54 protein-coding genes and 1 riboswitch (1 of these 55 cut by a window edge) are annotated in these 56,661 nt (G+C 71.6%); of the genes, 35 read left to right on the forward strand and 19 right to left on the reverse strand.

Going from position 1 to position 56,661, the window contains the following annotated elements; genetic code table 11:
- The 13 genes from trmD to ACGF5O_RS33865 all read left to right on the forward strand — a co-directional run.
- Positions 1–772: the 3' portion of a tRNA (guanosine(37)-N1)-methyltransferase TrmD gene (gene trmD, locus ACGF5O_RS33805; RefSeq protein WP_393813683.1), read on the forward strand. 62 nt of this gene lie to the left of the window's left edge; 772 of the gene's 834 nt are visible here — the last part of the coding sequence; its start codon lies off the left edge, out of view; its stop codon occupies positions 770–772.
- A 136-nt stretch (positions 773–908) separates the two neighbouring features.
- Positions 909–1,259: a 50S ribosomal protein L19 gene (gene rplS / locus ACGF5O_RS33810; protein WP_351932042.1), complete on the forward strand. Its 351-nt coding sequence runs from the start codon at positions 909–911 to the stop codon at positions 1,257–1,259.
- A gap of 46 nt (positions 1,260–1,305) precedes the next feature.
- Positions 1,306–2,013, forward strand: coding sequence for a signal peptidase I (gene lepB / locus ACGF5O_RS33815; RefSeq protein WP_393813684.1), 708 nt, complete (start codon positions 1,306–1,308; stop codon positions 2,011–2,013).
- Positions 2,006–3,148 (forward strand): signal peptidase I, encoded by a 1,143-nt coding sequence (gene lepB / locus ACGF5O_RS33820; protein ID WP_393813685.1) that lies wholly within the window; start codon positions 2,006–2,008, stop codon positions 3,146–3,148. The genes lepB (ACGF5O_RS33815) and lepB (ACGF5O_RS33820) overlap by 8 nt, the downstream gene beginning before the upstream one ends.
- The gene (gene lepB / locus ACGF5O_RS33825; RefSeq protein ID WP_393813686.1) at positions 3,048–4,007 is read left to right on the forward strand and encodes a signal peptidase I; all 960 of its coding nucleotides are present in this window, start codon (positions 3,048–3,050) and stop codon (positions 4,005–4,007) included. The genes lepB (ACGF5O_RS33820) and lepB (ACGF5O_RS33825) overlap by 101 nt, the downstream gene beginning before the upstream one ends.
- A 115-nt stretch (positions 4,008–4,122) precedes the next feature.
- Positions 4,123–4,908 (forward strand): signal peptidase I, encoded by a 786-nt coding sequence (lepB, locus tag ACGF5O_RS33830; protein ID WP_393813687.1) that lies wholly within the window; start codon positions 4,123–4,125, stop codon positions 4,906–4,908.
- Between the two features lie 13 nt (positions 4,909–4,921).
- Positions 4,922–5,425: an NUDIX hydrolase gene (locus ACGF5O_RS33835; protein WP_393813815.1), complete on the forward strand. Its 504-nt coding sequence runs from the start codon at positions 4,922–4,924 to the stop codon at positions 5,423–5,425.
- Positions 5,426–5,481: 56 nt separating this feature from the next.
- The gene (locus tag ACGF5O_RS33840; protein ID WP_008745401.1) at positions 5,482–5,790 is read left to right on the forward strand and encodes a DUF2469 domain-containing protein; all 309 of its coding nucleotides are present in this window, start codon (positions 5,482–5,484) and stop codon (positions 5,788–5,790) included.
- 245 nt (positions 5,791–6,035) lie between these two features.
- Positions 6,036–6,395, forward strand: a complete 360-nt coding sequence (locus tag ACGF5O_RS33845) for a YraN family protein (RefSeq protein ID WP_393813816.1) — start codon at positions 6,036–6,038, stop codon at positions 6,393–6,395.
- Between the two features lies 1 nt (position 6,396).
- Positions 6,397–8,007, forward strand: coding sequence for a YifB family Mg chelatase-like AAA ATPase (locus ACGF5O_RS33850; RefSeq protein ID WP_393813688.1), 1,611 nt, complete (start codon positions 6,397–6,399; stop codon positions 8,005–8,007).
- Complete coding sequence (gene dprA, locus ACGF5O_RS33855; RefSeq protein ID WP_393813689.1) at positions 8,004–9,149, forward strand: DNA-processing protein DprA; 1,146 nt, start codon at positions 8,004–8,006, stop codon at positions 9,147–9,149. Before ACGF5O_RS33850 ends, dprA begins: the two co-directional genes overlap by 4 nt.
- Positions 9,150–9,472: 323 nt before the next feature.
- Positions 9,473–10,315, forward strand: a complete 843-nt coding sequence (whiG, locus tag ACGF5O_RS33860; RefSeq protein ID WP_393813690.1) for an RNA polymerase sigma factor WhiG — start codon at positions 9,473–9,475, stop codon at positions 10,313–10,315.
- Between the two features lie 127 nt (positions 10,316–10,442).
- Positions 10,443–11,000, forward strand: a complete 558-nt coding sequence (locus ACGF5O_RS33865) for a TetR/AcrR family transcriptional regulator (protein WP_393813817.1) — start codon at positions 10,443–10,445, stop codon at positions 10,998–11,000.
- A 189-nt stretch (positions 11,001–11,189) separates the two neighbouring features.
- On the opposite strand, the gene ACGF5O_RS33870 is transcribed toward ACGF5O_RS33865, so the two are convergent.
- On the reverse strand, positions 11,190–11,783 hold the full coding sequence (locus ACGF5O_RS33870; protein ID WP_393813691.1) for a murein hydrolase activator EnvC family protein: 594 nt from the start codon (positions 11,781–11,783) through the stop codon (positions 11,190–11,192).
- Positions 11,784–12,054: 271 nt separating this feature from the next.
- On the opposite strand from ACGF5O_RS33870, the gene rpsB reads away from it, so the two are divergent.
- The 11 genes from rpsB (at position 12,055) to ACGF5O_RS33925 (ending at position 24,523) form a co-directional block, all read left to right on the forward strand.
- Positions 12,055–13,002, forward strand: a complete 948-nt coding sequence (gene rpsB / locus ACGF5O_RS33875) for a 30S ribosomal protein S2 (RefSeq protein WP_393813692.1) — start codon at positions 12,055–12,057, stop codon at positions 13,000–13,002.
- Between the two features lie 133 nt (positions 13,003–13,135).
- Entirely contained in the window at positions 13,136–13,972 is an 837-nt protein-coding gene (tsf, locus tag ACGF5O_RS33880) for a translation elongation factor Ts (protein WP_393813693.1), read from the forward strand.
- 208 nt (positions 13,973–14,180) lie between these two features.
- The gene (gene pyrH, locus ACGF5O_RS33885) at positions 14,181–14,939 is read left to right on the forward strand and encodes a UMP kinase (RefSeq protein ID WP_393813694.1); all 759 of its coding nucleotides are present in this window, start codon (positions 14,181–14,183) and stop codon (positions 14,937–14,939) included.
- Positions 14,940–15,084: 145 nt separating this feature from the next.
- Positions 15,085–15,642: a ribosome recycling factor gene (gene frr, locus ACGF5O_RS33890; protein WP_089098486.1), complete on the forward strand. Its 558-nt coding sequence runs from the start codon at positions 15,085–15,087 to the stop codon at positions 15,640–15,642.
- Entirely contained in the window at positions 15,642–17,018 is a 1,377-nt protein-coding gene (locus ACGF5O_RS33895; protein ID WP_393813695.1) for a phosphatidate cytidylyltransferase, read from the forward strand. The genes frr and ACGF5O_RS33895 overlap by 1 nt, the downstream gene beginning before the upstream one ends.
- A 285-nt stretch (positions 17,019–17,303) precedes the next feature.
- Entirely contained in the window at positions 17,304–18,548 is a 1,245-nt protein-coding gene (locus tag ACGF5O_RS33900) for a cytochrome P450 (RefSeq protein ID WP_393813696.1), read from the forward strand.
- A 37-nt stretch (positions 18,549–18,585) separates the two neighbouring features.
- On the forward strand, positions 18,586–19,374 hold the full coding sequence (locus ACGF5O_RS33905; protein WP_393813697.1) for a VOC family protein: 789 nt from the start codon (positions 18,586–18,588) through the stop codon (positions 19,372–19,374).
- 66 nt (positions 19,375–19,440) lie between these two features.
- Positions 19,441–20,547 carry a 23S rRNA (adenine(2503)-C(2))-methyltransferase RlmN gene (gene rlmN / locus ACGF5O_RS33910; protein WP_393813698.1) on the forward strand — a complete coding sequence of 369 codons (1,107 nt, stop codon included), beginning with the start codon at positions 19,441–19,443 and terminating at the stop codon, positions 20,545–20,547.
- 24 nt (positions 20,548–20,571) lie between these two features.
- Positions 20,572–20,679: riboswitch (TPP riboswitch) on the forward strand.
- A gap of 72 nt (positions 20,680–20,751) precedes the next feature.
- The gene (locus ACGF5O_RS33915; RefSeq protein WP_393813699.1) at positions 20,752–21,822 is read left to right on the forward strand and encodes a thiamine ABC transporter substrate binding subunit; all 1,071 of its coding nucleotides are present in this window, start codon (positions 20,752–20,754) and stop codon (positions 21,820–21,822) included.
- 80 nt (positions 21,823–21,902) lie between these two features.
- Positions 21,903–23,501 carry an ABC transporter permease gene (locus ACGF5O_RS33920; RefSeq protein WP_393813700.1) on the forward strand — a complete coding sequence of 533 codons (1,599 nt, stop codon included), beginning with the start codon at positions 21,903–21,905 and terminating at the stop codon, positions 23,499–23,501.
- Positions 23,501–24,523 carry an ABC transporter ATP-binding protein gene (locus ACGF5O_RS33925; protein ID WP_393813701.1) on the forward strand — a complete coding sequence of 341 codons (1,023 nt, stop codon included), beginning with the start codon at positions 23,501–23,503 and terminating at the stop codon, positions 24,521–24,523. The genes ACGF5O_RS33920 and ACGF5O_RS33925 overlap by 1 nt, the downstream gene beginning before the upstream one ends.
- 82 nt (positions 24,524–24,605) lie before the next feature.
- Here ACGF5O_RS33925 and ACGF5O_RS33930 read toward each other — a convergent pair whose 3' ends face one another.
- The 7 genes from ACGF5O_RS33930 to ACGF5O_RS33960 all read right to left on the reverse strand — a co-directional run bounded on the left by ACGF5O_RS33930 (position 24,606) and on the right by ACGF5O_RS33960 (position 31,609).
- Entirely contained in the window at positions 24,606–25,334 is a 729-nt protein-coding gene (locus tag ACGF5O_RS33930; protein ID WP_393813702.1) for an LAETG motif-containing sortase-dependent surface protein, read from the reverse strand.
- A gap of 138 nt (positions 25,335–25,472) precedes the next feature.
- On the reverse strand, positions 25,473–26,627 hold the full coding sequence (locus tag ACGF5O_RS33935; protein ID WP_393813703.1) for an LOG family protein: 1,155 nt from the start codon (positions 26,625–26,627) through the stop codon (positions 25,473–25,475).
- Positions 26,628–26,643: 16 nt separating this feature from the next.
- Positions 26,644–27,051, reverse strand: a complete 408-nt coding sequence (locus ACGF5O_RS33940) for a VOC family protein (protein WP_393813704.1) — start codon at positions 27,049–27,051, stop codon at positions 26,644–26,646.
- 94 nt (positions 27,052–27,145) lie between these two features.
- Positions 27,146–28,798, reverse strand: coding sequence for a hypothetical protein (locus ACGF5O_RS33945; protein WP_393813705.1), 1,653 nt, complete (start codon positions 28,796–28,798; stop codon positions 27,146–27,148).
- Complete coding sequence (locus ACGF5O_RS33950; protein WP_393813706.1) at positions 28,780–29,520, reverse strand: ABC transporter ATP-binding protein; 741 nt, start codon at positions 29,518–29,520, stop codon at positions 28,780–28,782. The genes ACGF5O_RS33945 and ACGF5O_RS33950 overlap by 19 nt, the downstream gene beginning before the upstream one ends.
- Before the next feature lie 203 nt (positions 29,521–29,723).
- Positions 29,724–31,088 carry an aspartate aminotransferase family protein gene (locus ACGF5O_RS33955; protein WP_393813707.1) on the reverse strand — a complete coding sequence of 455 codons (1,365 nt, stop codon included), beginning with the start codon at positions 31,086–31,088 and terminating at the stop codon, positions 29,724–29,726.
- Positions 31,089–31,090: 2 nt separating this feature from the next.
- Positions 31,091–31,609 carry an Lrp/AsnC family transcriptional regulator gene (locus ACGF5O_RS33960; RefSeq protein WP_351485096.1) on the reverse strand — a complete coding sequence of 173 codons (519 nt, stop codon included), beginning with the start codon at positions 31,607–31,609 and terminating at the stop codon, positions 31,091–31,093.
- A 165-nt stretch (positions 31,610–31,774) separates the two neighbouring features.
- On the opposite strand from ACGF5O_RS33960, the gene ACGF5O_RS33965 reads away from it, so the two are divergent.
- The 5 genes from ACGF5O_RS33965 to ACGF5O_RS33985 all read left to right on the forward strand — a co-directional run bounded on the left by ACGF5O_RS33965 (position 31,775) and on the right by ACGF5O_RS33985 (position 38,563).
- The gene (locus tag ACGF5O_RS33965) at positions 31,775–33,214 is read left to right on the forward strand and encodes a gamma-aminobutyraldehyde dehydrogenase (RefSeq protein ID WP_393813708.1); all 1,440 of its coding nucleotides are present in this window, start codon (positions 31,775–31,777) and stop codon (positions 33,212–33,214) included.
- A 227-nt stretch (positions 33,215–33,441) separates the two neighbouring features.
- Positions 33,442–34,635: an extracellular solute-binding protein gene (locus tag ACGF5O_RS33970; protein ID WP_393813709.1), complete on the forward strand. Its 1,194-nt coding sequence runs from the start codon at positions 33,442–33,444 to the stop codon at positions 34,633–34,635.
- Between the two features lie 163 nt (positions 34,636–34,798).
- Positions 34,799–36,205, forward strand: a complete 1,407-nt coding sequence (gene dctA / locus ACGF5O_RS33975; protein WP_393813710.1) for a C4-dicarboxylate transporter DctA — start codon at positions 34,799–34,801, stop codon at positions 36,203–36,205.
- A 237-nt stretch (positions 36,206–36,442) separates the two neighbouring features.
- Positions 36,443–37,339, forward strand: a complete 897-nt coding sequence (locus ACGF5O_RS33980; protein ID WP_393813711.1) for a LysR family transcriptional regulator — start codon at positions 36,443–36,445, stop codon at positions 37,337–37,339.
- A 141-nt stretch (positions 37,340–37,480) separates the two neighbouring features.
- Entirely contained in the window at positions 37,481–38,563 is a 1,083-nt protein-coding gene (locus tag ACGF5O_RS33985) for a tartrate dehydrogenase (protein ID WP_393813712.1), read from the forward strand.
- Between the two features lie 94 nt (positions 38,564–38,657).
- Here ACGF5O_RS33985 and ACGF5O_RS33990 read toward each other — a convergent pair whose 3' ends face one another.
- Positions 38,658–39,578 carry a helix-turn-helix domain-containing protein gene (locus ACGF5O_RS33990; protein WP_393813713.1) on the reverse strand — a complete coding sequence of 307 codons (921 nt, stop codon included), beginning with the start codon at positions 39,576–39,578 and terminating at the stop codon, positions 38,658–38,660.
- Positions 39,579–39,707: 129 nt separating this feature from the next.
- On the opposite strand from ACGF5O_RS33990, the gene ACGF5O_RS33995 reads away from it, so the two are divergent.
- The 4 genes from ACGF5O_RS33995 to ACGF5O_RS34010 all read left to right on the forward strand — a co-directional run bounded on the left by ACGF5O_RS33995 (position 39,708) and on the right by ACGF5O_RS34010 (position 42,605).
- Positions 39,708–40,490, forward strand: coding sequence for an MBL fold metallo-hydrolase (locus ACGF5O_RS33995; protein WP_393813714.1), 783 nt, complete (start codon positions 39,708–39,710; stop codon positions 40,488–40,490).
- Positions 40,491–40,537: 47 nt separating this feature from the next.
- Positions 40,538–41,182 carry an NAD(P)-dependent oxidoreductase gene (locus tag ACGF5O_RS34000; protein ID WP_393813715.1) on the forward strand — a complete coding sequence of 215 codons (645 nt, stop codon included), beginning with the start codon at positions 40,538–40,540 and terminating at the stop codon, positions 41,180–41,182.
- Between the two features lie 150 nt (positions 41,183–41,332).
- Positions 41,333–41,959 carry a TetR/AcrR family transcriptional regulator C-terminal domain-containing protein gene (locus ACGF5O_RS34005; protein WP_393813716.1) on the forward strand — a complete coding sequence of 209 codons (627 nt, stop codon included), beginning with the start codon at positions 41,333–41,335 and terminating at the stop codon, positions 41,957–41,959.
- The gene (locus ACGF5O_RS34010) at positions 41,934–42,605 is read left to right on the forward strand and encodes an alpha/beta hydrolase fold domain-containing protein (protein ID WP_393813717.1); all 672 of its coding nucleotides are present in this window, start codon (positions 41,934–41,936) and stop codon (positions 42,603–42,605) included. The genes ACGF5O_RS34005 and ACGF5O_RS34010 overlap by 26 nt, the downstream gene beginning before the upstream one ends.
- 33 nt (positions 42,606–42,638) lie before the next feature.
- On the opposite strand, the gene ACGF5O_RS34015 is transcribed toward ACGF5O_RS34010, so the two are convergent.
- From ACGF5O_RS34015 to ACGF5O_RS34030, 4 genes are all read right to left on the reverse strand, one after another.
- A complete protein-coding gene (locus tag ACGF5O_RS34015) occupies positions 42,639–43,238 on the reverse strand; it encodes an amidohydrolase family protein (protein WP_393813718.1) in 600 nt (199 codons plus the stop codon).
- Between the two features lie 720 nt (positions 43,239–43,958).
- On the reverse strand, positions 43,959–45,551 hold the full coding sequence (locus tag ACGF5O_RS34020) for an FAD-dependent oxidoreductase (protein WP_393813719.1): 1,593 nt from the start codon (positions 45,549–45,551) through the stop codon (positions 43,959–43,961).
- On the reverse strand, positions 45,548–46,453 hold the full coding sequence (locus ACGF5O_RS34025; RefSeq protein WP_393813720.1) for an alpha/beta fold hydrolase: 906 nt from the start codon (positions 46,451–46,453) through the stop codon (positions 45,548–45,550). Before ACGF5O_RS34025 ends, ACGF5O_RS34020 begins: the two co-directional genes overlap by 4 nt.
- 19 nt (positions 46,454–46,472) lie before the next feature.
- On the reverse strand, positions 46,473–47,306 hold the full coding sequence (locus ACGF5O_RS34030; protein WP_393813721.1) for an alpha/beta fold hydrolase: 834 nt from the start codon (positions 47,304–47,306) through the stop codon (positions 46,473–46,475).
- Positions 47,307–47,531: 225 nt separating this feature from the next.
- On the opposite strand from ACGF5O_RS34030, the gene ACGF5O_RS34035 reads away from it, so the two are divergent.
- Positions 47,532–47,825 carry a hypothetical protein gene (locus tag ACGF5O_RS34035; RefSeq protein WP_393813722.1) on the forward strand — a complete coding sequence of 98 codons (294 nt, stop codon included), beginning with the start codon at positions 47,532–47,534 and terminating at the stop codon, positions 47,823–47,825.
- A 118-nt stretch (positions 47,826–47,943) separates the two neighbouring features.
- Positions 47,944–49,065 (forward strand): DNA alkylation repair protein, encoded by a 1,122-nt coding sequence (locus tag ACGF5O_RS34040; RefSeq protein ID WP_393813723.1) that lies wholly within the window; start codon positions 47,944–47,946, stop codon positions 49,063–49,065.
- Between the two features lie 34 nt (positions 49,066–49,099).
- Here ACGF5O_RS34040 and ACGF5O_RS34045 read toward each other — a convergent pair whose 3' ends face one another.
- From ACGF5O_RS34045 to ACGF5O_RS34070, 6 genes are all read right to left on the reverse strand, one after another.
- Positions 49,100–50,590: a CoA-acylating methylmalonate-semialdehyde dehydrogenase gene (locus ACGF5O_RS34045; protein WP_393813724.1), complete on the reverse strand. Its 1,491-nt coding sequence runs from the start codon at positions 50,588–50,590 to the stop codon at positions 49,100–49,102.
- Between the two features lie 14 nt (positions 50,591–50,604).
- On the reverse strand, positions 50,605–52,482 hold the full coding sequence (gene iolD, locus ACGF5O_RS34050) for a 3D-(3,5/4)-trihydroxycyclohexane-1,2-dione acylhydrolase (decyclizing) (RefSeq protein ID WP_393813725.1): 1,878 nt from the start codon (positions 52,480–52,482) through the stop codon (positions 50,605–50,607).
- A 49-nt stretch (positions 52,483–52,531) separates the two neighbouring features.
- The gene (locus tag ACGF5O_RS34055) at positions 52,532–53,404 is read right to left on the reverse strand and encodes an aldolase (RefSeq protein WP_393813726.1); all 873 of its coding nucleotides are present in this window, start codon (positions 53,402–53,404) and stop codon (positions 52,532–52,534) included.
- Between the two features lie 4 nt (positions 53,405–53,408).
- Positions 53,409–54,377, reverse strand: a complete 969-nt coding sequence (gene iolC, locus ACGF5O_RS34060; RefSeq protein WP_393813727.1) for a 5-dehydro-2-deoxygluconokinase — start codon at positions 54,375–54,377, stop codon at positions 53,409–53,411.
- Between the two features lie 331 nt (positions 54,378–54,708).
- Positions 54,709–55,596: a sugar phosphate isomerase/epimerase family protein gene (locus ACGF5O_RS34065; protein ID WP_393813728.1), complete on the reverse strand. Its 888-nt coding sequence runs from the start codon at positions 55,594–55,596 to the stop codon at positions 54,709–54,711.
- A 151-nt stretch (positions 55,597–55,747) separates the two neighbouring features.
- Entirely contained in the window at positions 55,748–56,635 is an 888-nt protein-coding gene (locus ACGF5O_RS34070; RefSeq protein WP_393813729.1) for a sugar phosphate isomerase/epimerase family protein, read from the reverse strand.
- Positions 56,636–56,661: the final 26 nt, after the last annotated feature.

A 56,661-nucleotide genomic window follows, 5' to 3' on the forward strand; every position in this document is an offset into this window, starting at 1 on the left:
CGGCAAGGCACGCGCGCGTGGGCAGCTCGACGTCCATGTGCACGACCTGCGCGGGTGGACCTACGACCGGCACAACACCGTGGACGACACCCCGTACGGCGGCGGCCCCGGCATGGTCATGAAGACCGAGCCCTGGGGCGACGCCCTCGACACCGTCCTCGCCGACGGCTACGAGACCGGCTCGCACGCCCCCGCGCTGATCGTCCCCACCCCGAGCGGCCGTCCCTTCACCCAGGAACTCGCCGTCGAACTCTGCGAGCGCCCCTGGCTGATCTTCACACCGGCCCGCTACGAGGGCATCGACCGGCGGGTCATGGACGAGTACGCCACCCGGATGCCCGTCTACGAGGTCTCCATCGGCGACTACGTGCTCGCCGGCGGCGAGGCGGCCGTACTGGTGATCACGGAGGCCGTGGCCCGGCTGCTGCCCGGGGTCCTCGGGAACGCCGAGTCGCACCGCGACGACTCCTTCGCGCCCGGCGCCATGGCGAACCTCCTGGAAGGCCCCGTCTACACCAAGCCGCCCGTCTGGCGCGGCCAGGACATCCCCGACGTGCTGCTCAGCGGCCACCACGGCAAGATCGCCCGCTGGCGCCGCGACGAGGCCCTGAAGCGGACCACCGCCCACCGGCCCGACCTGATCGAGCGCTGCGACCCCAAGGCCTTCGACAAGAAGGACCGCGAGATGCTCTCCATCCTGGGCTGGGCCCCGGACCCGGAGGGCGAACCCCACGGCCGATTTTGGCGCAGGCCACAGGGCGTGGAAGAATAGGCCGCTGTTGTGCGTCCGTCCGGCGTGCGCCCCTGCCACAGGGGGACACGACGCCCGCCCCGATCCGCACGGCAGACCCCATGGAACACCTAGTTTCCGTTGATGACCTGTGGCATCAGCGAGGAAAGCAGACGAAATGTCTCACCTGCTCGACACCGTCGACTCCGCGTCGCTGCGCAGCGACGTCCCGGCCTTCCGCCCGGGTGACACCGTCAACGTCCACGTCCGCGTCATCGAGGGCAACCGCTCCCGTGTGCAGCAGTTCAAGGGCGTTGTGATCCGCCGCCAGGGCAGCGGTGTCCGCGAGACCTTCACGGTCCGCAAGGTCTCCTTCTCCGTCGGCGTCGAGCGCACCTTCCCGGTGCACACCCCGATCGTCGAGAAGATCGAGCTCGTCACCCGCGGTGACGTGCGTCGCGCGAAGCTCTACTACCTGCGCGAGCTGCGCGGCAAGGCCGCGAAGATCAAGGAGAAGCGCGACAACTGATCTCGCGAACGGAGTTCTTATCGGGGCCGGATAGCATCTGGCCCCGATGGACACCGAAGCACAGCACACGGAGCGCGACCGCTCCTCCCGCCCCGAACCAGAGGCCGCGGAGGACCGGTCGCGTTTCGCGTTGGTGGCGCGGGCCGCCGAGCGGGTCACCGACTGGCTGCCGGGCGGCTGGATCACCCTCACCCTCTTCGCCTGCCTGGCGTTTTTGCTCGTCCTCAACACTTTCGTGGCGCAACCATTCCAGATTCCCAGCGGATCCATGGAACAGGGATTGAGGATCGGGGACCGCGTTCTCGTAAATAAGTTGGCGTACCGTTTCGGTGCCGGGCCGCGCCGGGGAGATGTCGTGGTGTTCGACGGCTCCGGGTACTTCGGGGACGCCGACTACATCAAACGCGTCGTCGGTGTGGGAGGAGACCACGTGGTCTGCTGCGACAAGAAGGGGAGGATCGAAGTGAACGGCCGGCCGGTCGACGAGACCTCGTTCCTCTATCCCGGGGACACGCCCTCCACCGTGCCCTTCAACGTCGACGTCCCCGACGGCACGCTCTTCGTCCTCGGCGACCACCGCAGCGACTCCAGCGACTCCCGCGACCACCTCGGCTCGCCCGGCGGCGGCATGATCCCCGTCGGCAGGGTCGTCGGCCGGGCCGACTGGATCGTCTGGCCGTACGCCCACTGGACCCGTCTCACCCGTCCCGCCGCCTACGCGCGCGTGCCGGCCGCCGGGGCGTCCCATGGGTAACCGGGGCCGGCCGCGCGGCCTGCCGACCGACGCCGCCGCCAACCTGCTGCCCACCGGCGCCCGGCGCACCTCCGGCCCGTCCGGCGGCCGGTCCCGCGCGGAGCGGCGCAAGCTGCAGCGCAAGGTCAAGCGCAAGCGCCGGCGCGGTGCGGTGCGGGAGATACCGCTGCTGGTCGGCGTGGCCGTCCTGATAGCCCTCGTACTGAAGACGTTCCTCGTCCAGGCCTTCGTGATCCCGTCCGGCTCCATGGAGCAGACGATCCGGATCGGCGACCGCGTCCTGGTGGACAAGTTCACCCCCTGGTTCGGGTGGCAGCCGCACCGCGGGGACGTCGTCGTCTTCCACGACCCGGGCGGCTGGCTGGCCGACGAGCAGACCACCAAGGCGAACGACCCCGTCGGGGTCAAGCAGGTCAAGGAGGGGCTCACCTTCATCGGCCTGTTGCCCTCCGCCAACGAGAAGGACCTCATCAAGCGGGTCATCGGCGTCGGCGGCGACCACGTCAAGTGCTGTGACACACAGGGCCGGGTGACCGTCAACGGCGTACCACTGACCGAGGGTGACTACCTGTATCCCGGGAACGTCCCCTCCGCCCAGCCGTTCGACATCACCGTGCCGAAGGGGCGGCTGTGGGTGATGGGCGACCACCGCGGCAACTCCGCCGACTCCCGCGCCCACCAGGACACCGACTACGGCGGCACGGTGGCCGTGACCTCGGTGGTGGGCCGCGCCATGATGATCGGATGGCCCGTCGGCCACTGGACCAGGCTCAACGAACCTAAAACCTTCGCAAGCGTTTCTGACTCCGGGTCGGGGTCGACCGCGGCCCCCCAGCTGTCGCATAGGGTTGCCTCCGACGATCCGAACGGATACATCCAACTCCCGACCCCTGCGGAACTCCCGCTCGTTATGGGAGTGGTGGGCCTGCGCCGGGTATGGCGCAGGCGGCGGCACGGAGTAAGGAGTTGGCGTGGGGGATGTGGCGGTTGGCGCACGGTCGGGACACGACGGCGAGGAGCACAGCGGGCGCCCCGTGGAGAATGTCCCCCCCGCAGACGGCGCCTCGACCTCCGGGAACGGCACCGGGCCTGGCGGGGACGGCACCCCGGCAGACGGTCCGTACTCCGGCGGTGACGGCGGGGGCACGGACGGGGACCCGGGTGAGTCGGCGGCGCCCGCACCGAAGAAACCACGCTCCTTCTGGAAGGAGCTGCCGATCCTGGTCGTCATCGCCCTGGTGCTGGCGCTGCTGATCAAGACGTTCCTGGTGCAGGCGTTCTCCATCCCGTCGGACTCGATGCAGAACACCCTCCAGCAGGGTGACCGCGTCCTGGTCGACAAGCTCACCCCGTGGTTCGGGTCCAAGCCGGAGCGCGGCGAGGTCGTCGTCTTCCACGACCCGGACGACTGGCTGGCGGGCGAGCCCACCGCCCAGCCGAACGCGATCCAGACCTTCCTCAGCTGGATCGGCCTGATGCCGTCCGCCGAGGAGCGGGACCTGATCAAGCGGGTCGTCGGCGTCGGCGGCGACACCGTCTCCTGCAAGGGCAGCGGCCCGCTCATGGTCAACGGCCATGCGCTGAACGAGCCCTATGTGTACCCGGGCAACACCCCGTGCAGCGTCGACGACCAGGGCGGCCAGTTCACGGTGCACGTACCCAAGGGGTACATCTGGGTGATGGGCGACCACCGGCAGAACTCCCGGGACTCGCGCTACAACCAGTCCGACAAGCACCACGGCATGGTCCCGGTGAAGGAGGTCGTCGGCCGCGCCATCGTCAAGGCCTGGCCGATCAACCGCTGGGGCACGCTGCCGGTCCCGGACACCTTCGACCAGAGCGGCATCAACACGCAGTCGTCCGCCGCGGCCTCCCTCACGGTGGCGCCGCAGGGCGTGGCCGTCGCCGCGGTCCTCCCGATCGCGGTGTGGCGCCGCCGGGGCGACCGCATCGAGCGGAAGTTCGACAAGCGCGTGGCCGCGGGCAAGCGCTGACCCGTTCCCGCATGCCCGTGCCGACCCACCCGTGTGAAGCCCTTGGGGAGCTTGTGACCAGGGGCGCCGAAGAAGGGCTGCCCCTGCCCGGTACCGCCGGGTAGGGTGCGGCCTCATGGGCGACAGCACGATACGTACGGCTCCGCGCGGCGGCGCAGGCACCAGCACGAGCACGGCACAGCCCGGCGGCAGGCTCGGACAGCGGTTGTCCGGGATCGCCGTCGCGCTGGGCATCGTGATGTTCCTCGGCGGATTCGCCTGGGGAGCGGTGACCTACCGGCCCTACACCGTGCCCACCACTTCCATGACGCCGACGATCGACGCCGGGGACCGGGTCCTCGGCCAGCGCATCGACGGTGGCGAGGTGCGCCGGGGCGACGTCGTCGTCTTCAAGGACAAGAGCTGGGTCACCAATGCGGACGTCGTCAAGCGTGTGGTCGCGGTCGGCGGGGACACCGTCTCCTGTTGCACCGACGGCAAGCTGACGGTCAACGGCAAGCAGATCGACGAGCCGTATCTGCCGGCCGGCACCGCGGCCGAGCTCCAGGGCTTCCCCTCCGTCACCGTCCCGAAGGGCCGGCTCTTCCTCCTCGGCGACCAGCGCCAGGGCTCCCTCGACTCCACCGCCCACCTCACGGACGCGGCGCGGGGCACGGTCGCGCGCACCGCCGTCAGGGCCCGGGTGGACGCCGTGATCTGGCCGATGAAGGGCCTGCTCAAGCGTCCGACCGGCTTCGAGACGCTGGGCTCCCTCTCGCAGCCGGGCCCGCTGCGCCTCATCGAGTTCCTGATCGTGGCCGGTGGCGTGCTGGTCCTCGCGGGCGGCGCCTACGGCCCGGTCGTGAACCTGTTGGGCCGCTCCCGCAGCCGTGCCCGTACGGAGCCCGCCGGTGCCCGCTGAGGCGCTGCCGGAGATGCCGGAGGTGCCGGAGGGCGGTGGCCTGCGCAAGGTCGCCCGGGTGGTCCTCCTCGACCCCGAGGACCGCATCCTGCTCCTGCACGGCCACGAGCCCGACGACCCGGCCGACGACTGGTGGTTCACGCCCGGCGGCGGCCTGGAGGGCGACGAGACCCGTGAGCAGGCCGCTCTGCGGGAACTCGCCGAGGAGACCGGCATCACGGACGTCGACCTCGGTCCGGTGCTGTGGCACCGGACGTGCTCCTTCCCGTTCGCCGGTCGCCGCTGGGACCAGGACGAGTGGTACTACCTGGCCCGTACGACGCAGACGGTCACCGAGGCCACGGCCCTGACCGAGCTGGAGCGGCGCAGTGTGGCCGGAGCACGTTGGTGGACGTGCCAGGAACTGACCCGGGCACATGAGACGGTGTATCCGACCAGACTCGCCGAGCTGTTCCGTAGGCTGCTCGACGAAGGTCCCCCCGCCGGGCCCGTCACCCTTGACACGGAAATCGTCTAGGGGCGCGCGGGACTGGCGCACAATGGTGGGATCGCACGGCTGAAGGGGAACATGCCATGAGCGCCGAGGACCTCGAAAAGTACGAGACCGAGATGGAGCTGAAGCTCTACCGGGAGTACCGCGATGTCGTCGGTCTGTTCAAATACGTGATCGAGACCGAGCGGCGCTTCTACCTCACCAACGACTACGAGATGCAGGTGCACTCGGTCCAGGGCGAGGTGTTCTTCGAGGTGTCCATGGCGGACGCCTGGGTCTGGGACATGTACCGGCCGGCCCGATTCGTGAAGCAGGTCCGTGTCCTCACGTTCAAGGACGTGAACATCGAGGAGCTGAACAAGACCGACCTGGAGCTTCCGGGCGGCTGAGCCGGCTGTTGACGGCTGGGTGGGTCGCTCGTGTGGGTGACGGAGTTGTCCACAACCACTGAGTGATCCACCAAGATCAACATCGTGGCGGCTCATGCGTGACCGTTGGCATCGGAGGTGGTGCCGACATGAACACGCATCAGGCACACACGAATCAGCCGCGCACGCATCAGTCACCGGCGAACCAGTCACCGGCAAATCAGTCACCGGTAAATCAGTCACAGACGAGTCGGCCACGCACGAACCTGGCACGCAGCGCGCTCGGCAGGTACGGCGAGACGCTGGCCGCACGGCGGCTGGCCGAGGCCGGTCTGACGGTCCTGGAGCGCAACTGGCGCTGTGGCAGGACGGGCGAGATCGACATCGTCGCGCGGGACGGGGACGTCCTGGTCGTCTGCGAGGTCAAGACCCGGCGGACGGGCGTCTTCGAGCATCCCATGGCCGCGGTCTCCCCGGAGAAGGCGCAGCGCCTGCGCGGCCTAGCCGAACACTGGATCCACGCACACGGCGGGGCACCGCCGGGCGGCGTCCGCATCGACGTCGTCGGCGTGCTCCTGCCGCAGCGCGGGGCACCCGTGGTCGAGCACGTCCGGGGGGTGGCGTGAGATGGGGTTCGCGCGGACCTGCTCGGTGGCGCTGGTGGGCGTCGAGGGCGTGGTGGTGGAGGTGCAGGCCGACCTGGAGCCCGGGGTGGCGGCCTTCACCCTGGTAGGGCTGCCGGACAAGAGCCTCACGGAGAGCCGGGACCGGGTCCGGGCCGCGGTGGTCAACTCGGGGGCCGCCTGGCCCTCGAAGAAGCTCACCGTCGGGCTGAGCCCGGCATCCGTGCCGAAGAGCGGCAGCGGCTTCGACCTCGCGGTGGCCGCGGCCGTGCTCGGGGCGGCCGAGCGGATCGATCCCCGGGTGCTCGCCGAGATCGTGATGATCGGGGAGCTGGGCCTGGACGGCAGGGTCCGGCCGGTCCGGGGCATCCTGCCCGCCGTGCTGGCCGCCGCCGACGCCGGGTACGAGCAGGTGGTCGTGCCGGAGAGCGCGGTGCCGGAGGCCTCGCTGGTGCCGGGGGTGTCCGTGCTGGGCGTCCGCAGCCTGCGCCAGCTGATCGCGGTCCTCACCGACGAACCGGTGCCCGACGAGGAGCCCGTCCCCGGCGAGATCCGCCCCGACCCGATCCTCGCCGGGCTCGCCCTGCCCGGCATGGGACTCGGCACCGGCATGGCCACCGGCGACCACGCGCCCGACCTCGCGGACGTCGCCGGCCAGCACGTCGCCCGGGCCGCCCTGGAGGTGGCCGCGGCCGGACGCCATCACGTCTTCTTCAAGGGCCCGCCCGGCGCCGGCAAGACCATGCTCGCCGAACGGCTGCCGGGGCTGCTGCCCGAGCTGGGCCGGCAGGAGTCCCTGGAGGTCACCGCCGTCCACTCGGTCGCCGGGATGCTGCCGGCAGGCCACCCCCTGGTCGACAGGCCGCCCTACTGCTCCCCGCACCACTCGGCCACCATGGCCTCCCTGGTCGGCGGCGGAACCGGCCTGCCACGCCCGGGAGCGGTCTCCCTGGCACACAACGGCGTACTTTTCCTGGACGAGGCCGCGGAGTTCCACGCCAGCGTCCTGGACGCCCTGCGCCAGCCCCTGGAGTCGGGGCACGTCGTCATCGCCAGGGCCGCCGGGATACTGCGGATGCCCGCCAGGTTCCTCATGGTCCTGGCCGCCAACCCCTGCCCCTGCGGCCGCCACGGCACCCCCTGTGACGTCTGCGAGTGCCGGCCCTCCTCGATCAAGCGGTACCGGGCCCGGCTCTCCGGCCCCCTGATGGACCGCGTGGACCTCAGGGTTGCCGTGGAACCGGTCGCCCGGGAGGAGCTGCTGCGGCTGCACACCGGCGCCGAGCCCTCCGCCGCCGTGGCCGACCGGGTCCGCACGGCACGGGAGCGGGCCGCCCGCCGCTACGAAGGGCTGCCCTGGCGCACCAACAGCGAGGTCCCGGGCCACGAGCTGCGCACCCGCTGGCACGTCCAGCCGGGCGCGCTGCTCAAGGCCGAGCTGGACCTCGACCGGGGCCTGCTCACCGCCCGCGGCCTGGACCGGGTGCTCAGGGTCGCCTGGACCCTCGCGGACCTGGCGGGCCGCGACCGGCCCTCGGTCAACGACGTCAACCTGGCCCTGGAGCTGCGCACCGGCGTCCGGCGCGGCGCGGTCCTGGAGGGGATCGCCCCGTGAGCGGCACCGAGCTGCTGGACCGGGTCTTCCTGGCCCGGGTCGTCGAGCCCGGTGACGAGGCGGCCGGGCGGTGGGTGCGGGAGCGGGGCGTGCACGAGGTGGCGGACCGGCTGCGCGGGGACGGGCCGCCCCTGCCCGGCGTCGGCGCCAAGCGGTGGGCGGGCCTGCTGGCCCGCGCGGCGCGGGCCGATCCCCGGGCCGACCTCGCCGTCGCCCGGGAGGCGGGCGCGCGGTTCGTGTCCCCCGGCGACGCCGAGTGGCCCAGCCAGCTCGACGACCTCGGCGACGCCCGCCCCCTGGGCCTGTGGGTGCGCGGCAGGCCCGGTCTGCGGATGTGGGCACTGCGGGCCGTCGCCGTCGTCGGGGCCCGGGCCTGCACCGAGTACGGCGCCCACATGGCGGCCGACCTCGCCGCGGGGCTCGCCGAGCGCGGCTGGGTGGTGGTGTCCGGCGGCGCCTACGGAGTCGACGGCGCCGCCCACCGCGGAGCCCTCGCCGCCGGCGGGGCCACGGTCGCCGTGCTGGCCTGCGGGGTCGACCGGCCCTACCCGAGGGGCCACACCGAGCTGATCAACAGGATCGCCGAACAGGGTCTTGTGGTGGGGGAGTTGCCGCCCGGCGAGCACCCGACGCAGAGCAGGTTCGTGCTCCGCAACCGGGTCATCGCGGCGCTCACCAGGGGCACCGTCGTCGTGGAGGCCGCCCACCGCAGCGGCTCGCTGGTCACCGCGCGGGCGGCACAGCGGCTCGGCCGGTTCACCATGGGCGTGCCCGGACCGGCCACCAGCGGGCTCTCGGCCGGGGTGCACGAGCTGCTGCGCGGGGAGGCCGTGCTGGTCACCGACGCCTCGGAGGTCGTCGAGCTCGTGGGGGACATGGGTGAGCTGGCCCCGGCCAGACGCGGCCCCGTCCTCCCGCGTGACCTGCTGGAACCCGCCGCCCGGCAGGTCCTCGCCGCCCTGCCGGGCAACCGGCCCGCCTCACCCGAAGAGGTGGCGCGCGGCGCGCAGACGTCCGAGGACGAGGCGGTCGCGAGACTGTACGAACTCCGAGCACTTGGTTACGTCGAACGACACGGCGATGGCTGGAAGTTGACACGCCAGGCGATGATCTCGGTCCGGGCCGGTCGGAGCCGGTGCTGACCGAGCGTGTTCGGCCGTCCGGGGGAACTCCCGACGCCCTTGGGAATTCCCGGAGTTGACGCTTCCGGCCGATCACGCAGAGCGACGCGCCGAGCGTTGCGGAGCGCGCCGTGCAGGGGGTTCGCGCAGGGGTGGAGCCTCACTGTTCGCGCACCGCGACTCCTCAGTCACGCTACGCTCACGAAAGGCCTGGCGCAGACCGCGCCAACCGCCACGAGACCGACACCCCGCCCAACCTTCGCTCTTCACTCCTCCGCTCACCCACTCCACGGCACAACACGGCACTTCCTGGCACTTCACGGCAGAACGGCACAAGGCGACGAATGCCCCAGCACACCTCCGGGTCCGACCGGGCGGCGATCCCCCCAGCCGCCCGTGACGGTGGCAGCGTGCGGCCGCCCGCTCCCTCGACGCTCGACGAGCTGTGGCGGTCGTACAAGGCGACGGGGGACGACCGGCTGCGGGAACAGCTGATCCTGCACTACTCGCCGCTGGTCAAGTACGTGGCCGGGCGGGTGAGCGTGGGCCTGCCGCCCAACGTGGAGCAGGCCGACTTCGTCTCCTCCGGGGTGTTCGGGCTCATCGACGCGATCGAGAAGTTCGACGTCGACCGGGAGATCAAGTTCGAGACCTACGCGATCACCCGGATCCGCGGCGCGATGATCGACGAGCTGCGGGCGCTGGACTGGATCCCGCGCTCGGTCCGGCAGAAGGCGCGGAACGTGGAGCGGGCCTACGCCACCCTGGAGGCGCGGCTGCGGCGCACGCCCTCGGAGGGCGAGGTCGCCGCCGAGCTGGGCATCGAGGTGGAGGAGCTGCATGCCGTCTTCAGCCAGCTGTCGCTGGCCAATGTGGTGGCGCTGGAGGAGCTGCTGCACGTCGGGGCCGAGGGCGGCGACGGCCTGAGCGTGATGGACACCCTTGAGGACACCGCCGCGGACAACCCCGTGGAGGTGGCCGAGGACCGGGAGCTGCGGCGGTTCCTGGCGCGCGCGATCAACACGCTGCCGGAACGGGAGAAGACCGTGGTGACCCTCTACTACTACGAGGGGCTCACGCTCGCCGAGATCGGGAACGTGCTCGGGGTCACCGAGAGCAGGGTGAGTCAGATCCACACCAAGTCGGTGCTGCAACTGCGGGCGAAGCTGGCGAGTTTCGGCCGCTGAGCGGGGGTGGTGGGCGGTTTTCGGCCGCCGGGCCGTGGCGGGCGGCCCGCCTCTCGGTCGCGCTGCCTCCCGTCCGGCCCGGCGCGTCCGTACAGTGGTCGACGTGCCAAGGATTCGAGCGGCCTCCGTGGCCGAGCACCGGTCGATGCAGCGAGCCGCCCTGCTGGACGCGGCCCGGTCCCTCCTGTCCGAGGGCGGGACGGAGGCGCTGACGTTCCCCGCGCTCGCCGAGCGCACGGGGCTCGCGCGGTCGTCCGTCTACGAGTACTTCCGTTCCCGGGCCGCCGTGGTCGAGGAGCTGTGCGAGGTCGACTTCCCCGTGTGGGCGGCGGAGGTCGCCACGGCGATGGAGCGGGCGGCTTCCGCCGATGGCAAGGTCGAGGCGTACGTACGGCAGCAGCTCGCGCTGGTCGGGGACCGGCGGCACCGGGCGGTGGTCGCGATCTCCGCGAGCGAGCTGGACGCGGGGGCCCGGGAGAAGATCCGGGCCGCGCACGGCGGGCTCGTCGCGATGATCGTGGAGGCGCTCGGGGAGCTGGGGCACGGCCAGCCCCGGCTGGCGGCGATGCTGGTGCAGGGCGTCGTGGACGCGGCGGTACGGCGGATCGAGCTGGGCGCTGCGGAGGACCCGGCGGTCATCACCGAGGCGGCCGTGGCGATGGCGCTGCGGGGTGTCCAGGGCTGAGGGGCTGGGGCCGGGGGTGGGGACGCTCACCGGCGCTTGCCGGGTGCCGCAGCGCCCACCCGTGCCGCCCCAGCGGCACGACTGCCCGCAGCTATGTTTTCAGGGGCGCGGGGAACTGCGCGACCAGCCCCCACCGGTCCGCGGTCGCACGACTGACCCCGCGACCCCTCCGGCAACGGAAACCCCGGCTCACGCCTGTGGCAGCGGCACCCCCAACACCGGCAACAACCTCGGCGGCCCCCCGTCCAGCAGCCACGGCGGCAACAGCAGCAACGGGTCCAGATACGCCTCCCCCCTGAGCAACCCCCAGTGCACACACGTGCGAGCGCCACAGTGCGCGCCCCCCGGCTCCACCGTGCCCACCACCTCCCCCGCCGCCACCGCCTGTCCCTTCTCCACCGTCGCCGTCACCGGCTCGTACGTCGTGCGCAGGTCCGTCCCCGTCAGGGTCACCGACACCACGCCCCGCCCCGCCACCCGCCCCGCGTAGGAGACCCGGCCCGCGGCCACCGCCCGTACCGGCGCACCGGGGGCCGCGCCCAGATCGACCCCCCGGTGCCCGGCGCCGTACACCGTCGCGGGTGGCTCCCAGCCGCGCAGGACCGGTGGCCGTACCCCCACCGGCCAGGCCCGGGCGAGCGCCGGCACGGGTGGACCGGGTGGCCCGGCAGGGGGTGGCGGGCCGTCCGCGCCGACCCAGGCCCGGGCCGCGGCCGCCCCCAGGGCCAGCGGCAACACCGTCGCCGCCCACATCCATCGCATCGCGCGTCGCATGACCAACATGGCCGAACGCTCCCGCACCGGCGCCGATCATGGCCGGTACCTGTGGATTACTCCCGAGTTGTGGACAGCGGCGTCACCCGGCGCCTTCCCGGTCCCGTACACTTCCCTTGGCGATCCGGGTCACCGGGTCGACTTCGCACGCCCCGACACCTGGCCCTCACCAGCGGGTGTCAGCGCTTCTCGGTCCTTCGCGGCACAGCGCACACGGGCGTCAGGCGCGGGAGCCGTCCGGCCCCCGCGGCACAACCGAGAAATTCAAGGAGATACGGCCATGGCCGTCGTCACGATGCGGGAGCTGCTGGAGAGCGGCGTCCACTTCGGTCACCAGACCCGTCGCTGGAACCCGAAGATGAAGCGCTTCATCTTCACCGAGCGCAACGGCATCTACATCATCGACCTGCTCCAGTCGCTGTCGTACATCGACCGCGCCTACGAGTTCGTCAAGGAGACCGTCGCCCACGGCGGCACGGTCATGTTCGTCGGCACGAAGAAGCAGGCGCAGGAGGCCATCGCCGAGCAGGCCACCCGCGTCGGCATGCCCTTCGTCAACCAGCGCTGGCTGGGCGGCATGCTCACCAACTTCTCGACCGTCTACAAGCGTCTGCAGCGCCTCAAGGAGCTCGAGCAGATCGACTTCGAGGACGTCGCCGCGTCCGGTCTGACCAAGAAGGAGCTTCTCGTGCTCTCGCGCGAGAAGACCAAGCTGGAGAAGACCCTCGGCGGTATCCGCGAGATGCAGAAGGTGCCCAGCGCCGTCTGGATCGTGGACACCAAGAAGGAGCACATCGCGGTCGGTGAGGCCCGGAAGCTCAACATCCCGGTCGTCGCGATCCTCGACACCAACTGCGACCCCGACGAGGTCGACTACAAGATCCCGGGCAACGACGACGCGATCCGCTCCGTCACCCTGCTCACCCGCGTGATCGCCGACGCCGTCGCCGAGGGCCTCATCAGCCGCTCGCGCGTCGCCACCGGTGACAAGGGCGAGAAGGCCGCGGCCGAGCCGCTCGCCGAGTGGGAGCGCGACCTGCTCGAGGGCGAGAAGAAGGCGGACGACGCCGAGGTCCAGACCTCCGCCGAGACCGAGAAGGTCGCCGACGCGGAGCAGGCCGAGGCCCCGGCCGCCGCCGAGGCCGCTGTCGAGGCTCCGGCTGCCGAGGCTGCGGCTGCCGACGCGCCGGTCGCCGAGGCTCCGGCCGCGGACGCCGAGCAGGCCTGACCCGTCAGCGTTGACGGCGGGGGCGACGACATCTCGTACGCCCCCGCCGTTCACCCATAGATTCGCGCTCTACATCTCCGTGTAGATCGTGGATCGGGCAGATCTCCCGACTTCGAGAAAGACTTAACGACTCATGGCGAACTACACCGCCGCTGACGTCAAGAAGCTCCGCGAGCTCACCGGCGCCGGCATGATGGACTGCAAGAAGGCCCTGGACGAGGCCGAGGGCGACGTCGACAAGGCTGTCGAGGCGCTCCGCATCAAGGGCCAGAAGGGCGTCGCCAAGCGCGAGGGCCGCTCCGCCGAGAACGGCGCCGTGGTCTCGATCATCGCCGACGACAACTCCTCCGGCGTCCTCGTCGAGCTGAAGTGCGAGACGGACTTCGTCGCCAAGGGCGACCGGTTCCAGGCCGTCGCCAACACCATCGCCGAGCACGTCGCCAAGTCCTCCTACGCGGACCTGGACGCCCTGCTCGCCTCCGAGATCGAGCCCGGCAAGACCGTCCAGGCGTACGTCGACGAGGCCAACGCCAACCTCGGCGAGAAGATCGTCCTGGAGCGCTTCGCGCAGTACGCCGACGGTTACGTGACCGCGTACATGCACCGCACGATGCCCGACCTGCCCCCGCAGATCGGTGTCCTCGTCGAGCTGGACAAGCCGAACGCCGAGGTCGCCAAGGGCATCGCGCAGCACATCGCCGCGTTCGCCCCGAAGTACCTCGCCAAGGAAGACGTGCCGGCCGAGGTCGTCGAGACCGAGCGCCGTGTCGCCGAGGAGACCACCCGCGCCGAGGGCAAGCCCGAGGCCGCCCTGCCGAAGATCGTCGAGGGTCGCCTCAACGGCTTCTTCAAGGACGCCACGCTGCTCGGCCAGCCGTACGCGCTGGACAACAAGAAGTCGGTCCAGAAGGTCCTGGACGAGGCCGGTGTCACCCTGAAGCGCTTCGCGCGCATCAAGGTCGGCATCTGAGTCCGTACCGCGATCGACGCGCGACCCGCGGGGAAATCCCGATAGGGTCGGTCGACAGCAGTCGTCCGCACACACCGCCACACCCAGGGGCGTGACGGACGGCGGCAGATCTGACGAGGAGGCCATTGCCGCGCATGGGCAGCGAAAAGCGACCCCACCGGCAATGGCCTTCTTTGTATGTGCACCACGTGAAAGAGGCGGGATCTCCATGACCACCAAGGCCCAGAAGAGCGACGACGGCAAAGTACACGGCCGGTTTCTGCTGAAGCTGTCCGGAGAGGCCTTCTCCGGTGGCGGTGGCCTGGGCGTGGACCCCGACGTGGTACACAAGATCGCCCGTGAGATCGCGGCCGTCGTCCGCGATGGCGCAGAGGTCGCCGTCGTGATCGGCGGCGGCAACTTCTTCCGCGGCGCGGAGCTCCAGCAGCGCGGCATGGACCGGGCCCGCTCGGACTACATGGGCATGCTCGGCACCGTGATGAACTGCCTCGCCCTCCAGGACTTCCTGGAGAAGGAGGGCATCGACAGCCGGGTGCAGACCGCGATCACCATGGGACAGGTCGCCGAGCCCTACATCCCGCTGCGCGCCGTGCGCCACCTGGAGAAGGGCCGTGTGGTCATCTTCGGCGCCGGTATGGGCATGCCGTACTTCTCCACCGACACCACCGCCGCCCAGCGCGCCCTGGAGATCGACGCCGAGGCGCTGCTCATGGGCAAGAACGGCGTGGACGGGGTCTACGACTCCGACCCCAAGACCAACCCCGACGCGGTCAAGTTCGACTCCCTCGGCTACGGCGAGGTCATCACCCGCGAGCTCAAGGTCGCCGACGCCACCGCGATCACGCTCTGCCGCGACAACAAGCTGCCCATCCTGGTGTTCGAGCTGCTGGCGGAGGGCAATATCGCGCGCGCCGTCAAGGGTGAGAAGATCGGCACGCTGGTGGGCGACCAGGGCAGCCGGGACTGACCGGCACCGCCTGACGGACCCTGACCGGGGGATGGACAATGTCCTGCCGGTCGGGAACCGTCAGGGAAAGAAGACGCGACGCAGCCGGCCGCCGCCCGCAACGGAACCGCAGCCGGGCCTTACTCAAGACACGCAGGAGCAAGTGGTGATCGAAGAGACCCTCCTCGAAGCCGAGGAGAAGATGGAGAAGGCCGTCGTGGTCGCCAAGGAGGACTTCGCCGCGATCCGCACCGGGCGTGCGCACCCGGCGATGTTCAACAAGATCGTGGCCGACTACTACGGCGCGCCGACGCCGATCAACCAGCTGGCCTCGTTCTCCGTGCCGGAACCGCGCATGGCGGTCGTGACCCCGTTCGACAAGACGGCCCTGCGCAACATCGAGCAGGCGATCCGCGACTCGGACCTGGGCGTCAACCCGAGCAACGACGGCAACATCATCCGGGTGGTGTTCCCCGAGCTCACCGAGGAGCGCCGCCGCGACTACATCAAGGTCGCGAAGGGCAAGGCGGAGGACTCCAAGGTCTCCATCCGCTCCGTCCGCCGCAAGGCCAAGGACGCGATCGACAAGCTGATCAAGGACGGCGAGGTCGGCGAGGACGAGGGCCGCCGCGCCGAGAAGGAGCTCGACGACACCACCGCGAAGTACGTCGCGCAGGTGGACGAGCTCCTCAAGCACAAGGAAGCGGAGCTTCTCGAAGTCTGATGAACGACTCATCCTGGGGAGCCCCGCCGCACGCCGGGCGGCAGCCCGGGCAGGCCGGATCACCCGTCGGCCAGGCCGGAGCACCGGCCGGGTACTGGGGACCGACCGATCAGGGCACCGGCCAGGGGTACGACGACGGCTCCGGCCAGGGGTACGACCTCGGCTCCGGCCAGGGATACGGCCCCGGCCTCGCCCACGGCACCGGCCAGGGGTACGGCGCGGGCGCAGGCCCTGCCCAGGGTCCCGGCCAGGGGTACGACCTCGGTCGCGCCCACGGCTACGACCAGGGGCATGTCCGGGGAGCCGCCCCGGCGGGTCCCGCGTACGATGCGCAGAACGCGCAGCAGACTCGCCCCATGCCCATCGTGCCCGATGACGTACCCGCGTACGGCTCGGACCAGGACGGTGACAGGGGGGCCGCTCGGCTGGGCGGCCCCATGTTCCGAGACGAGACGTTCCGCAACGACACACCGTCGGCGCAGCCCATGCCCCATGCGGCGGCGCCGCAGAATCCGGAGCCCATGCCCGACGCCCCACAGCCGGCCCCCGCGCCGCAGAAAAAGAGCGCGGGACGCGACCTGGGTGCGGCCATAGGGGTCGGTGTCGGACTGGGCGTCGTGATCGTGGCGTCCCTGTTCGTCGTCAAGGCCGTCTTCGTCGGTGTCGTGGCGATCGCGGTCGTGGTGGGCCTGTGGGAACTGACCAGCAGGCTCCAGGAGCGCAAGGGCATCAAGGCGCCCCTGGTCCCGCTGGCGCTGGGCGGCGCCGCGATGGTGGTCGCCGGGTACGCCCGGGGGGCCGAGGGCGCCTGGGTCGCCCTGGCGCTCACCGGCCTCGCGGTTCTGGTCTGGCGGATGACGGAACCGCCGGACGGCTACCTCAAGGACGTCACGGCGGGTCTCTTCGCGGCGTTCTACGTGCCGTTCCTGGCGACGTTCGTCGCGATGATGCTCACCGCCGAGGACGGCCCCCTCCGGGTGCTGACCTTCCTGCTCCTCACGGTGGTCAGCGACACCGGCGCCTACGCGGTCGGCTGGCGCTTCGGCACCCACAAGCTCGCCCCGCGCATCAGCCCCGGCAAGACCCGCGAGGGCCTGGTCGGCGCGGTGCTGTTCGCGATGGTCGCGGGCGCGCTGTGCATGGAGTTCCTGATCGACGACGGCCACTGGTGGCAGGGCCTGCTGCTGGGCCTCGCGGTCGCGGCCAGCGCCACGCTCGGCGACCTCGGCGAGTCCATGATCAAGCGCGACCTGGGCATCAAGGACATGGGCACGCTCCTCCCGGGCCACGGCGGCATCATGGACCGGCTGGACTCCCTGCTGCCGACGGCGCCGGTGGTGTGGCTGCTGATGGTGCTGTTCGTCGGCAGCGGCTGAGCCACTGTGACACCGGCTTTCGGCTGGTCCACGCCGGCCGGAGGCTGATCCACGTTGGCCGGCGGCGGATCCACGTCGGCTGTCGGCTTGATCCACAGAGACATCGGCGGCGGCTGCCGTACAGCCGCCGTAGCCGGGCCCCCGTCCTTCACAGGGCGGGGGCCCGTCGGCATGTCGGCCCCGGATGACGCAGCAGAAATCGCAAGGTCATTCCGGGCGGAGGCAGACTTCCGGTGAGGACGCTGTCTCCTCCGACGTCTCCGCCGACGCGCAGGGAGTGTGCCCATGCCCCTCGACCCGGCTCCGGCCTCCACCCCGTCTCCCGTCCCGCCTCCGCCGCCGGTACGGTTCTGGCCCGTCGACGACCTGCCCGCGCTCGACCCCGACCCGTTCCTGGACGAGATGATGCGCGAGGAGCCGGTCACCCGGATCCGGCTCGCGTACGGCGAGGGGGAGGCCTGGCTGGTCACCCGGTACGAGGACGTCCGCTTCGTCACCTCCGACCCGCGCTTCTCCCGGGAACTGGTCGTCGGCCGCGAGATCACCAGCATGCGCCCGGCGCCGGTGGCCTCCCAGACGGCCGGCCTGCAGTACATCGACCCGCCCGGGCACAACCGGCTGCGCCGGGTCGTCGCCCGTGCCTTCACCGGGCGGGCCATGCAGCGGCTGCGGCCGATGGCGGAGCGCAGGGCCGGCGAACTCCTTGACGCGATGGAGGCGGCGGGCCCGCCGGCCGACCTCATGGAGCAGCTGCACGGCCCCTTCCCGATCGCCGTCATCCGTGACTTCCTCGGCGTCGACGAGAAGGACTGGCACCGCTGGGCGGCCACCGGCGAGGCACTGCTCTCCGCTGGCCCCGACGCCGAGGAACGCGCCCGGGAGGCCGCCAGGGCCACCCGGGCCCGGATCGCCGAGCTGCTGCGGAGCCGCCGCGACGAGCCGCGCGAGGACCTCGCCGGAGTGCTGGCCCAGGCCACCGCGGACGGGGAGATCACCGACGACGAGGCGATCTCCCTGGCCACCGCCATCCAGGTCAGCGGCGGCCACGCGGTCCGCAACAACAGCGGCTCGATGATGTACGCGCTGCTCACCCACCCCAGGCACCTGGACCGGCTGCGCCGTGAGCCGGAGCTGCTCCCCAAGGCGGTGGACGAGCTGTTGCGCTACGTCCCGCACCGCAACGGCGTCGGCATCCCGCGGGTCGCCGTCGAGGACGTCGAGGTCGGCGGCCGACTGATCCGGGCCGGTGACGTCGTCTACAACGCCTACGTCGCGGCCAACCGCGACCCCGCCGTCTTCACCGACCCCGACGACCTGGACTTCGACCGCGCCGACGGCCCGCACATCGCCTTCGGTCACGGCCCCCACCACTGCATGGCCGCGATCATGGCCCGCATGGAGGCCGAGACCATGATCGGCTCGGTGCTCGCCCGTTTCCCCGGCATCCGGCTGGCCGTACCTCCCGAGGAGGTCGAGTTCCAGCGCCAGGGCCTGATCCGCGGACCGCGTACGCTGCCCGTGACCTGGTGACCGGCGAGGGCCGGAGAGGACCGAGGAGAACCCCACCATGCTGACGACCACCTACGTCCCCGGCGCCCCGAACTGGCTCGACCTGGGCACCACGGACACCGACGCGAGCGCCGCCTTCTACTCGGCCGTCTTCGGCTGGCAGCACCGGTCCGCGGGCCCCGAGGCGGGCGGCTACGGCTTCTTCGAGCAGGACGGCGGCACGGTCGCCGGGATCGGTCCGCTCACGGCGGAGGGCGCGACCCCGTCCTGGCGGGTCTACTTCCACACCCCGGACGCCGACGCCACCGCCAAGGCCGTCGAGCAGGCGGGCGGCAGCGTCCGGATCGCCCCGGCGGACGTCTTCGCCTTCGGGCGTGCGGCGGCCTTCGTCGACCCCACCGGCGCGGACTTCGCGGTCTGGCAGCCGGGCGAGACCAAGGGCATGGACCTCGTCGCGGCCCCCGGCAGCCTGGCCAGGACGGAGCTCTACACCACCGACGCGGACGCGGCGAAGGCGTTCTACGAGTCGGTCTTCTCCTGGCAGACGCGGGACGTGCCGATGGGCCCGGGCCTGACCTACACGATCCTCACCCCGGCCGGCGCCGGCCCCGCGGCGGCCCACGGCGGCCTGATGCAGCTGCCCCAGGCCAACCTCGACGCCGGATCCACCCCGGAGTGGCACCCGTACTTCGAGGTCACCGACTGCGACGCCACGTCCGCCAGGGCCACCGAGGCCGGCGCCACCGTCCTCATCCCGGTCACCGAGGCCCCCGGCATCGGCCGCTTCGCCATGTTCCTCGACCCCTCCGGCGCCCTCTTCGCCGTCATCACGACCGCCCGGAGCTGAGCCCCCGGCCCCCGCCAAACCTTCGGTCGCAGGCCACTTCAGTTGATCTGCGACACTGGTAGGGCCATGCCTAATCCCGGAGAACTCACTTTCGTAGCGCCGCGCGGAGCCAAGAAGCCGCCGCGGCATCTCGCTGATCTCTCGCCTGCCGAGCGCAAGGACGCGGTGGCCGAGGTCGGGGAGAAGCCGTTTCGTGCCAAGCAGCTGTCGCAGCACTACTTCGCGCGGTACGCGCACGACCCCGAGCAGTGGACCGACATCCCGGCCGGATCGCGGGACAAGCTGCGGGAGGCGCTGTTTCCCGAGCTGATGACGGTCGTACGGCATCTGTCGACCGACGAGGGGACGACGCGCAAGACGCTGTGGCGGCTGTTCGACGGCACGCTCGTCGAGTCGGTGCTGATGCGCTACCCGGACCGGGTGACGATGTGCATCAGCTCGCAGGCGGGGTGCGGTATGAACTGCCCGTTCTGCGCGACCGGGCAGGCGGGGCTTGACCGCAACCTGTCGACCGCCGAGATCGTCCACCAGATCGTGGACGGGATGCGGGCGCTCAGGGACGGGGACGTGCCCGGCGGGCCCGCGCGGCTCTCGAACATCGTCTTCATGGGGATGGGTGAGCCGCTCGCCAACTACAAGCGGGTGGTCGGAGCGATCCGGGCGCTCACCGATCCGGCTCCGGACGGGCTCGGGCTCTCGCAGCGCGGGATCACCGTCTCGACCGTCGGACTGGTCCCTGCCATCCACCGGTTCGCCGACGAGGGCTTCAAGTGCCGGCTGGCGATCTCGCTGCACGCCCCCGACGACGAACTGCGCGACACCCTCGTCCCCGTGAACACACGGTGGAAGGTGCGCGAGGTCCTCGACGCCGGGTTCGAGTACGTCGAGAAGAGCGGGCGGCGGCTCAGCATCGAGTACGCGCTCATCCGCGACATCAACGACCAGGCCTGGCGGGGCGACCGGCTGGGGCGGCTGCTCAAGGGCAAGCCCGTGCACGTCAATCTGATTCCGCTGAACCCGACGCCCGGTTCGAAGTGGACGGCGTCGCGGCCGGAGGACGAGAAGGCGTTCGTCGAGGCGATCGAGGCGCACGGCGTGCCGGTGACGGTCCGGGACACCCGTGGCCAGGAGATCGACGGCGCCTGTGGTCAGCTCGCGGCCACCGAGCGGTAATCTGAGGGCCGTAGGTACATCTTCATATTCCGACAGGGGAGCGCCACAGCGCTGAGAGTGCGGCAACCGGGCCGCAGACCCTCTGAACCTCGCCCAGGTCATTCTGGGTAGGAAGTTCGGTCTTCACTCAAGCTGTTGCGCCCTGCCCGCACACCGCGGGCAGGGCCGCGTCTCTTCCTGGTCAACCCCAGGAGGAAAACACCAGTGCACACAAGGACCTTCTTGGCCGCGGCCGTAGGGCTCGGTCTCGTCACGCTGTCCGCGTGCTCGTCGTCGTCGGGTTCCGCGGCCGACTCCAAGACCGTCACCCTGGTCAGCCACGACTCGTGGGCCGTCTCCAAGAACGTGCTCCAGGACTTCGAGAAGCAGTCCGGCTACAAGGTCAGGGTCCTCAAGGACGGCGACGCCGGGCAGGCCGTCAACAAGGCGATCCTGACCAAGGACAACCCGCAGGGCGACGTCTTCTTCGGCGTCGACAACACCCTGCTGTCCCGCGCTCTCGACAACGGTCTCTTCCAGCCGTACGAGGCGAAGGGGCTCGACACGGTCGGTACGGCGTACCAGCTCGACGCGGACAGGCACCGCGTCACGCCCATCGACTACGGCGACATCTGCGTCAACTACGACAAGGCGTACTTCAGCAAGCACAAGCTGACCCCGCCCACCTCGTACGCCGATCTCGTCAAGCCGCAGTACAAGAACCTCCTCGTCACCGAGAACGCGTCCACCTCCTCGCCGGGGCTGGGATTCCTGCTCGGCAGCGCCGCGCAGTACGGGGACAGCGGCTGGCAGGGCTACTGGAAGCAGCTCAAGGCCAACGGCGTCAAGGTCGTCGACGGCTGGGAGCAGGCGTACAACGAGGAGTTCTCCGGCTCGGCCGGCGGCAGGAAGGCCGGCGGCGACCGGCCGCTCGTCGTGTCGTACGCCTCCTCGCCGCCCGCCGAGGTCATCTACGCCGACCCCAAGCCGAGCACCGCGCCCACCGGCGTCGCGACCGGCACCTGCTTCCGGCAGATCGAGTTCGCCGGGCTGCTGAGCAACGCGGGGAACACCAAGGGCGGCAAGGCGCTCATCGACTTCCTGGTCTCCAAGGAGTTCCAGGAGGACATGCCGCTCAACATGTTCGTGTATCCGGTGGTGAAGGGCGCGAGCGTGCCCGCCGAGTTCACGAAGTACGGTCCCGCCGCCCAGGACCCCGAGACCATGGCGCCCGACAAGATCGCCGCCAACCGTGACCAGTGGGTCAAGACGTGGACGTCACTCGTACTGAAGTAACCGAAGTAGCCGAAGTGGCCGAAGTGGCGGAAGTCGCCGCAGCGGCCGGTCGGCGTGGGAGCGTGGCGCGGCTCGGGTTGATGCTCGGGCCCGTCGCGTTCTTCGGCGTCTTCTTCGCCTGGCCGGTCGCGGCGATCGTCACGCGCGGGCTGAAGGTCGACGGGGTGTGGCGGTTCGGGCGGATCGCCGACGTCCTCGGCCAGTCCGACATCCGCCATGTGCTCTGGTTCACCACCTGGCAGGCGCTCGCCTCCACCGCGCTCACCCTGCTGGCCGCGCTGCCCGCCGCCTACGTCTTCGCCCGCCTCGACTTCCCGGGCAGGCAGGTGCTGCGGGCCGTGGTGACGGTCCCCTTCGTGCTGCCGACGGTGGTCGTGGGGACCGCGTTCCTCGCGCTCGTGGGCCGGGGCGGCCTGCTGGACGAACTGTGGGGCGTACGGCTCGACACCACCGTCTGGGCCATCCTGCTGGCGCACGTCTTCTTCAACTACGCGGTCGTCGTACGGACGGTGGGCGGGCTCTGGGCCCAGCTGGACCCGCGGCAGGAGGAGGCCGCCCGGATGCTCGGCGTCTCCCCCCTGGCCGCCTGGCGGAAGGTCACCCTGCCCGCGCTCGCGCCCGCCGTGGCCGCCGCCGCGCTGATGGTCTTCCTCTTCACCTTCACCTCCTTCGGCGTGGTGCAGATCCTCGGCGGGCCGACGTTCTCCACCCTCGAAGTGGAGATCTACCGGCAGACCTCCGAGATCTTCGACCTCTCCACGGCCGCCGTCCTCACCCTCGTCCAGTTCGCCGCGGTCGGCGCGATCCTCGCCGTGCACGCGTGGACCGTACGGCGGCGGGAGAGCGCGCTCAGGCTGGTGGACCCGGCGGTGACGGCCCGCCGGCCGCGCGGCGCCGGGCAGTGGGCGCTGCTCGGCGGGGTCCTCGCCACCGTCGCGCTCCTCCTCGTCCTGCCGCTGGCCGTGCTGGTACGGCGGTCGTTCGACGGCGGGTTCGGGTACTACCGGGCGCTGGGCGACGCCGACGGCGGGACCTTCCTGGTCGCGCCGATCGAGTCGGTCGTCAACTCGCTGCAGTACGCGGTCGTCGCCACCGCCGTCGCCGTGGTGATCGGCGGCCTCGCCGCCGCCGCGCTGGCCCGGCGGGACGCGGGGCGCCTCGTACGGGGCTTCGACGCGCTGCTGATGCTGCCGCTCGGGGTGTCCGCGGTGACCGTCGGCTTCGGGTTCCTGATCGCGCTCGACAAGCCGCCGCTGGACCTGCGCCAGTCCTGGATCCTCGTCCCGCTCGCTCAGGCGCTGGTCGGTGTGCCCTTCGTCGTGCGGACCATGCTGCCCGTGCTGCGGGCCGTGGACGAGCGGCTGCGGGAGGCGGCGGCCGTGCTGGGCGCCTCGCCCTGGCGGGTGTGGCGGGAGGTCGATCTGCCACTGGTGCGGCGGGCGCTGCTGATCGCGGCGGGGTTCGCGTTCGCGGTGTCGCTGGGGGAGTTCGGGGCGACCGTGTTCATCGCGCGGCCCGACAACCCGACCCTGCCGGTCGCCGTGGCCCGGCTGCTGTCCCGTCCCGGTGATCTCAACTACGGCCAGGCGATGGCCCTTTCCACGATTCTGATGGTGGTGTGCGCCGTGGCCCTGCTGGTCCTTGAGCGGCTGCGGACGGACCGGACGGGGGAGTTCTGATGCCGCTTCTCGAACTGGAGCAGGCCACCGTGCGGTTCGGCGGGCGGGCCGTGCTCGACGCCGTCGGCCTGGAGGTGGCCGAGCACGAGGTGGTGTGCGTGCTCGGGCCGAGCGGGAGCGGCAAGTCGACGCTGCTGCGGACGGTGGCGGGGCTGCAACCGCTCGACTCCGGGCGGGTGTTGCTCGACGGCGACGACCAGGCGCGGATGCCGGCGCACCGGCGGGGCGTCGGGCTGATGTTCCAGGACCACCAGCTGTTCCCGCAGCGGGACGTCGGCGGGAACGTGGCCTTCGGGCTGCGGATGCGTGGCGCCGGGAAAGTGCAACAGGCCGAGCGGGTGGGTGAGTTGCTGGAGCTGGTGGGGCTGCCGGGGGCGGCCGGCCGGGCCGTCGCCGGGCTCTCCGGCGGTGAGCAGCAGCGGGTCGCGCTCGCCCGGGCCCTGGCGCCCCGGCCCCGGCTGCTGATGCTCGACGAACCGCTGGGTCAGCTCGACCGCTCGCTGCGGGAGCGGCTCGTGGTCGAACTCCGGGAGCTGTTCGGGCGGTTGGGTACGACCGTGCTCGCCGTGACGCACGACCAGGGCGAGGCGTTCGCGCTGGCCGACCGGGTGGTGGTGATGCGGGACGGGCGGATCGCCCAGTCCGGCACGCCGCTCGACGTCTGGCAGCGGCCCGCGGACGAGTTCGTCGCCCGCTTCCTCGGCTTCGGCAACGTGGTCCCGGCGACCGTCGAGGGCACGGTCGCGGTGACGCCGTGGGGGAAGGTGCCGGTGCCCGAGGGCTCGGCACAGGGCCCGCGGACGCTGCTGGTACGGCCGGCGGGCGTACGGCTCGTCGCCGCCGACGCGGGGCTGCCCTGCACGGTGGCCGCCCGCACCTTCCAGGGCACCCATGTCACCGTCCACCTCCAGCCCCTGGACGGGCCCCGTCTGGAGGCCGCCTGCGCGCTGCGGGCGGCGCCGGAGGCCGGGGACGCGGTGGGCGTCGAGTTCGACGCGGCGGAGACCGTCGTACTGGACTGAGGGATTCCGCGGTACGGCCGAGGCCCGTCCCCCGGGGATACGGGGACGGGCCTCGACGGTGTACGTACGGGTGAGCGGCGCGTCAGTTGCCGCTGTGCGCCCCACGGCGGCGCATGCCGAACCAGACGGCTCCACCGCCGACCACCACGAGCGCGGCGGCGATACCGGCGATCAGGCCGGTGTTGGAGTTGGCACCGGTCTCGGCGAGGTTCGACTCACCGACGGCCGGGGACGGGGCGTTGTCCGACGTGGTCGCCGGGGCGGTGGTGCTGTCCGTGGCCGACGGGGTCGGGGAGTCCGACTCGGCCGGGGTGGTCTCCGTGGCGGACGGCGACGGGGTGGTCGTGTCCGAGGGGGAGGGGCTGGAGCTCTCCGTGGACTTGCACGCCGTCGACGGGGTGGTCAGGTTGGGCGTGATGTCCGTGTCGATCTGGATCTTGCCACTGTCGACCTTGACGTGGACGCGGTACGTCGCGTCGGGCGCCCAGTCCTCGGAGAAGGTGACCGTCGTGCCTGCCTTGGAGCCCTTGACGGTCTGGGCGTCGCCGACCTGCTTCGCGTCGGCACCGTTGCTCTCGAGGAACACGGTGATGGTGGCCGGAGTGCCTGAGGCGTCGACGTCCTTGACGTTGATGACACCGTTGGAGCCGTCGCAGGTGGCTTCGGCGGAGAACTCGGAGATGTTGCACGCGAGGGCGCTGCTGGAGACGCCCAGGACCAGCGCGGCCGACGCGGAGGCAATACCCAGGATGCGCACGGAACGACGTGCACTGCGGCGGGATATGGACACGTTTGTCCTTACTGAGTGCATAACTGAGGGGGGCTGAGGGGGAGTTGATGCGGCGATGCGGTGAGGCATCAGGATCCCCAAGAGTCCCTCAGGTCTATAAGTGCGCCGTAAGTAGTGTCAACGCATATGCGGTCCACAGGTGTTGACTTTACCTTCTGTTTAATTAGTGAGACGTTTCAGCGCTTGTGAAGCTTGCTCGATCCGGTCAACCAGGGCGATACGGGACGCCATCGCGCGGTCGCCCGCGAGCGAGGTCAGCAGCTGCCAGGCCGGCAGTTTCTCGCTCCAGTGCGCCTCGTTCACGAGCACCATCGGGGTCGGCTCGCCTCGTGACTCGTAGTAGTTGGGCGTCGCGTTGTCGAAGATCTCCTGGACGGTCCCGGCGGCGCCCGGCAGGAACACCACACCGGCGTTGGAGCGGGCCAGCAGGCCGTCCTCGCGGGTGGCGTTGGCGAAGTACTTGGCGATGTGCGCGGCGAAGGCGTTCGGCGGCTCGTGGCCGTAGAACCAGGTGGGGATGCCGACCGACGGGCCGCCGTCCGGCCAGCGCTCGCGGACCTCGAAGGCGGCGCGCGCCCAGTCGGTGACGGACGGCCGGAACGACGGTGCCTTGGCGAGGAGTTCCAGCGCCTCGTCGAGCATCCCGTCGTCGAAGGGCGCCGCGTACGCGCCGAGGTTCGCCGCCTCCATCGCGCCCGGGCCGCCGCCGGTCGCCACCGTGAAGCCGGACCGCGCGAGCTCCCGGCCGAGGCGGGCGGCACCGGCGTACTCCGCCGTGCCGCGGGCCATCGCGTGGCCGCCCATCACGCCCACCACCCGGGCACCGACGAGGAGTTCGTCCAGCGCGTCGGAGACCGCGTCGTCGTGGATCGAGCGGAGCATGGAGCCGAATATGTCTCCGTCCGCCCTGGTCTGCTGGAACCAGGCGTACGAGCGGGCGTCCGGGGTCGCCTCGTACCCCGCGTCGAGCGAGTCGAAGAGCTCGCCGGGCGTGTACACGAAGGCGCGGTAGGGGTCGAAAGGGAGGTCCGGGACCGGGGGGAACACCAGGGCGCCGGACGCGCCGGCCCGGGCGGCGGCCTCGGGGGACATCGGGCAGCCGAGGAAGACGGCGCCGGTGGTGTCGGTGGCCAGCAGGACGTCCGTACGGTCCGTCAGATCGACGGCCTGGACCCGGTACCGGGCGAGCGTGCCGTGCGCGGCGACGACCTCGTCGAACTCGGCGAGGGACTCGATCTCACGGTCGCGGGCGGCCCGGTGCGGCCGGGCGGGACGGGGCTGCGCGGGGTACGGCTGGGCGGGTGTCGGATGCACCCGCCCACTGTAGGCGTCAGCCCTGGACCGCGGCCGGGTCCATCCACACGACCTCCCAGCTGTGGCCGTCGAGGTCCTCGAAGGAACGGCCGTACATGAAGCCCTGGTCCTGGACGTCGTCGTTCGCCGTGCCGCCGGCCGCGACCGCCTTCGCCACCAGTTCGTCGACCTTCTCGCGGCTCTCCGCGCTCAGGCAGATCAGCACCTCGCTGGTCTTCGTGGAGTCGGCGATCTCCTTCTTCGTGAAGTCGGCGTAGCGCTGCTTGCTCAGCAGCATCGCGATGATCGTGTCGCTGATCACGACGCAGGAGCAGTCGTCGTTGCTGAACTGCGGGTTGATCGAGTAACCGAGCTCGGTGAAGAACTTCCGGGACGCGGCGACGTCGTCGGTGGCCAGGTTCACGAAGATCATCTGCTGGTACATGGGGTCTCTCCCTCGGGTGTCGTGCCGTTCGCGGGGATAGACCAGGGGGCGCGGCGAAAGTCATCGCCGGGTCCGGGTTTTTTCGTACGGACTTTCAGTGTGCGAGCGGGAGTGCGGCGAGCTCCGCGATCAGCAGGGTGAGGGGGCCGAAGAGGGCCAGCAGGGCACCGGTGCGCAGGGCCGCCGCGCTGCGCAGCACGGTCGCCGGAGCGCCGAGCCGGAGCAGGGCCGCGGTGGTGTCGGCGCGGGACTGGCGGGCCTCGACGGCGGCGGTGAGGAGGGTGGCGACCGTGCAGCCGGCCACCACGAGGCCGCCGAGGACGGTGAGGGGGCCGAAGGCGGGGGCGCCGCCGGCGCCGCCGTGGAGGGCGGTGGCCGCGAAGGCTGCCGACGCCACCGCGCAGACGACGCCGAGGGGGCGGCCGATGCGGGTGGCCTCCGCCATCAGGACGCGGCCGGCGAGGAGGCGGCGGGCGCCGGGGCGGACGGACTGGAGGAGGCGGCCGCAGAGGTGGGTGAGGCCGGGGCCGGCGAGGATCAGGCCGAGGGCGGTGAGGGCCCAGCCGGCGAGGACCCCGGCGGGGCCGCCGGCCAGGCCGCCGGGGAGGGTGGTGTGGCGGGCGGTTTCGGTGGCGCCGGCGTAGGACTCCACGGCGAGGCCTGCGGCGAGGACGGCGATGCCCCAGGGGAGCGCTGGGGGTGGGGCGGTGGGGAGGTCGGGGAGGGGGGCCGGGGTGTCGTCGGTGCGGTCGGCTGGGGCCGGGGGGTGGGGTTCGCTTACCGGCGCGTGCAGGGTGCCGTCCGCGCCCACCCGTGCCGCCCAAGCGGCACGACTGCCCGCGGGATGAAGCGGTGACTGGGGGCCGTCGGCGGGATGAAGCGGTGACTGGGGGCCGTCGGCGGGGTGGAGTGGTGGCTGGGGGGCGTGCGTGGGGTGGAGTGGTGGCTGGGGGCTGTCCGTGGGGTGGAGTGGTGGCTGGGGGGCGTGCGTGGGGTGGAGTGGTGGCTCGGGGCTGTCCGTGGGGTGGAGTGGTGGCTCGGGGGTGTGCGAGGGATGGCGGGATGGCTGGGGCGCGTTCGGCGGGGGAAGCGGCGGCTGGGTGCCGGGTGTTGGGCCGCGGAAGAAGCGGGCGCCGAAGCGGCCGTAGGTGCCGAAGGTTTCGGGGCTGGGGGTTCTGCCGTAGGCGCCGAAGCGGCCGTAGCCGCGGGTGCGGGTGCGGGTGTCGGCGTGGGGGAGGTCGCGGGGGCGGAGGGCCAGGGCGACCGCCGTGGAGGCGAGGACCGGGAGGGTGGCCAGGAGGGTGAGGGCCGCCGGGACGGGCAGGGACCTGTCGGCCGCCAGGAAGTCCTTCGCGGCGCCGTCGAACGGCATGCCCGTGAGGTCGCCGCGCAGGTGGAGGAAGACCAGGAGGGCCAGCAGGGAGCCCAGGGTGCAGGCGAGGGCCGTGTTGAGGGCGGCGACGGCCATCAGGCGGGCCGGGCCCAGGCCGAAGGCGGAGAGGCCGGGGCGCGGCTTGGCGCCGGGGTCGGTGCGGGCGACCGCGACCGCGAGCTGCACCGTGCTGGCCAGCGGGATCGCGCACCAGGACAGGCGCAGGAGCGCCGCCGTCGAGTGGGTCGGGTGGGTCAGCCCGTAGCCGAGGGCGGACAGCAGCAGGAAGCCCGTGCCGGCGGCGGCCGCGGCCACCAGGAGGCGGCGCAGGTGCACGGTCGGGCGGGCGGCGCGGGTCAGACGGAGACTGAGCACTCGGCCCGGCCCTCCGCTTCGGGGACCGGCGGCAGGTGGACGGTGTTGACCCGGCGGCCGTCCAGGAGGTCGACCTTGCGGTCGGCGAGGGCCGCCGTCTCCGCGTCGTGCGTGGCGAGGACGACCGTGATGCCGTGCGAGCGGGCCGCGGTGGTGAGCGTGCGCAGCACGTGCGCGCGGTCGGCGCGGTGCAGGGGCGCCGTCGGCTCGTCGGCGAAGAGGACCGTGGGGGCGGGGGCGAGCGCGCGGGCGATGGCGACGCGCTGGCGCTCGGACTGCTTGAGCTCGGCCGGGTGCTTGCGGGCCTTGTCGCCGACGTCGAGCCGCTCCAGCCACTCCAGGGCGGCCGCCTTGGCCCGGCGGCGGCCGGTGCCGCGCAGCATCAGGGGCAGGGCGGTGTTCTCCCAGACGTTCAGCTCGGGGACGAGGGTCGGGACCGGGTCGATCCAGCCGAAGCGGTCGCGGCGCAGCCGCTCACGGGCGAACGGGCCCATCCGGTGCACGGCCTTGCTGTTGAACCAGACCTCGCCGTCCTGCGCCGGGACCAGACCGGCCAGGCACCTCAGCAGCGTCGTCTTGCCGCAGCCGCGCGGGCCGCTGACGGCGAGGATCTCGCCCTCGCGCACGCCCAGGGAGATGCCGGTGACACCCGGTGAGCCGTCCTGGTGGCGGAAGTGCAGGGCGCGTGCCCACAGCACGTCGTTGTCCGGCGGGGCCTCCATGGGCGTAACACCTCGGTTCTGATCCGTTTTGCCGTGCCTTCCCACGTCCGGGGGAACGAAAGGCTGGGCCGATCGGTCACGTGCACGCTAGGCAGGCCGGAGGGCGGGGCCCGGACAGCACGCGGCCCCGGGCCGCCGTTCTCACTCGAACGGGCGGCGCCGGGGCCGGGGCCGGATCTGGGATCAGACCGCTGATCCGATGATCAGAGCTTCGTCCACGCCTCGGAGAGGGTGGCGCGCAGGATCTGCTCGATCTCGTCGAAGGTCTCCTGGTTGGAGATCAGCGGCGGGGCGAGCTGGACGACCGGGTCGCCGCGGTCGTCGGCACGGCAGTACAGGCCGTTCTCGAACAGGGCCTTCGAGAGGAAGCCGTACAGGACGCGCTCGGTCTCCTCGTCGTTGAAGGACTCCTTGGTCGCCTTGTCCTTGACCAGTTCGATGCCGTAGAAGAAGCCGTTGCCGCGGACGTCGCCGACGATCGGCAGGTCGTGCAGCTTCTGCAGGGTGGAGTGGAAGGCGCCCTCGTTGTCCAGGACGTGCTGGTTGAGGTTCTCGCGCTCGAACAGGTCGAGGTTGGCGAGGCCGACCGCCGCGGAGACCGGGTGGCCGCCGAAGGTGTAGCCGTGCAGGAAGGTGTTGTCGCCCTTGTAGAACGGCTCGGCGACGCGGTCGGAGACGATGCACGCGCCGATCGGGGAGTAGCCCGAGGTCATGCCCTTGGCGCAGGTGATCATGTCCGGGACGTAGCCGAACTTGTCGCAGGCGAACATCGTGCCCAGGCGGCCGAAGGCGCAGATGACCTCGTCGGAGACGAGCAGCACGTCGTACTGGTCGCAGATCTCGCGCACGCGCCGGAAGTAGCCGGGCGGGGGCGGGAAGCAGCCGCCGGCGTTCTGCACCGGCTCCAGGAAGACCGCGGCGACGGTGTCGGGGCCCTCGAAGAGGATCTGCTGCTCGATCTGGTCGGCGGCCCAGCGGCCGAAGGCCTCCGGGTCGTCGCCGTGGATCGGGGCGCGGTAGATGTTGGTGTTCGGGACCTTGTGGGCACCGGGGACGAGCGGCTCGAAGGGGGCCTTCAGCGCCGGCAGGCCGGTGATCGACAGGGCGCCCTGCGGGGTGCCGTGGTAGGCGACCGCGCGGGAGATGACCTTGTACTTGGTCGGCTTGCCCTGCAGCTTGAAGTACTGCTTGGCCAGCTTCCAGGCGGTCTCGACGGCCTCGCCGCCGCCGGTGGTGAAGAAGACCTTGTTCAGGTCGCCGGGGGCGTGGTCGGCCAGCCGCTCCGCGAGCTCGACGGCCTTCGGGTGGGCGTACGACCACACCGGGAAGAACGCCAGCTCCTGGGCCTGCTTGAAGGCGGTCTCGGCGAGTTCGGTGCGGCCGTGACCGGCCTGGACCACGAACAGACCGGCGAGACCGTCGAGGTAGCGCTTGCCCTTGTCGTCGTAGATGTAGGTGCCCTCGCCCCGGACGATGGTCGGGACGGGCGAGTTCTCGTACGAGGACATGCGGGTGAAGTGCATCCACAGGTGGTCGTACGCGGTGCGGCTGAGGTCCTTCTGGGTCACGGTTATCGGGTTCCCCACATGTAGGTCTGCTTCTTCAGCTTCAGATAAACGAAGCTTTCGGTGGAGCGCACGCCGGGCAGCGCCCGGATGCGTTTGTTGATGACGTCCAGCAGGTGGTCGTCGTCCTCGCAGACGATCTCCGCGAGGATGTCGAACGAGCCCGCGGTCATCACCACGTACTCGACTTCCGACATGGCGCTCAGCGCGTCCGCGATCGACTCGACATCGCCCTCGACGTTGATGCCGACCATCGCCTGCCGGCGGAAGCCCACGGTGAGCGGGTCCGTGACGGCGACGATCTGCATGACGCCCTGGTCCAGCAGCTTCTGGACGCGCTGGCGCACGGCCGCCTCGGACAGGCCGACGGCCTTGCCGATCGCGGCGTACGGCCGGCGGCCGTCCTCCTGGAGCTGCTGGATGATGGCGAGGGAGACGGCGTCCAACTGAGGGGTGCCGTTCCTGGACTCGCGGGACGAGTCCCTCTGGTCTGCGCTTCGACTGGCCACAACCTCACTGTGCACGACGTCTCGACGGTTCCGCAAGGCCGTATCGATGAAATTCGTTGTTTGAGGTGTCCTGTATTGCGGATTTCGCAGACCTGGCGGCCGTAGGGGTGTTGAAAACGTGGGATCTCGGATTACTGTGGGTGTCTCAGTGATTGGACACCCGAACTTGGAGGGCCGGCAGTGAGCACCGAGCTGCGTCGTCTGCGCAACTACATCGACGGTGAGTTCCGGGACGCCGCCGACGGACGGACCACGGAGGTGGTCAACCCCGCGACCGGCGAGGCGTACGCGACCGCGCCGCTGTCCGGGGAAGCGGACGTCGACGCCGCGATGGCGGCCGCGGCCGCGGCCTTCCCGGGCTGGCGCGACACCACGCCCGCCGAGCGGCAGAAGGCCCTGCTGAAGATCGCGGACGCGTTCGAGGAGCGGGCCGAGGAACTCATCGCGGCCGAGGTGGAGAACACGGGCAAGCCGACCGGGCTCACCCGCTCCGAGGAGATCCCGCCGATGGTCGACCAGATCCGGTTCTTCGCCGGTGCGGCCCGGATGCTGGAGGGCCGCTCGGCCGGCGAGTACATGGAGGGGATGACCTCCATCGTCCGCCGCGAGCCGGTCGGCGTCTGCGCGCAGGTCGCGCCCTGGAACTACCCGATGATGATGGCCGTGTGGAAGTTCGCCCCGGCGATCGCCGCGGGCAACACCGTGGTCCTCAAGCCGTCGGACACCACCCCGGCGTCGACCGTCCTGATGGCCGAGATCATCGGCGGGATCCTCCCGAAGGGCGTCTTCAACGTCGTCACGGGTGACCGTGACACCGGCCGCGCGATGGTCGAGCACCCGGTCCCGGCGATGGCCTCCATCACCGGCTCCGTGCGGGCCGGCATGCAGGTCGCCGAGTCCGCGTCCAAGGACCTCAAGCGGGTCCACCTGGAGCTGGGCGGCAAGGCGCCTGTCGTCGTCTTCGAGGACACCGACATCGCCAAGGCCGTCGAGGACATCTCCGTCGCGGGCTACTTCAACGCCGGGCAGGACTGTACGGCCGCCACCCGCGTGCTCGTCCAGGAGTCCATCCACGACGAGTTCGTGGCGGCGCTCGCGAAGGCGGCGGCCGAGACGAAGACGGGCCGGCCGGACGACGAGGACGTGCTGTACGGGCCGCTGAACAACCCGAACCAGCTCAAGCAGGTCGCCGGCTTCATCGAGCGGTTGCCCGCCCACGCCAAGGTCGAGGCCGGCGGTCAGCGGGTCGGCGACAAGGGCTACTTCTACGCGGCGACCGTCGTCTCCGGACTGAAGCAGGACGACGAGATCATCCAGAACGAGGTCTTCGGGCCGGTCATCACCGTCCAGTCCTTCACGGACGAGGACCAGGCCGTGGAGTGGGCCAACGGCGTCGACTACGCGCTGGCGTCCTCGGTGTGGACCAAGGACCACGGGCGCGCGATGCGCATGTCCAAGAGGCTGGACTTCGGCTGCGTGTGGATCAACACGCACATCCCGCTGGTCGCGGAGATGCCGCACGGCGGGTTCAAGAAGTCCGGGTACGGCAAGGACCTGTCCGGGTACGGGTTCGAGGACTACACGCGGATCAAGCATGTGATGACGTCGCTGGACGCGTAGGCCGTAGGCGGTAGGCCGTACGTCGGCTGCGGGGGCGTGGGGGCTGGTCGCGCAGTTCCCCGCGCCCCTGGGTATGTGGCGCTGCCCGGGACGGGGAAGTCTCCCCGGGCAGCGCTTTGCTGTAACGCCGAGTTGACCCGGGGCATCGACAGGGTGTCGGGTCCGTGTCATGTCGCTCGACGCAGCGTCGATTGCCCGGTGGCGGGCGGGCGGGACATGCTTCAGGTGTGCCCCAGACCTCTTCCCAGACGCCCGCGCTCTCCCGTCGCTCCCTGCTGCGCGCGCTCGGCGGCACCGCCGCGCTCGGCGCGCTGGCGGGCTGCGGGGTGCCCGCCGCCTACGTCAAGGCCGGCGACCGCGCCGTGACCGACCTGTCCGCCACGGACCACCGACTGGTCTTCGCCAACTGGCCGCTGTACATCGACGTGGACGACGACAACCCGAACAAGCGGCCCACCCTCGACGCCTTCGAGAAGAGCACCGGGATCTCCGTCGACTACATCGAGGAGATCAACGACAACGACGAGTTCTTCGGCAAGATCAGCCCCGCGCTGATGAACCACCAGTCCACCGGCCGGGACATCATCGTCATCAGCGACTGGATGTGCGCGCGGTTCGTCCGCCTGGGCTGGGTCCAGAAGATGGACCGCGCCCGCCAGCCGAACGTGGCGAAGTACCTGGACCCACTGCTCCGCACGCCCGCCTTCGACCCGGGCCGCCTCCACACCGTGCCCTGGCAGTCGGGCATCACCGGCATCGCCTACAACCGCAGGAAGCTGGGCCGCGAGATCCGGCACGTCAAGGAACTGTGGGCGAGCGACCTCAAGGGCCGGGTGACGCTGCTCTCCGGCCTCGACGAGTCGTTCGCGCTGCTGATGCAGGGCAACGGCGTGGACATCACCAAGTGGACGGCCGACGACTTCTACACCGTCTGCGACGAGGTGCAGCACCAGGTCGACCGCGGCCAGATCCGCCGCTTCACCGGCAACGACTACACGAAGGACCTGGTCAGCGGGGATGTCCTGGCCTGCCAGGCGTACTCCGGCGACGTCATCCAGCTCCAGGCCGACAACCCCGACATCCGCTTCGTCGTCCCCGAGGAGGGCGCGGAGCTGTGGTCCGACTCCCTGATGATCCCGGACCGCGCCGTCCACAAGACCAACGCGGAACGCCTCGTCGACTACTACTACGAGCCGGAGGTCGCCGCCGAACTGGCCGCCTGGGTCAACTACGTCTGCCCCGTCCCGGCCGCCCAGCAGGTCCTCGCCGACTCCAAGGACAAGGACACCGCGGCCCTCGCCGACAACCCCCTGATCTTCCCGAACACGGCGATGCGCAAGCGGCTCGCCATCGCCCGCGACATCACGTCGACGGAACGGGTGGAGTTCGCGAAGCGGTGGAACAAGATCGTGGGGTTGTAGGGAGCGGGTCACTGCTTTCCGTCTGTGCAGCGTGAACTGATAGGTGAGGCCTATACGGGGCATCGATTTTTGGTCGTGGACCCCTGGGGTGCGGGCCGGTTCACTGTGGCGAAAGCCGGCGTGGACCGATCGGGCTCGGTTGCGCGCGATCAGGGAGGCTGCAATGACGCATACCCCGGGCAGCGGACGAGCCGAGCAGGCCGCGCGTATCGCGGCGACGCCGTGGTACCGGCAGCTGTACGTCCAGGTGCTGGTGGCGATAGTGATCGGTGTCGTGCTGGGCTGGCGGTGGCCGGATCTGGCCACCGACATGGAGCCGATCGGCACGACCTTCATCACGGCGATGAAGATGCTGATCGGGCCGATCGTGTTCCTGACGATCATCGGCGGCATCGCGGGCGTCGCCGACCTGAGGAAGGTCGGCCGTACCGGAGTCAAGGCGCTGGTCTACTTCCAGGCCGGCACCGTCGTCGCTCTGGTCACCGGGCTGGTGGCGATCAACGTCTTCCGCCTCGGCGACGGTGTGCACGCCGATCCGGCGTCCCTGAAGACGTCCGGGGACGCGGGCCAGTACATCTCGCAGGGCGAGCACCAGCACTGGTGGGAGTTCCTCACCGGCATCGTGCCGAACAGCGTCTTCGGGCCGTTCGTCGGGGGGAACATCCTCCAGGTGATCTTCCTGGCCGTGGTCTTCGGCATCGCGGTGAAGATGGTGGGGAAGACGGGCGAGTCGATCATCGCGGCCGTGGGGCGTCTGACCGAGGTCGTCTTCAAGGTCCTGTCCTTCGTCATGAAGGCGGCGCCACTGGGTGCCTTCGGCGCGATGTCGTACGCCATCGGGAAGTTCGGCCTGTCCACGCTGACCAGCCTCGGCTCCCTGATCGTCCTCTTCTACGCGACCTCCGCGCTGTTCGTGGTCCTCGTGCTCGGCGGTGTGCTCGCCCTCTACGTGCGGCTGAACATCTTCCAGCTCTTCCGCTACTTCAAGGAGGAGTTCTGGCTGATCCTCGGCACCTCGACCGCCGAGCCGGCGCTGCCCGGACTGATGCGCAAACTGCAGTTCATGGGCGCGGAACGGTCCACGGTGGGTCTCGTCGTACCGACCGGCTACAGCTTCAACCTCGACGGTGCGGCCATCTACCTGTCGCCGGCCACGCTCTACATCGCCCAGGCCACGGACACCTCGCTCTCCCTCGGCGGGCAACTGGGCCTGCTGGCGGTGATGTTGCTGACGTCCAAGGGCGCGGCCGGCGTCGCGGGCGGTGGATTCATCGCGCTGACCGCGACGTTGTCGACGGTCGGCTCCGTGCCGGCCGCGGGCATCATGCTCATCTTCGGCATCGACAAGTTCATGTCCGAGTGCCGGGCCCTGGTGAACTTCTTCGGCAACGCGGTCGCCACGCTGTCCGTCGCCAAGTGGGAGAACGGCCTGGATCTGGAGCGGGCCCGCGCGGTGCTGGCGGGCGAGGTGGGAGTCCCCTCCCCGGCCGCACAGGACGAGCCCGGGTTCGGATCGGACGCACCGGTCATCGTGCCGTCGGCCGCCCGCGGCGCCGAGGCGGCATCCTGATCGTGTCCGTCGATGCCGGTCGCCGCACGCCGCCCGCGGACACCACCGCCCCGCACTTCCGCCCGGTCCGGGCCCTGACGGATCTCACCGACCAGGACCGTGCGAACGGCGGTGCCGTGTCCGCACGGCCGCTCACCCGGTGCGCACGGACACTCGCCGACCGCCGGACAGGTCACTGAGGCAGCGGAAACCGGCAAGTAGGCTCGTCCGTCGCACCGGGACAGCGCGAGGAGTGCCATGGACGCCAGGCAGCTCGAATACTTCCTCGCCATCGTGGAGCACGGCGGCTTCAGCAAGGCCGCCGCCGCGCTGCACGTGGCGCAGCCCTCGCTGTCCCAGGCGATGGCCAACCTGGAGGCCGACCTCGGGGTGGCCCTCTTCCACCGGGTGGGGCGCGGGGTCGTCCTGAGCGAAGCCGGTCAGGAACTGCTCGAACCGAGCCGCCGGGTGCTGCGCGACCTGGCCGCCGTACGCGATACCGCCGCTGGCCTTGCCGGGCTGCGCGGCGGCCGGGTCGAGATCGCCACCATGCCCTCGCCCGGCATCGAGCCGCTGACCACCCTCGTCCGCCGGTTCGCCGAACTGCATCCCTCGGTGACCGTGAGCACCCAGGCCGCCTTCACCCCGGACGAGGTGGTGTCCCTGGTCCGCAGCGGGGCCTGTGAGCTCGGCCTGCTGGGCAGCGCCGCTCCCGGGCAGTGGTCCGGGCTGGACGTCCTGCACGTCGAGGAACAGCCGTTCGTGGCCGTCGCACCGCCGGACGGGGCGATCAAGGACGGCATCACGATCCGGCCCGAGGACCTGTCCGGGCAGAGACTCATCGCGTCCCGCACCGGCAGCCTGATGCGCAGCATCGTCGACGACATCACCGCGGGCGGCGCCAGCACCGAGATCGTCACCGTGGTCGACCACCGCACCTCGATCCTGCCCCTGGTCATCGCGGGCGTCGGCGTCGCCGTCCTGCCCTCCTCCTGGACCAGCCTCGCCCGCCGCTGCGGTGCGGCGGTCGCGCCGATCGAACCGACCGCGCACCTCCATGTGGCCATGGTCAGCCTGCCCGCGCACCTCACCCCGGCCGCGCGGGCGTTCCTCGCGCTCACCGGCGCGCTGGCCCAACGCGGGCGCGGCGCCTGACGTACCAAGGCCGGACGGCTCACGGCCGACGCGGGACCGATCGGCTCCGCCTATACGACGCATCGGAAGCAGGTCTTGGACGTCGTGCGCCCGCCCTGTGTTGACTCGAAACCGGTCCCACCCAGCGAGCCGGAGGCACTCATGACCACCGCATCCCGTACGTTCCGCATCGCCGCCATCCCCGCCGACGGCGTCGGCAAGGAGGTCGTCGCCGCCGGGCGTGCCGTCCTGGACGTGCTGGCCGCGGACTCCGGCGGGGCGTTCGCCTTCGCCTGGGAGGAGTTCCCCTGGGGTTGCGAGTACTACGAGCGCACCGGGACGATGATGGACGAGGACGGACTCGACCGCCTCAAGGACTTCGACGCCGTCTACTTCGGCGCGGTCGGCTGGCCCACCGTCCCCGACCACGTCAGCCTGTGGGGACTGCGGCTGCGGATCTGCCAGAACTTCGACCAGTGGGCCAACGTCCGCCCCGTCCACTTCCTGCCGGGCGTCCTCAGCCCGCTGCGCAAGGCCGACGACACGGACCTCGACTGGGTCGTCGTCCGCGAGAACAGCGAGGGCGAGTACGCCGGCCTCGGCGGGCGCAACCTCTCCGCCCGCGGCCGGGGCGGTGAAGTCGCCGTCCAGTCCGCCCTGTTCACCGAGACCGGCTGCGAACGCATCATGCGGTTCGCCTTCGACCTGGCCCGTACCCGGACCCGGCGCAAGGTGTCGTCCGTGACGAAGAGCAACGCCCAGCAGTACGGCATGGTCCTGTGGGACGACGTCTTCAAGCGGGTCGCCGCCGACTACCCGGACGTGGAGACCGAGAGCGTGCTGGTCGACGCCATGTCCGCCAAGTTCGTGCTGCACCCCGAGGACCTGTCGGTCGTCGTCGCCTCGAACCTCAACGCGGACATCCTCTCCGACCTCGGCAGCGCCCTGGCCGGCAGCCTGGGCCTCGCCGCCAGCGCCAACCTCAACCCCGAGCGCCGCTTCCCGAGCATGTTCGAGCCGGTGCACGGCTCCGCGCCGGACATCGCGGGCCAGGGTCTGGCCAACCCGATCGGCGCGGTCGGCAGCGCGGCCCTGATGCTGGACCACTTCGGCCTGCCCGACCAGGCGGCCAGGCTGGAGAGGGCCATCGAGAAGACGACCGCGGCCGGCATCCTGACCCGCGACGTCGGCGGCACGGCGACGACGGAGGGAGTGACCAAGGCCCTCATCGACGCGCTCGGCTGACGGCAGGAGAGCACGTAGGGAACGGGGACGGCCACGGTGCCCCGCGCGGCGGTCGGCGCTTTCGCGTCGCTTCGGTCCGGCAGATCGCCACAGCTCACTGCGCGGCGTGGTGGACGCGGCGGAAGGCCCCCGGCGTCGTCCCGGTGTGGCGGGTGAAGAACTTGCCGAAGTTGGTGGGTTCGGAGAAGCCCAGGCGGCGGCCGATGACCGCGACCGGCTCGTCGGTGTGGGCGAGCAGCCGCTGGGCCTGGAGGGCGACCCGGGCGTCGATGACCTGTTTGACGGGCTGCCCGGTGGCCGCGAGACAGGCGCGGGTGAGGGTCTTGACCGTGTAGCCCAGACGGTGGGCGTAGTCCTCGGCGCGCCGGGTGGTGGCGTAGGAGCGTTCCAGCTGGGCGCGGAAGCGGGCGTAGACCTCGCCACCGGCGTGCGGGTCGCCGTCCGCCCCCGGCTGCGGCAGCCGGTCGATGTGCAACAGCACCGCGCCGAGCAGCAGTTGGAGGATCTCCCGCGACACGGTGCCGTCCGGGCGGGTGAACTCGGCGCGCACTCTGTCCAGCAGGGCGGACAGGGTGGCGTAGTCGTCGCCGGTGCCCAGCTGCCGGCAGACCGGGCCGTACCACTCGCGCCCGAGGCGGTCGGCGCCGGCCGGGCGGGGCGGGAAAGCCGGAGTGAACAGCAGGTGGGTGCCGGTCATGGTGCCGGGGCGGTCGAAGCGCTGGACCTGGCCGGGGCGGATCCACAGCAGGGTGCCGGGGCGGCAGGGGTGGGTGACGAAGTCGACGGTGTGTTCCCCGCTGCCCTCGGTGATCAGGGTGACCGTGTGGAAGCCGACCCGGTGGACGCGCTGGAGGCTGCCGTCGGCCATCCGCTCGTGCAGGCCGGCCAGCTCGGCCAGCTCGAATCCGGCGACCGGCGCGGTGGGCGGGTTGAAGCCGAACCCGGGGATCGGCCCGTCACGGGTGGCGGCGTCATCGGTGGCGTCACGGGTGGCGGCGACATCGGAGGCCGACATGGGAAACCCCACTCATGTCCGTCTTTGACCATCTTGAGTCTCCAGCGTATCTCGCCCGGCCGTGGCGCACGGGCGACAGTGGGGGCAGCGGCGGTTTTCGGATACCGCCTGAGCAGGAAGAAGAGCGGCATGAACGGCACAGTGACGGTCATCGACAGGGGTACGGTCCGCGTCCACAGCTACATGGCACCGGACGACAGTCTGAATGTCACCACCCAGCTGATCGAGACCCCGGGCCGGATCGTGGCCGTCGACGCGCAGTACGCGCTGGGGTACGCCGACGAGGTCGTCGCCTACGCCAAGGGGCTGGGCAAGCCGATCGACCGGCTGATCGTCACGCACGCCCACCCCGACCACTTCCACGGCGCGGCCCGCTTCGGAGCACCCGTGCACGCGCTGCCCGCCGTGCGCGACCAGATCGCCGCCCAGGGCGACGCCCAGGACCCGACCGGCACGCTCATCCCGGTCGCCGACGTCACGCCGACCGTCGGGATCAGCCCCGGTACCGAGGTCATCGACGGCGTGCCGTTCGTCTTCGAGGCGGTGACGGGCGGCGAGGCGGCCGACGAACTCGTCGTCAGGCTGCCGGAGCAGGGCGTCCTGGTCGCCCAGGACCTCGTCTACCACGCCACCCACCTGTTCCTGGGCAACAACGACATCGACGGCTGGCAGCAGGCCCTCGACACCCTGGCCGCCGACACCTCGTACGACACGATCCTGGCCGGGCACGGCCTGCCCGCCTCGCCCGCCGTCTACGCCGAGTTGCGCGAGTACCTCGCCGCCGCGCGCGAACTGCTCGGCGACGACGGTGAGGCGTACAAGAAGGCGATCCTGGAGCGCTACCCCGCCCACGGCGGCCCGTTCCTGATCGACATCGGCAACCAGTACCTCTTCGGCGCGCAGGACGCCTGACCGCCGTACCGGACAAGGAAAGAGAACCAGGAAGGAGAACACGGACGATGAGCAGGATTGTGGTGTTCGGGGCCGCCGGAAAGGCCGGCTCGCGTGTCGTCGCCGAGGCCGCCGCACGGGGGCACGAGGTCACCGCGGTGGTCCGGGACCGCTCGCGGATCGCTTCCGTGCCCGGCGGGGTGCGGCTGGTGTCCGGCGACGTCACCGATCCCGGGGCGGTCGCCGGCCTGGCCGAGGACGCCGACGCGCTGGTGCTGACCGTCGGCGGACCCGACGCCCTCCTGTACACCGACGCCGTGGCGTCGGTCGCCTCGGCCGCGCGGGCCCTCGTCCCGGCCGGGCCCCGCATCCTGCACATGGGCGGCGGGGCGAGCCTCCTCGACGCCGACGGTGTGCGCTTCTTCGACGGACCCGGCTTCCCGGAGGAGTTCAAGCCCTACGCCGTCGGCCAGATCCGGGCCCTCGACGCCTACCTCGGCCTCGGTGCCGACGTCACCTGGACCTACCTCTCCCCGCCGCCCGTGCACTTCGCACCGGGGGAGCGCACCGGCCGCTACCGCACGGGCCTGGACCACCCGGTCACCGGCCCGGACGGCCGGGCCCGCATCTCCTACGAGGACTACGCCGTCGCCCTCGTGGACGAGATCGAGAACCCCCGACACCTCAACCGCCGCTTCACCATCGGCTATTGAGCCCGTCAGCCGTCGCACCGTCGGTCCTGGTCACATACCGGATACGGTGTTGCTGTTATGGTGCTGGCCGAGGAGGTGGGGCGTTCCGTGGCAGCAACCGGCTCACGAGCGGGAGCGGAGCCCGCGCGGCGTTCGCCGGGGCGTCCGCCGGTGCCGCTGGAGCGTATCGTCTCCACCGCTCTGGAGATCGTGGACGAGGACGGAGCCGACGCGCTCTCGATGCGGACGCTGGCCCAACGCCTGGGCTCGGGGACGGCCACGCTGTACCGGCACTTCGACAACCGGGCGGCGCTGGTCGCCCACGTCGTGGACCGCATGTTCGGCGCCGTGCGGCTGAACGGCGACGAACTCCTCGCGATGGGCTGGCAGCAGGCGCTGCGGACGGTCGCGCACACCATGTTCGACGCCCTGGCCCGGCACCGGAACGCCGCGCGCCTGATGGTCGAGCAGATTCCGCTGGGGCCGAACGCGATGGCGCTGCGGGAGCACTGTGTCGCGGTGCTGCTCGACAGCGGCTTCCCGCCGCGCACGGCCGCGCACGCGTACGCGACCCTGGCCCGCTACGTCCTCGGGTTCGCCATTCAGGTCAACGGGCACGGCGGCGCGGGGGAACCCCACGAGGCGCACCTTTCCGCCGTCTTCCAGGGCGTGGACCCGGAGCTGTTCCCGGCGACCGTCACCGTGGCCGGGTCGATGCCCGTTCCGATCGAGGACGAGTTCTCCTTCGGACTCGAACTTCTTCTCAGCGGGCTTGCCCGCATGCGCGACGACGTCTGACGGCGCGCGGCAGGGCGGCCCGCCGTCGGCCCGGCCCAGCCTGGCGCGGCGCGAGCGGTGTGCTCGCCCGGCCGGGTTCCAGAGGCGAACCCGAAACGGCCTGCCAGGCGGTCCACCACCTCGCTCATGCCCTGTTCCGGCTCGTAGAGCACCCAGTCGGCGGCGGCGAGTTCGGCCGGGTCCGCGGACGTGTCCGGCGCGTACTCGGCGGAGCCGGTCACCACCATCTCCACAGACCCTGGCCGGCGCGGGCCTGCCCCAGCCGGGCCGGGTGGTCCTGATCGCACCCTGGCTGGACCTGACGCTGGCCAACCCCGGGATCCCCGACGCCGAGGCCCGGGATCCGTGGCTCACCAGCAGCAGCCTGCGCGAGGCCGGCCGAGGCTGGGCCGGCGGGGACGACCCCGCGCAGCCGCGCCTCAGTCCCGTCAACGGCCCGCTCGACCGGCTGGCGCCCGTCGACGTCTGCATCGGCACGCGCGACCTGTTCTACCCGGCCGTCCGGCGCCTGGCGGAGCGGGCCGCCCGGGAAGGAGCGGCCGTGCACGTCACCGTCTGCGAGGGCGCGGTCCACGTGTATCCGCTCGTCCCCGCTCCCGAGGGGCGCGCCGCCGCCAGAGCCATCGTGCGGTCCGCGGCCTCCTGAGCGGCCGTCGCCCCATGCGCCCGTGAGCAGGGGTCAGGCGGTTTCACGGACGGTGCGCAACAGCCGCTCTCCGGACGCGCGCAGTTGCTCCTTGACCTCGTCCAGGCCGGATGCCAGCAGGACGAAATCCCGTTTGCGCCAGCTGCCCGCGACCATCACGGCTTCGATGTTCGCGATGTCGGCGTGCAGGACCGTGGCGACCGGGTCGTGCGCAGGCCACAGGTTGACCGCCCGGGCGTCGACGGCGACCAGGTCGGCCTGCAGGCCCACCTCGATCCGGCCCACCTGGTCGGCGAGGCCCAGGGCCCTGGCCCCTTCGACCGTGGCCCAGGCCAGTGCCTGCTTGGCGGTGACCGACGGCGAGTCGGCGTGCCTGCCGGTCGTCCGCCGGTGCCGGGCGTGGTCCAGGGCGCGCTGGTGGGCCAGGGCGATCCGGGCCGCGGTGAGGAGCTTGCCGGGCACGGCGGTGTCGATGTCGGTCCCCAGCGAGGGCGCGGCGCCCAGGCGCAGCAGGGACCCGGTGACGGGTGTGCCGTGTCCCTGGCCCAGTTCGTTCTCCGGGGTGGTGGTGAAGGTGGCGCCCGCCTCGACGAGCGTCCTGACCCAGTCGTCGGGCAGGCCGGCTCCGTGCACGATGTTGGTCAGCGGGCCGAACAGTCCGGCGGCGCGCAGGGCGTCCCAGCCGGGTGCGGGTTCCCCGCCGCTCTGGTGGGTCGAGACCGCGTTCCGCGCCGGCCCGGAAATCGGCCACCGCGGTCTCGGCGGAGGAGTACTGCGGCCCCTGGACCGCCATCCCCAGGGCGAGGAGGGGGTGGTCGCGTACGGGGCCGTCGAGCAGCCGGTCGATCTCGGCGAGCGGGTGGGGGGTCTCCGGCGCGCGGTAGGGCGTGCCGTGCAGGAAGACGGCGCGGATCCCGGCCTGGACCAGGCCCTCGACGGCCGCGTCGGCGTGCTCGGGCGACAGGACGTTGTGGCACCAGTCGCCGACGGTCGTCGTACCGCAGTTGATCTGGTTCAGCGCGCCCGCGAGGTTGGCGATGTGCATGTCGGCGGGGGTGTAGTGCCCGACGCACGCTCCGTGCAGGTGGGTGAGGTACTCCATCAGCGTCCAGTCGGCGCCCGCGGAGCGCAGTGCGGTCTGCCAGGTGTGCAGGTGGGCGTTGACCAGGCCGGGGACGACGATGCGGCCGGAGAGGTCGACGATCTCGGCGTCGGTGGCCCCGGTGTCGGACGCCTCGATGTTCCCGCCGACGGCGGCGATGCGGTCGCCTTCGACGAGGATGTCGACGTGTTCGGCGTCGGGGCGGCCCGGCGCCATCGTGACGACCCGCGCCCCGCGCAGCAGTGTGCGGCTCATGCGGTGGCCCCCGAACCGCGGGAGGTGTGGCCGTGCCGGGACATGGTGCGGCTCCCTGCCCGCGGCGTCATCGCGCGCGCGGCGGTCTGTGTGGTGGTGAGGAAGTCCCGGGTGGCGATGTGCCCGACATAGCCGTCGGGACGGATCAGCAGCAGCGTGTCGCCGGTCAGGCCGTAGGCACCGCGCAGCGTGTTCCCGGGGTCGGAGAAGGCGAGGCCGTCGCCCGGGGCCGCCCCGACGGTGAGCCGCTTCAGCCGGGCGCCGGCCGTCGGCCAGGCGAGGCGTTCGAGGTCCCGGGCGGCACCGGGGCCGTAGGCGACGGCGGTGAACTCCGGTCCGCGGAGGAGGTCGAACAGGCGGGTCCGGGTCCCGTCGGCGCCGAGCAGTTCGGCGTCCGGGGCGCGGTCGCCCACGCGCAGGGTGCCGGTGTGCTCGCCGTCGGCGGGGGCGAGCGGGCCGCCGTAGTAGGTGAGGGCGAGCTGCTGCTCGTCCTTGCCCCGCTTCATGCTCGACGGGTCGAGCCTGGCGATGCCGCCCCACTTCTCGGTGGACAGGCCCAGCACCCCGGCGGCGATCGGCTGCCGTTCGGCCTCGTAGGTGTCCAGCAGCGCCGCGTCCGCCCCGGCGAGGACCTGGCCGAGCTTCCAGCCGAGGTTGTAGCCGTCCTGCATGCCGGTGTTCAGGCCCTGGGCGCCGGCCGGGGTGTGGACGTGCGCGGCGTCGCCGGCCAGGAAGACCCGACCTCGGCCGTAGCTCTCCGCCAGCCGGATGTTGGGCCGGAACACCGACTTCCAGTGGATGGCGTGCAGTTGGATGCGCCGGTTGCGGGTGTGGTCGTGGATTCGCCGGAGGATGTCGTCCTGCTCCGAAGGCGGTTCCTCGTCCGGCGTGAGGCGGATCATCCACTGGAACATGTCGCTGCCGGGGAGCGGGCAGGCGGCGACGAGCCTGCCGCCGCGGCCGGGCCACATGTGCCACCGGTTGCGGGCCAGACCGGTCACCGTCGCATCGACGATGAGCACCCGGTCGCTGTCGTCCGTCGACCCGACGAAACCGACGCCGAGCTGCCTGCGCACCGCACTGGAACCGCCGTCGGCGCCCACGACATAGCGGGCGGCGATCCTCTCGGTGCCGTCCGGGCCCGCGACTTCGGCGACGACCGTGTCCGCGTCCTGCGTCAGCCCGGTCAGCTCCCTGGCGAACTCGATCCCGCGGCCGAGCTCGCCGAGCCGCGCGTGCAGTGCGCGGTCCGTACGGAACTGGGGGATCAGCCAGGTGTTCGGGTACGGGACGTCCGGCGTCGCCTCCTTGCGCGGGAACATCTTCCACGGCACGGCCAGGGGACCCGCGTGGAGCCCGAGCTTGGGGTAGACGCTGCCGCCGGCCAGCACGGCGTCGAGGGCACCGAGGTCTTCGAGCACTTCCAGGCTGCGGGGCTGGACGCCCTTGGCGCGGGAGCCGTCGAAGGCGTGCGGAGACCTGTCGACGATCCGCACGTCGAGTCCCCGGCGTACGAGGTCGATCGCCAGGGCGGCGCCCGAGGGGCCCGCGCCGATGATCAGCACGTCGACGGCCTGCGGGTGGTTCATGAGTCGAGCCTTTCGGTGCGTGCGGCGACGAACGGGACGAGCCGGTCGGCGACGTCGCGGGGCCGTTCGAGCGGGGCCATGTGCCCGCATTCGGGAATGACGTGATGGTGCTGGGGCCTCAGCAGGGTGCGCGCCGTGTCGAGGTGGGCCGGCGGTGTGACGGCGTCCTCGTCGCCCCACAGGAGCAGCGTCGGGATGCCCAGCTCCCCTGTCCGCCGGAAGAGGTCGTCACGGCCGGAGACCCGCAGGTGCTGGAGGGTGTCGAAGACCGCGTACAGCGAACCCTCGAAGCGGATGGAGTCGAGGACCATCTCCGTCAGCTCCGCGCCGAGTCCGGGGTCGCGGACGTTGTGCCCGAGGTGCCCCCGGAGCATCCGCAGGCCGCGCCGCCGGGCGACCGCACCGGCCAGCAGGTCGCTGCGCAGCAGCCGGTGGGGGGAGGCCGGCCGGGGTTTCGCGAGGCCTGCGGGTCCGACGAGGGTGAGGGTGGACACCCGTGGGCGGTACCGGGCGGCGTACTCCATCGCGACCAGCGCGCCCATCGAGGTGCCGACGAGGTGCAGTGGCCGCTCCGTCAGGCCGAGCCGGTCCGTCAGCTCGGCCAGCTGCCGTGCGAACAGCGTCTCGTCGTAGCGCGCCCGTACCCGGTCCGAGAAGCCGCGGCCGTACGCGCTGCACGTCAGCGTCCGCAGCCCGTGGGCGTGCAACTCGGCGACGAGGCCGTCCCAGTAGAACAGCGGGATGGTCAGTCCGCCCGCCATCACGACCACGTCCCCGTCCTCGGGGCCCGTCAGCTCGTAGTGCGTGACGCCGTCGGACAGCTCGGTGAAGCTGCCGCGCAGGGCTCGCCGTGAGTCGGCGGTGAGCCTGCGGTCCTCGCCCGGTGCGACGAAGTACCTCATGGAACGGGCCTCCTTGGCCTCAGTGCGTGGGGGCGTCCGCGCAGGAGCCGAGGAACTCCGTGATCGCGTCCGCGACCCACTGCGGTTCCTCTTCCGGCAGCAGGTGTCCGCCGTGGGGATGGACCAGCTCCCGGGCGCCGGGGATGTCGCGGGCGAAGTGCTGGCCGTCGATGCCGGCGCTGCGCAGCACGAGCGTGGGCACCGCGACACGGGGGAGCTGCGCGGTGCGGTCGGGCTGGTCGGTGTTGCAGAAGTCGACGAAGGCGGAGCGGTTCCCGGGCCGGCTCATGAGCTGATGGGCCCGGTCCACCATGGCGTCGTCCACGATCTTCGAGTGGGAGCCGACGCTCGCGCGCAGGTTGCGTTCGATGGCGCCGCGCGGCATCAGCCGCCGCAGCACGGGGCGCAGCAGCGGGTTGCGGGTCAGGCGCATGCCCGTGGGCACGGTCTTCTCCGGGTATCCGGTGGCGTTGACCAGCACCAGGCCGGTCAGCCGTGCCGGGTGGTCCAAGGCGAGGTTCCAGGCGATGTTGCCGCCGAGCGAGTTGCCGGCCACCGCGCAGCGCGGCACGCCCAGTTCCGCCAGGAGGCCTGCCACCGTCGCCGCGTAGGCCGGAACGCGGTAGTCCCGGTCCTCGCGGGGGCCGGTCAGCCCGAACGCCGGCAGGTCGGGGCGGATGACGTCGAACGACTCCGCCAGCAGCCCCGCGGCACGGTCGAAGTGCTGAAGCGACGAGGCGCTGCCGTGCAGCAGCACGAGCGCCGGGCCGTGCCCGGCGCGTTTGTAGTGGATCCGCAGACCGTCCACCACGACGAACCGCGAATCGGACTGAGGCTCAGACCAGGTGCTCATAATGGCTACACTGTTACCGATAAGATGCCGTGTCAAGAGGGCCCGGCGCGTTACGGCCACGCCGTAACCGTATTTCGGGAACCGGGCGGAGCTCGTCGCGCACGTCGTGGACCGCGTGGTCGGCATGGCCGAGCGTGGAATGCCGCCGTGGGCGAGGCCCGGCGGTGATCGCTCCCGCATCGGGGGAGGCTAGTATGGGGACGAACGCCCCATAGTCCGGGCTTCGTGGTCGACACCGCCACCGAACTCGGCATCGCCGACGGGAAGGTCCGTCAGCGGACCGAGGCCGCCTTCGAGGTCACCCGGCAGGCCCTGCGCTCCGCGCTCGCCGACGGCTGTGACCGTGACCGTGGTGAACTGTCCGTGGATCCCGACCTCGACGACGCCGTGGAGCTGCTGTTCACCACGGTGCTCGGCCTGCGGGTGCGGGAACGCGCCGGACACGGCATCGAGCGTCTGGCCGTCGCGATCGATCTCGCGATCAACGTCCTCGGGCCCATGCCCGCGGAACCCGCCTGACGGCACCGGCGCGCGCGGACACCGCCCCGACTCCGTCGGCGAGAACCCCGCCGGAGAAAGCCCGCCGGAGAAAGCCCGCCGGAGAACACCCGCCGGAAAGAACCCCTTTGGAGGAACCGTGCCCACAGCCGACGAGCTGATCAGCCCCGACAGCATCCGCCGACTGGCTGTCGTCCTCCAGGAGGCCGCCCCCGGAACCTCACGCTGGCACGCGGTCGAGGACAGTTCGACCACGCTCGGCCCACTCGGTCTCGGCGAACGCGCGCGGGCGGTGGCCGACGCCCTCCTCGCCGACTCCGGCCACGACTTCGAGCGGCTCGCACACGCGGTACGGCAGGCCCTGTCCCGTGCCGACCTGACCGGCTGGATGATCTGGCCGGTCACCGAGGCCGTCGCCGTCGCGGCCACCGAATCCGGCACCGGCGGGCACTTCGACGCCGGCCTGGACCTGCTCGCCCGGCTCACGCCGCGGCTGACCGGCGAGTTCGCGCTCCGTACCTTCCTCAACGCGGATCTGGACCGCACCCTGGCGACGGCACTGACGTGGACGGACTCCCCGGACCCGGCCGTGCGGCGACTGGCCAGCGAGGGCAGCCGGCCCAAGCTCCCGTGGGCCCGGCAGGTTCCCGAGCTCAACCGCAACCCCGCGGCCACGGTTCCCCTGCTGGACAGACTGCACACCGACGCGTCGCAGGACGTGCGCCGTTCGGTGGCGAACCATCTCAACGACATCTCCCGGCTCGACGCCGAGCTGGCCGCCGGGACCGCCGCGCGGTGGCTGCGGCACGCGGAGCCGACCACCCCCGCCCTGGTGCGTCACGCGATGCGCACCCTCGTCAAGAAGGGCGAGCCGGCCGCCCTGGAGCTGGTCGGTTTCCACGGCAACCCCGGTGAACTCAGCGTCGTGGGCCCCCTGCTGGCGGAAACCGCCGTTCCCCTGGGCGGGGCGATCGACTTCACGGCACACATCACGAACGTCTCGGCCGGGCCGGTCTCGCTGGCCATCGACTACGTCATCCACCACATGAAGGCGAACGGGAAGACGGCACCCAAGGTCTTCAAGCTCACCAAGCGCAGCCTGGCCCCCGGAGAGTCGGCCGAGGTGAGGCGCACACATTCGTTCCGCCCGATCAGCACGCGTGTCTACTACCCGGGTGCCCATGCCGTCCATCTGCAGATCAACGGTCACGAGTTCGGCCTGACCGGGTTCAGCCTCCTGGAGACCGAGGAGGCGCCGTGACAGTGTGCGGGCCGAGCCGGTTCCCGGCCCCCGGTCAGCTGGACGTGGGGAAGGTGAAGCCGGCGGTGACCTGCTGGGCGGGCTGCGGCCAGCGGGTGGTGACGACCTTGGGGCGGGTGTAGAAGCGGATGCCCTCGGGGCCGTGGACGGGGGAGTCGCCGATGAGCGAGTCCTTCCAGCCACCGAAGGAGTAGTACGACATCGGGACCGGGACGGGCACGTTGATGCCGATCATGCCGACCCTGACGCGGCGCTGGAAGCGGCGGGCGGCCTCGCCGGAGGCGGTGAACAGGGCGGTGCCGTTGCCGTAGGGGTTGGCGTTGACGAGGTCGATGGCCTGGTCGAGGCTCTCGGCACGGACCACGGCGAGGACCGGACCGAACAGTTCCTCCTTGTAGGCGTCCATCTCGGTGGTGACGTGGTCGAGGAGGGACGGGCCGGTGAAGAAGCCCTCCTCATGACCGTCGATCTTCAGACCGCGGCCGTCGACGACGACGGTGGCGCCCTGCGCGGCGGCCGTGCCGACGGCGTTCTCGACGCGCTCCTGGGCGGCCTTGGTGACGAGCGGGCCCATGTCGGTCCCGGGGGCGTCGCCGGGGCCGACCTTCACCTCGTTCGCCTTGCGCTCCAGGACCGCGACCAGCGCGTCGGCCGCGTCGCCCACCGCGACGGCGACGGAGACGGCCATGCAGCGCTCACCGGCGGAGCCGTAGGCGCCGGCGGTGATGTGGTCGGCGGCGAACTCCAGGTCGGCGTCGGGCAGGACGACCGCGTGGTTCTTGGCGCCGCCGAGCGCCTGGACGCGCTTGCCGTGCGAAGTGGCCCGCTCGTGGACGTACTTGGCGATCGGGGTGGAGCCGACGAAGGAGACGGCCTCGATGCCGGGGTGGGCGAGGATCGCGTCGACCGCGTCCTTGCCGCCGTGCACGACGTTGAACACGCCGTCGGGCAGGCCCGCCTTCCTGTACAGCTCGGCGACGAAGTTGGCGGCGGAGGGGTCGCGTTCGGAGGGCTTGAGGACGAAGGTGTTGCCGGTGGCGATGGCGACCGGGTGCATCCACAGGGGGACCATCGCCGGGAAGTTGAACGGCGTGATGCCCGCGACCACGCCCAGGGGCTGGCGGAAGTTGTGCACGTCGACGCCACGCGAGACCTGGTCGGAGAAGGAGCCCTTGAGGACGTCGCCGAGGCCGCAGACGTATTCGACGACCTCACGGCCGCGGGTGATCTCACCGCGGGCGTCGTCGACGGTCTTGCCGTGTTCGGCGGAGATGATCCGGCCCAGCTCCTCCTCGTGCTCGACGAGCAGCTGGCGGAAGGCGAACATGACCTGGACGCGCCGGGAGAGCGAGGACTCCGACCAGGACTCGAAGGCGGCACCCGCGGCCCGGACGGCGGCGTCCACCTCCGTGGCGGCGCCGAGGACGACACGGGCCTGTTCGGCGCCGGTGGCCGGGTTGAACACGGGGGCGGTGGTCTCGGTGGTGACCTCGGCGCCGTTGATCCAGTGCGGGATGGTGTTCACGGGAGTGGGTGTCCTTAGAGGTAGTGACGCTGGGCGCGCTTGTGGGCGGCGTAGGTCTCGTACGCCGTGCGGGTGGAGTCGAGGGCGGAGGTCTGGCTGACCGGGACGTCCCACCAGCCGTGGCCGGGCGGGTTGGGGCCGTACAGGTCGGTCTCGACGTGCACGACCGTGGTGCGGGTGGCGGCCTTCGCCTTCTCCATCGCGGAGCGGAACTCGTCGACGGAGGCGGCGTGCAGGACGTCCGCACCGAGGGAGGAGGCGTTGGCGGCGAGGTCGACGGGGAGCACGTCGCCGTCGAGCCGGCCTGAATCGCCGTCGCGGTAGCGGTACTTGGTGCCGAACCGCTGCGAGCCGAGGGACTCGGAGAGCGCGCCGATGGACGCGAAGCCGTGGTTCTGGACCAGGACGATGACGACCTTCAGCCCTTCCGAGACCATGGTGACGATCTCCTGAGCCATCATCAGATACGAGCCGTCACCGACGAGTACGACCACCTCGCGCGACGGATCGGCCATCTTCGCGCCGACGCCGGCGGCCACCTCGTAGCCCATGCAGGAGTAGGCGTACTCGACGTGGTAGGCCTTCGGGTCGCGGGCCCGCCACAGCTGCTGGAGGTCGCCGGGCATGGAACCGGCCGCGTTGACGACCACGGCACGGTCGTCCAGCACGTCGTTGAGCGCGCCGAGGATCTCCGTCTGCGCGGGCAGCGGGCCGTGCCCGACGTGGAAGCACGCCTCCTCGATCTCCCGTGTGCGGGCGATGAGTTCACGGGTACGGCGGCGGTACTCCTGGGAGACCTCCCAGCCGTCGAGGGCCCCCGCGAGGGCCTGGATGCCGAGGCGGGCGTCGGCCACCAGCGGCTCCGCCGAGTGCTTGACGGCGTCCAGGCGGGCCACGTTCAGGTTGACGAAGACGACGTCCGGATCGCCGAACACGGTGTGGCTGGCGGTGGTGAAGTCGGAGTAGCGGGTGCCGATGCCGAGGACCACGTCGGCCTCGCGCGCCAGTTCGTTCGCCGCGTACGAGCCCGTCGAGCCGATGCCGCCGACCGCACAGGGGTGGTCCCAGGCCACCGCGCCCTTGCCGGCGTGGGTGTCGGCGACCGGGATGCCGGTGGCCTCGGCGAAGGCGCGCAGCGCGGTCTCGGCGCCGGAGTACACGGCACCCCCGCCGGCCACGATCAGTGGCTTCCGCGCGTTGCGCAGCAGGGCAACCGCCCGCTCCACGGCGGCCGGTTCCGGCACCGGGCGGCCCACGTGCCACACCCGCCGCCGGAAGAACTCGACCGGCCAGTCGTACGCCTCGGCCTGCACGTCCTGCGGGAGGGCGAGGGTGACGGCGCCGGTCTCCACCGGGTCGGTCAGCACCCGCATCGCCGCGAGTGCGGCCGGGATCAGCTGCTCCGGGCGCTGGACGCGGTCGAAGTACTTCGAGACCGCGCGGAACGCGTCGTTGACGGTGACGTCACCGCCGCGGGTGTCCTCCAGCTGCTGGAGGACGGGGTCGGCGGCGCGGGTGGCGAACATGTCGGAGGGCAGCAGCAGAACGGGCAGGCGGTTGGTGGTGGCCAGCGCCGCGCCCGTGATCATGTTCGTGGAGCCGGGGCCCGTCGAGGCGGTGCAGGCGAACGTGGCCAGCCGGTCGCGCATCTTCGCGTAGGCCACCGACGCGTGCACCATGCCCTGTTCGTTGCGGGCCAGGTAGTAGGGCAGGTCGGCCTCGCCGGTGGTGGCCGCCTGGAGGAGGGCCTGCCCGATGCCGGCCACGTTGCCGTGGCCGAAGATGCCCCACACGCCGGGGACCAGGCGCTGTTCCTGGCCGTCGCGCTCGCTGTACTGGGCGGCCAGGAAGCGGACCAGGGCCTGGGCGGTGGTGAGCCGTACGGTCTTCATCGGTGCTCTCCGAGGGGCAGCCGGTCTCCCGGACGGCGGTGGTCGTCGCTCACAGCAGGCCCACCGCCTTGTCGACGGCACCGGCGACGTCGCCGCCGGCGGGGTAGAGCAGGGAGCGGCCGACGACCAGGCCCTGCGCGGTGGGCTGCCTCAGCGCCCGGCCCCAGGAGGTGAAGGCCGCCTCGGGGTCGGTGACCTCGCCGCCCAGCAGCAGCGCGGGCAGGGTGGAGGCGGCGAGCACGCGCTCCATGTCCTGGACCACCGGCAGCTTCAGCCAGGTGCGGGCGGTGCGGCGGCCGAGCCCGGACGCGATGGTGACCGACCTGATCACGGCGTCGGTGGAGAGGTCGTTGTGGATCCGGCCGTCCCGCCACTCGGAGAGGAACGGCTCGACCATGGCGATCAGCCGGCGGTCGTTGAGCTCGTTCACGGCCCGTGCCGTGTTCTCCAGGACCGACGGGGTGGCCGGATCGGACAGCGCGATACGGGTGAGCATCTTGCCGCCGTCGAACCCCATGTCGGCGAGGGTCTCGGCGTCGTAGCCGGTGAACCGGTCGTCGATCTCGAAGACCGAGCCGGCGAGCCCCCCTCGGTTCATGGAGCCGAAGACGGACTTGCCGTCGAGGACGCCGAGCAGGAGCAGGTCCTCCAGGATGTCGGCGGTGCCGAGGACACCGGTCACGCCCGGGCGTTCCAGCGCGGTGCAGAGGCGGTCCAGGAGTTCCGGGCGGTCCGCCATGGCGCCGGGGTCGGCGCCGACGCCGTTGGCACCGCGGGCGGGGTGGTCGGCCGCGATGATCATCGCCCGGCCGTGCTCGCCCAGCAGCGAGGTCGCCCTCACCCGGCGCTCCGCGGCGGCGGCGACGGCTCCGGGGTCGTGCACCCGGGCGGCCACGATCCGGCTCACGTTGTCGGACGGCACGTCGTCACACCTCTCGTTCGGTGGGGGCGGGGGAGGCCTCGCGGAGCTTCGCCTCGACCTCGGCCTCGGTCGGCATGGCGTCGGAGCAGGACAGGCGGCCCGCGACGACGGCGCCGGCCGCGTTAGCGAAGGCCACCGTGCGCCGCGTGTCCCAGCCCGAGAGGAGCCCGTGGCAGAGCGCGCCGCCGAAGGCGTCACCGGCGCCCAGGCCGTTGACCACGTCGACCGGCACCGGCGGGATCTCGGCGACCGAGCCGTCGCGGTCCATCGCGAGGACGCCCTTCGGGCCCTGCTTGACCACGGCCAGCCGCACGCCCGCCGCCAGCAGTGCCTCGGCGGCGGCGTACGGTTCGCGCTCGCCGGTGGCGACCTCGCACTCGTCGAGGTTGCCGACCGCGACCGTGGTGTGGCGCAGTGCCTGCGCGTAGGACGACCTGGCCTCGGCCGTGCTCTTCCAGAACATCGGCCGCCAGTCCAGGTCGAAGACCGTCGGACCCGATGTGGCCCGGTGCGCCAGGGCGGCCAGGGTCGCCGAGCGGCTCGGCTCCTCGCTCAGGCCGGTGCCGGTGACCCAGAAGATCCCCGCGTCCGCCACCGCCGCCAGGTCCAGTTCGTCCGGCCGGATGTCCAGGTCGGGGGCCTTGGGCAGGCGGTAGAAGTACAGCGGGAAGTCGTCCGGCGGGAAGATCTCGCAGAACGTCACCGGGGTCGGCGCGATGTCCGACGTGCCGACGAAGCGGGGGTCGACGCCGTAGCCGTCGAGCGCGGTGCGGACGAAGTCGCCGAAGGGGTCCCGGCCGGTCTTGGTGATCACCGCGGCACGGTGGCCGTACCGGGCCGCGGCGACCGCGACGTTGGTCGGGCTGCCGCCCAGGTACTTGCCGAACGAGGTGACCTCCGCCAGCCCCACGCCCGTCTGGAGCGGGTACACGTCCACTCCGACCCGGCCCATGGTCAGCACTTCGTACGGCATCACGCTGGTTCCCTTCGCTCCGGAGACCCCGGCATCGCGGCACGGTGCGGGACCGCGACGGACTTGGAGCGCTTTAGAAAAGCACCCTTCGGTCCAGTACGATGCCGTCGTGCATATGTCATGTCAATAGGTTGTTATGACGATAGCCTGGGGGTGCGGCCACAGGGACCTTCATGGCGTGTCTCTCCTCGGTCCTTCGGGGGTGCGGAGCGGGCGGGGCGAGCTCATCGGGTCTCCCCTCCGGCGTGGATGCCATGTTTTGGAGCGCTTTAAAAATTGGCCTTAGAGCGCTTTGAATTCATACCCTAGAGCGCTCTAGGCGCACCCGATGTCAGGGGCGCCGCGGACCTGTGTCAAGGGTCTCGACGGGCTCCGCCAGCAGTGCCGCGGCCGTCCGGTAGGCCGCCTCGGCCGCCTCCCGTACCGGCAGCGCCCGGTGCGCGTCCGACAGGATCTCCACGCCCCAGGGGCCGGACCAGCCCGCCGCCCGGAGCGCGGCGATGATCCCCGGCAGGTCGAAGGAGCCCTCGCCGCACAGGCGGCGGCGCCGGACGGTGTCCTCGTAGAGGGTGCCGAGCACCTGGCTGTCGGCGTCGTCGAGCTCCACGCCGACGATCCGCGAGAGCGGCACGTCCGCCAGTTCGGCGGCGGGCGTGCCGGCCCGCTCGGTGTGCCAGACGTCGATGATCACACCGCCCGCCGGGTGGCCGGCGGCCTCGGCGAGCCGGAGTCCGTCGTGCACGGTCCTGACGTTGGACCAGGGCAGGAACTCGATCCCGACCCGGGCGCCCACGGCGTCCGCCTGGGCCGCCAGCACGGCCAGTTCCCCGGCCCAGACGTCGAGGTGGAGCGGGCCGTCCTCGACGTCGCCGTGGATCTTGAGGTGGCGGGCGCCGAGCGCCTCGGCGGTCCGCAGCAGGTCGTGGCGGACGGCGTCCGAGGCGGCCCGCAGGGGGCCGTCGGCCCACCAGCCGGCCAGGGCCTCCAGTTCGAGGTGGACGAGGCCGTTGTCCGCGAAGATCGACCTGATGCCCGCGAGCCCGTGCTCGCGCTCGGCGACCAGCAGATCCGCGTGCAGCAGCCCGAAACCCGTGAAGCCGGCCGCGGACGCCGCCTCGGCCCGCTCCCGTAGGCCGAGCGGACTGCGCTGGTCGGCACCGGCCGGGTCGGCGGCACCGGCCGTGGTCCAGCAGGTGGCCAGCAGATCCTCGGTGGTCATGTCCCTCGCCGTCCCTCGTCTCGTCCGCCCCGGTGCCTTCCGGGATGCACCGCGTGTGCCGCGCGTGCCGCCTGTGCCGATCTGCCGGTGGGCGCCGCATGCGCCGGTGTGCGCTGCCCGCGCCGGCGTGCGCCCGCGCGGCCGTCCGGGGTTACGCGTTGCCGCGCAGTACCGAGCGCAGGTGTTCGGCGCTGGCCCACACGTCCTCGACCGGGCCCTTCTCCCTGGGCTCCGCGGTGAGGATGGTGTCCTGTTCGAGGACGTACCAGCCGTCGTATCCGTGGGTGGCGAGGTGGGTGACGATGGCCTCGACGTCGACGTCGCCCGCGCCCAGCGGGCGGTACATGCCGGCGCGGACGGCGTCGGTGTAGGTGAGGCGGCCGGACTGCACCTTGGCGGCGAGGGAGGCGTCCACGTCCTTCATGTGGGTGTGGGCGATGCGCTCGGGGGCCTGGCGGGTGAGCTCGGCGGGGTCGGTGCCGCCGATGAGGAGGTGGCCGGTATCGAGGCAGAGGGAGATCGACGAGTGCTCCAGGACGCGGCGGACCTCGTCGCCGTTCTCGATCATCGTGCCGACGTGCGGGTGCAGGACGGCCCGTACCCCGCGCTCGGCCGCCAGCGCGGTCAGCCGGTCGAGGTTGGACAGCAGCAGCTTCCAGCCGTCGGCGTCCAGCTCGGGCCGGGAGTCGTAGCCGTCCTGGCCGGTGATGGCGGACAGGACGAGGACCTCGGCCTTCGAGGCGGCGTAGTTCTCCAGGAGCTGTTCCGCCTCGGGCACCGGGTCGTGGCCGGGCACGTGCAGCAGCAGCGGGGTGAAACCGCCGACGGCGTGCAGGTCGTGGTCGGCCAGGACGCGGGCCATCTCCTCGGGGGCGGCGGGCAGGAAGCCGTCGGGGCCGAACTCGGTGGCGGCCAGGCCGACCTCGCGCATCTCCTTCAGCACCCGCTCGGGCGTCAGCTGGTAGCCCCAGCCGGGCACTTCGCACACGCCCCAGGAGATGGGCGCGCCGGCGATCCGGTTCAGCTGCGGGGTGGTCATGCCGTGGCCTTTCGGTGGTTCCAGTG

The sequence above is a fragment of the Streptomyces sp. NPDC048291 genome (assembly GCF_043201715.1).
In the GTDB taxonomy this organism is placed as follows: domain Bacteria; phylum Actinomycetota; class Actinomycetes; order Streptomycetales; family Streptomycetaceae; genus Streptomyces.

Coding starts and splice junctions, on each gene's coding strand:
- ACGF5O_RS34030 (WP_393813721.1), bottom strand. CDS start 47,306: ATGAGCACCTGGTCTGAGCCTCAGTCCGATTCGCGGTTCGTCGTGGTG.
- ACGF5O_RS33895 (WP_393813695.1), top strand. CDS start 15,642: ATGAACGACTCATCCTGGGGAGCCCCGCCGCACGCCGGGCGGCAGCCC.
- ACGF5O_RS33990 (WP_393813713.1), bottom strand. CDS start 39,578: ATGTCGGCCTCCGATGTCGCCGCCACCCGTGACGCCACCGATGACGCC.
- lepB (WP_393813684.1), top strand. CDS start 1,306: ATGGACACCGAAGCACAGCACACGGAGCGCGACCGCTCCTCCCGCCCC.
- rlmN (WP_393813698.1), top strand. CDS start 19,441: ATGCCTAATCCCGGAGAACTCACTTTCGTAGCGCCGCGCGGAGCCAAG.
- ACGF5O_RS33930 (WP_393813702.1), bottom strand. CDS start 25,334: ATGCACTCAGTAAGGACAAACGTGTCCATATCCCGCCGCAGTGCACGT.
- ACGF5O_RS33925 (WP_393813701.1), top strand. CDS start 23,501: ATGCCGCTTCTCGAACTGGAGCAGGCCACCGTGCGGTTCGGCGGGCGG.
- rplS (WP_351932042.1), top strand. CDS start 909: ATGTCTCACCTGCTCGACACCGTCGACTCCGCGTCGCTGCGCAGCGAC.
- ACGF5O_RS34070 (WP_393813729.1), bottom strand. CDS start 56,635: ATGACCACCCCGCAGCTGAACCGGATCGCCGGCGCGCCCATCTCCTGG.
- dctA (WP_393813710.1), top strand. CDS start 34,799: ATGACGCATACCCCGGGCAGCGGACGAGCCGAGCAGGCCGCGCGTATC.
- lepB (WP_393813685.1), top strand. CDS start 2,006: ATGGGTAACCGGGGCCGGCCGCGCGGCCTGCCGACCGACGCCGCCGCC.
- ACGF5O_RS33905 (WP_393813697.1), top strand. CDS start 18,586: ATGCTGACGACCACCTACGTCCCCGGCGCCCCGAACTGGCTCGACCTG.
- ACGF5O_RS33985 (WP_393813712.1), top strand. CDS start 37,481: ATGACCACCGCATCCCGTACGTTCCGCATCGCCGCCATCCCCGCCGAC.
- ACGF5O_RS33980 (WP_393813711.1), top strand. CDS start 36,443: ATGGACGCCAGGCAGCTCGAATACTTCCTCGCCATCGTGGAGCACGGC.
- whiG (WP_393813690.1), top strand. CDS start 9,473: ATGCCCCAGCACACCTCCGGGTCCGACCGGGCGGCGATCCCCCCAGCC.
- ACGF5O_RS33870 (WP_393813691.1), bottom strand. CDS start 11,783: ATGTTGGTCATGCGACGCGCGATGCGATGGATGTGGGCGGCGACGGTG.
- pyrH (WP_393813694.1), top strand. CDS start 14,181: ATGACCACCAAGGCCCAGAAGAGCGACGACGGCAAAGTACACGGCCGG.
- ACGF5O_RS34020 (WP_393813719.1), bottom strand. CDS start 45,551: ATGAACCACCCGCAGGCCGTCGACGTGCTGATCATCGGCGCGGGCCCC.
- iolD (WP_393813725.1), bottom strand. CDS start 52,482: ATGAAGACCGTACGGCTCACCACCGCCCAGGCCCTGGTCCGCTTCCTG.
- ACGF5O_RS33850 (WP_393813688.1), top strand. CDS start 6,397: ATGGGGTTCGCGCGGACCTGCTCGGTGGCGCTGGTGGGCGTCGAGGGC.
- ACGF5O_RS33950 (WP_393813706.1), bottom strand. CDS start 29,520: ATGGAGGCCCCGCCGGACAACGACGTGCTGTGGGCACGCGCCCTGCAC.
- ACGF5O_RS33840 (WP_008745401.1), top strand. CDS start 5,482: ATGAGCGCCGAGGACCTCGAAAAGTACGAGACCGAGATGGAGCTGAAG.
- ACGF5O_RS34025 (WP_393813720.1), bottom strand. CDS start 46,453: ATGAGGTACTTCGTCGCACCGGGCGAGGACCGCAGGCTCACCGCCGAC.
- rpsB (WP_393813692.1), top strand. CDS start 12,055: ATGGCCGTCGTCACGATGCGGGAGCTGCTGGAGAGCGGCGTCCACTTC.
- tsf (WP_393813693.1), top strand. CDS start 13,136: ATGGCGAACTACACCGCCGCTGACGTCAAGAAGCTCCGCGAGCTCACC.
- ACGF5O_RS33940 (WP_393813704.1), bottom strand. CDS start 27,051: ATGTACCAGCAGATGATCTTCGTGAACCTGGCCACCGACGACGTCGCC.
- ACGF5O_RS33900 (WP_393813696.1), top strand. CDS start 17,304: ATGCCCCTCGACCCGGCTCCGGCCTCCACCCCGTCTCCCGTCCCGCCT.
- ACGF5O_RS33920 (WP_393813700.1), top strand. CDS start 21,903: ATGCTCGGGCCCGTCGCGTTCTTCGGCGTCTTCTTCGCCTGGCCGGTC.
- ACGF5O_RS34065 (WP_393813728.1), bottom strand. CDS start 55,596: ATGACCACCGAGGATCTGCTGGCCACCTGCTGGACCACGGCCGGTGCC.
- ACGF5O_RS34000 (WP_393813715.1), top strand. CDS start 40,538: ATGAGCAGGATTGTGGTGTTCGGGGCCGCCGGAAAGGCCGGCTCGCGT.
- ACGF5O_RS33835 (WP_393813815.1), top strand. CDS start 4,922: ATGCCGGAGGTGCCGGAGGGCGGTGGCCTGCGCAAGGTCGCCCGGGTG.
- ACGF5O_RS33995 (WP_393813714.1), top strand. CDS start 39,708: ATGAACGGCACAGTGACGGTCATCGACAGGGGTACGGTCCGCGTCCAC.
- lepB (WP_393813687.1), top strand. CDS start 4,123: ATGGGCGACAGCACGATACGTACGGCTCCGCGCGGCGGCGCAGGCACC.
- iolC (WP_393813727.1), bottom strand. CDS start 54,377: ATGCCGTACGAAGTGCTGACCATGGGCCGGGTCGGAGTGGACGTGTAC.